The 47,964-nt window shown below is 54.6% G+C and carries 38 protein-coding genes and 4 pseudogenes; 20 read left to right on the forward strand and 22 right to left on the reverse strand.

What is annotated here, in order from left to right; genetic code table 11:
• A partial coding sequence (locus GT355_RS15970; RefSeq protein ID WP_205250461.1) for a hypothetical protein occupies positions 1 to 389 on the forward strand: 389 nt, incomplete at its 5' end.
• Between the two features lie 267 nt (positions 390 to 656).
• Complete coding sequence (locus tag GT355_RS15975) at positions 657 to 1,079, forward strand: DUF1648 domain-containing protein (RefSeq protein WP_160135547.1); 423 nt, start codon at positions 657 to 659, stop codon at positions 1,077 to 1,079.
• A 129-nt stretch (positions 1,080 to 1,208) separates the two neighbouring features.
• On the opposite strand, the gene GT355_RS15980 is transcribed toward GT355_RS15975, so the two are convergent.
• The 10 genes from GT355_RS15980 to GT355_RS16025 all read right to left on the reverse strand — a co-directional run bounded on the left by GT355_RS15980 (position 1,209) and on the right by GT355_RS16025 (position 15,310).
• A complete protein-coding gene (locus tag GT355_RS15980; RefSeq protein ID WP_160135548.1) occupies positions 1,209 to 1,979 on the reverse strand; it encodes a PHP domain-containing protein in 771 nt (256 codons plus the stop codon).
• Positions 1,976 to 2,725, reverse strand: coding sequence for a 2-phosphosulfolactate phosphatase (locus GT355_RS15985; protein WP_160135549.1), 750 nt, complete (start codon positions 2,723 to 2,725; stop codon positions 1,976 to 1,978). Before GT355_RS15985 ends, GT355_RS15980 begins: the two co-directional genes overlap by 4 nt.
• 160 nt (positions 2,726 to 2,885) lie before the next feature.
• Positions 2,886 to 3,695 (reverse strand): energy-coupling factor transporter transmembrane component T family protein, encoded by an 810-nt coding sequence (locus GT355_RS15990; RefSeq protein ID WP_160135579.1) that lies wholly within the window; start codon positions 3,693 to 3,695, stop codon positions 2,886 to 2,888.
• Positions 3,692 to 5,434, reverse strand: coding sequence for an ABC transporter ATP-binding protein (locus tag GT355_RS15995; RefSeq protein ID WP_160135550.1), 1,743 nt, complete (start codon positions 5,432 to 5,434; stop codon positions 3,692 to 3,694). Before GT355_RS15995 ends, GT355_RS15990 begins: the two co-directional genes overlap by 4 nt.
• A gap of 2 nt (positions 5,435 to 5,436) precedes the next feature.
• A complete protein-coding gene (locus GT355_RS16000; protein ID WP_160135551.1) occupies positions 5,437 to 6,288 on the reverse strand; it encodes a DUF8171 family membrane protein in 852 nt (283 codons plus the stop codon).
• A 290-nt stretch (positions 6,289 to 6,578) separates the two neighbouring features.
• Complete coding sequence (locus GT355_RS16005) at positions 6,579 to 6,734, reverse strand: DUF8150 family protein (RefSeq protein WP_160135552.1); 156 nt, start codon at positions 6,732 to 6,734, stop codon at positions 6,579 to 6,581.
• A 612-nt stretch (positions 6,735 to 7,346) separates the two neighbouring features.
• Positions 7,347 to 8,057 carry a hypothetical protein gene (locus tag GT355_RS16010; protein ID WP_160135553.1) on the reverse strand — a complete coding sequence of 237 codons (711 nt, stop codon included), beginning with the start codon at positions 8,055 to 8,057 and terminating at the stop codon, positions 7,347 to 7,349.
• 10 nt (positions 8,058 to 8,067) lie between these two features.
• Positions 8,068 to 10,992, reverse strand: a complete 2,925-nt coding sequence (locus GT355_RS16015; RefSeq protein ID WP_160135554.1) for a DEAD/DEAH box helicase — start codon at positions 10,990 to 10,992, stop codon at positions 8,068 to 8,070.
• Positions 10,985 to 15,109, reverse strand: a complete 4,125-nt coding sequence (locus GT355_RS16020; RefSeq protein WP_160135555.1) for an Eco57I restriction-modification methylase domain-containing protein — start codon at positions 15,107 to 15,109, stop codon at positions 10,985 to 10,987. Before GT355_RS16020 ends, GT355_RS16015 begins: the two co-directional genes overlap by 8 nt.
• Positions 15,110 to 15,115: 6 nt before the next feature.
• Positions 15,116 to 15,310 (reverse strand): hypothetical protein, encoded by a 195-nt coding sequence (locus tag GT355_RS16025; RefSeq protein WP_160135556.1) that lies wholly within the window; start codon positions 15,308 to 15,310, stop codon positions 15,116 to 15,118.
• 127 nt (positions 15,311 to 15,437) lie between these two features.
• On the opposite strand from GT355_RS16025, the gene GT355_RS16030 reads away from it, so the two are divergent.
• Positions 15,438 to 17,270, forward strand: a complete 1,833-nt coding sequence (locus tag GT355_RS16030) for a DUF262 domain-containing protein (protein ID WP_160135557.1) — start codon at positions 15,438 to 15,440, stop codon at positions 17,268 to 17,270.
• A gap of 129 nt (positions 17,271 to 17,399) precedes the next feature.
• Here GT355_RS16030 and GT355_RS16035 read toward each other — a convergent pair whose 3' ends face one another.
• Positions 17,400 to 18,650, reverse strand: a complete 1,251-nt coding sequence (locus GT355_RS16035; RefSeq protein WP_160135558.1) for an AlbA family DNA-binding domain-containing protein — start codon at positions 18,648 to 18,650, stop codon at positions 17,400 to 17,402.
• A gap of 104 nt (positions 18,651 to 18,754) precedes the next feature.
• Here GT355_RS16035 and GT355_RS16040 point away from each other — a divergent pair, with 104 nt between their 5' ends.
• A complete protein-coding gene (locus GT355_RS16040) occupies positions 18,755 to 19,537 on the forward strand; it encodes a S1 family peptidase (protein WP_160135559.1) in 783 nt (260 codons plus the stop codon).
• Positions 19,538 to 19,551: 14 nt separating this feature from the next.
• On the opposite strand, the gene GT355_RS16045 is transcribed toward GT355_RS16040, so the two are convergent.
• A complete protein-coding gene (locus tag GT355_RS16045) occupies positions 19,552 to 19,977 on the reverse strand; it encodes a hypothetical protein (RefSeq protein ID WP_160135560.1) in 426 nt (141 codons plus the stop codon).
• A gap of 7 nt (positions 19,978 to 19,984) precedes the next feature.
• Positions 19,985 to 20,527 (reverse strand): hypothetical protein, encoded by a 543-nt coding sequence (locus GT355_RS16050; protein ID WP_160135561.1) that lies wholly within the window; start codon positions 20,525 to 20,527, stop codon positions 19,985 to 19,987.
• Positions 20,528 to 20,722: 195 nt separating this feature from the next.
• Between GT355_RS16050 and GT355_RS16055 the strand changes: the two genes are divergently transcribed.
• The gene (locus GT355_RS16055) at positions 20,723 to 22,831 is read left to right on the forward strand and encodes a HEPN domain-containing protein (protein WP_160135562.1); all 2,109 of its coding nucleotides are present in this window, start codon (positions 20,723 to 20,725) and stop codon (positions 22,829 to 22,831) included.
• A 695-nt stretch (positions 22,832 to 23,526) separates the two neighbouring features.
• Here GT355_RS16055 and GT355_RS16060 read toward each other — a convergent pair.
• Positions 23,527 to 23,883 (reverse strand): nuclear transport factor 2 family protein, encoded by a 357-nt coding sequence (locus tag GT355_RS16060; RefSeq protein ID WP_160135563.1) that lies wholly within the window; start codon positions 23,881 to 23,883, stop codon positions 23,527 to 23,529.
• Positions 23,884 to 24,117: 234 nt separating this feature from the next.
• On the opposite strand from GT355_RS16060, the gene GT355_RS16065 reads away from it, so the two are divergent.
• Entirely contained in the window at positions 24,118 to 24,306 is a 189-nt protein-coding gene (locus GT355_RS16065) for a hypothetical protein (RefSeq protein ID WP_160135564.1), read from the forward strand.
• Here the strand turns inward: GT355_RS16065 and GT355_RS16070 are convergent.
• Positions 24,303 to 24,947: a thermonuclease family protein gene (locus GT355_RS16070; RefSeq protein ID WP_160135565.1), complete on the reverse strand. Its 645-nt coding sequence runs from the start codon at positions 24,945 to 24,947 to the stop codon at positions 24,303 to 24,305. The genes GT355_RS16065 and GT355_RS16070 overlap by 4 nt on opposite strands.
• Before the next feature lie 937 nt (positions 24,948 to 25,884).
• Here GT355_RS16070 and GT355_RS16075 point away from each other — a divergent pair.
• Complete coding sequence (locus tag GT355_RS16075) at positions 25,885 to 26,811, forward strand: MarR family transcriptional regulator (RefSeq protein ID WP_160135566.1); 927 nt, start codon at positions 25,885 to 25,887, stop codon at positions 26,809 to 26,811.
• Positions 26,808 to 27,611, forward strand: coding sequence for a DUF6036 family nucleotidyltransferase (locus GT355_RS16080; RefSeq protein ID WP_160135567.1), 804 nt, complete (start codon positions 26,808 to 26,810; stop codon positions 27,609 to 27,611). The genes GT355_RS16075 and GT355_RS16080 overlap by 4 nt, the downstream gene beginning before the upstream one ends.
• A 1,146-nt stretch (positions 27,612 to 28,757) precedes the next feature.
• On the opposite strand, the gene lrp is transcribed toward GT355_RS16080, so the two are convergent.
• Positions 28,758 to 29,228, reverse strand: a complete 471-nt coding sequence (lrp, locus tag GT355_RS16085; protein WP_160135568.1) for an HTH-type transcriptional regulator Lrp — start codon at positions 29,226 to 29,228, stop codon at positions 28,758 to 28,760.
• 265 nt (positions 29,229 to 29,493) lie between these two features.
• Positions 29,494 to 29,655: pseudogene (locus tag GT355_RS16090) on the reverse strand (integrase core domain-containing protein); the annotation flags it as partial.
• A 121-nt stretch (positions 29,656 to 29,776) separates the two neighbouring features.
• Between GT355_RS16090 and GT355_RS16095 the strand changes: the two are divergent.
• The 5 genes from GT355_RS16095 to GT355_RS16115 all read left to right on the forward strand — a co-directional run bounded on the left by GT355_RS16095 (position 29,777) and on the right by GT355_RS16115 (position 34,358).
• Positions 29,777 to 30,598: an IS5 family transposase gene (locus GT355_RS16095; protein WP_160135580.1), complete on the forward strand. Its 822-nt coding sequence runs from the start codon at positions 29,777 to 29,779 to the stop codon at positions 30,596 to 30,598.
• Entirely contained in the window at positions 30,585 to 30,875 is a 291-nt protein-coding gene (locus tag GT355_RS16100; RefSeq protein ID WP_338036197.1) for a hypothetical protein, read from the forward strand. The genes GT355_RS16095 and GT355_RS16100 overlap by 14 nt, the downstream gene beginning before the upstream one ends.
• Before the next feature lie 483 nt (positions 30,876 to 31,358).
• A complete protein-coding gene (locus tag GT355_RS16105) occupies positions 31,359 to 32,375 on the forward strand; it encodes a DUF7983 family protein (protein ID WP_160135569.1) in 1,017 nt (338 codons plus the stop codon).
• 212 nt (positions 32,376 to 32,587) lie between these two features.
• On the forward strand, positions 32,588 to 33,421 hold the full coding sequence (gene tbsP / locus GT355_RS16110; protein WP_160135570.1) for a transcriptional regulator TbsP: 834 nt from the start codon (positions 32,588 to 32,590) through the stop codon (positions 33,419 to 33,421).
• Between the two features lie 106 nt (positions 33,422 to 33,527).
• Complete coding sequence (locus GT355_RS16115) at positions 33,528 to 34,358, forward strand: glycerophosphodiester phosphodiesterase (RefSeq protein WP_160135571.1); 831 nt, start codon at positions 33,528 to 33,530, stop codon at positions 34,356 to 34,358.
• 157 nt (positions 34,359 to 34,515) lie between these two features.
• Here the strand turns inward: GT355_RS16115 and GT355_RS16120 are convergent, their stop codons facing one another.
• Positions 34,516 to 35,112 (reverse strand): hypothetical protein, encoded by a 597-nt coding sequence (locus tag GT355_RS16120; RefSeq protein ID WP_160135572.1) that lies wholly within the window; start codon positions 35,110 to 35,112, stop codon positions 34,516 to 34,518.
• A 160-nt stretch (positions 35,113 to 35,272) separates the two neighbouring features.
• Here GT355_RS16120 and GT355_RS16125 point away from each other — a divergent pair, with 160 nt between their 5' ends.
• The 3 genes from GT355_RS16125 to GT355_RS16135 all read left to right on the forward strand — a co-directional run bounded on the left by GT355_RS16125 (position 35,273) and on the right by GT355_RS16135 (position 38,597).
• Positions 35,273 to 35,629 (forward strand): calcium-binding protein, encoded by a 357-nt coding sequence (locus tag GT355_RS16125; protein ID WP_160135573.1) that lies wholly within the window; start codon positions 35,273 to 35,275, stop codon positions 35,627 to 35,629.
• 120 nt (positions 35,630 to 35,749) lie between these two features.
• Entirely contained in the window at positions 35,750 to 37,210 is a 1,461-nt protein-coding gene (locus GT355_RS16130; RefSeq protein ID WP_160135574.1) for a DEAD/DEAH box helicase family protein, read from the forward strand.
• 34 nt (positions 37,211 to 37,244) lie between these two features.
• Entirely contained in the window at positions 37,245 to 38,597 is a 1,353-nt protein-coding gene (locus tag GT355_RS16135; protein WP_160135575.1) for a DUF790 family protein, read from the forward strand.
• Positions 38,598 to 38,755: 158 nt separating this feature from the next.
• Here the strand turns inward: GT355_RS16135 and GT355_RS16140 are convergent.
• Positions 38,756 to 39,039, reverse strand: a pseudogene (locus GT355_RS16140) (IS5/IS1182 family transposase); the annotation flags it as partial.
• A 219-nt stretch (positions 39,040 to 39,258) separates the two neighbouring features.
• Complete coding sequence (locus GT355_RS16145; protein WP_160135576.1) at positions 39,259 to 40,041, reverse strand: HFX_2341 family transcriptional regulator domain-containing protein; 783 nt, start codon at positions 40,039 to 40,041, stop codon at positions 39,259 to 39,261.
• 361 nt (positions 40,042 to 40,402) lie between these two features.
• Here GT355_RS16145 and GT355_RS16150 point away from each other — a divergent pair, with 361 nt between their 5' ends.
• Complete coding sequence (locus GT355_RS16150) at positions 40,403 to 40,960, forward strand: hypothetical protein (RefSeq protein WP_192928036.1); 558 nt, start codon at positions 40,403 to 40,405, stop codon at positions 40,958 to 40,960.
• Between the two features lie 304 nt (positions 40,961 to 41,264).
• Here GT355_RS16150 and GT355_RS16155 read toward each other — a convergent pair whose 3' ends face one another.
• Complete coding sequence (locus GT355_RS16155; protein ID WP_160135577.1) at positions 41,265 to 41,945, reverse strand: IS6 family transposase; 681 nt, start codon at positions 41,943 to 41,945, stop codon at positions 41,265 to 41,267.
• 850 nt (positions 41,946 to 42,795) lie between these two features.
• Here GT355_RS16155 and GT355_RS16160 point away from each other — a divergent pair.
• Positions 42,796 to 43,890: an MFS transporter gene (locus GT355_RS16160; RefSeq protein ID WP_160135583.1), complete on the forward strand. Its 1,095-nt coding sequence runs from the start codon at positions 42,796 to 42,798 to the stop codon at positions 43,888 to 43,890.
• A 345-nt stretch (positions 43,891 to 44,235) separates the two neighbouring features.
• On the opposite strand, the pseudogene GT355_RS16165 reads toward GT355_RS16160, so the two are convergent.
• Positions 44,236 to 45,065, reverse strand: a pseudogene (locus GT355_RS16165) (IS5 family transposase).
• A gap of 65 nt (positions 45,066 to 45,130) precedes the next feature.
• Between GT355_RS16165 and GT355_RS18635 the strand changes: the two are divergent.
• Positions 45,131 to 45,217, forward strand: a pseudogene (locus GT355_RS18635) (PadR family transcriptional regulator); the annotation flags it as partial.
• A gap of 1,166 nt (positions 45,218 to 46,383) precedes the next feature.
• The gene (tbsP, locus tag GT355_RS16170; RefSeq protein WP_160135578.1) at positions 46,384 to 47,211 is read left to right on the forward strand and encodes a transcriptional regulator TbsP; all 828 of its coding nucleotides are present in this window, start codon (positions 46,384 to 46,386) and stop codon (positions 47,209 to 47,211) included.
• Positions 47,212 to 47,964: the final 753 nt, after the last annotated feature.

Consider the following 47,964-nt stretch of genomic DNA (forward strand, 5'->3'; position numbering starts at 1 on the left):
TGACAGTTCTTAGCAATATACGAGCGTCACTGACCACCAATCGGCAGCTCAAACTGGGAGAAGTCATGGGATGGGCAAGTATCTTAATGAGCCTCTGGATAGGGCTCACGGCGATCACTGACGAGGCTTGGATAGCTGGCGCACTTTTTCCAGTGGGAGCACTAGCATTCGCAATCGGGATGGCTGCCAAGCAGCGGGCCTATGGTTTTCTACTGCTGAACCTCACCGGCCTGTTGCTCGTTTCAGGAGTAGTGGTACTTGGATATCCAGCGGAGGCCAGCCTCCCTCTGCTTATCGTTGCTGGTGGCTTTTTCAATGGGTTAGTCTTGCTTCTGGGGTACATATATCCGGACCTACACGGCGAGCCTGCCAGACCAAACTCGGTATAGATCTTTCCAGAGCGATCGTGCGTCCAACCCAGTCATAAGGCCCTGCAAAGGCCACTCTCTATGTGTGATCTGATAACAAGAGATCAGACGAAGTTGACGCCTGTTCGTGGTATTCGTTGAATAGAGCGATCGTCCACGCTACGAGCTCGGGATTCGTTGGGTCGAAGGAGTCGTATCGACCGTAGCGAGGCCACCATTAGTGGATGTGTTCGTGCCCGATTTAGCCAAAGGTTCAATTCGTCACCACGAGAATGTCGCCAGGAAGGCATGAACCTCCGCCCGAACCGCGTTGATGTAGCAGGTCTTGTTATCGCCATGCTCACCCTGCTGGGCAGCCTTGCGTTCTGGAGTCAACTGCCCTCGCGGGTAGCGATCCACTTCTCGGCGGGTGGTGATCCGAACACGGTGGTTCCGAAAGCGCTCGCGGTGGTACTTCTCCCAGTCATCATGCTGGGGTCGCTCATCGTAATGCGAGCCGCCGCCTACTACGACCCACCGGACGACGGTCGAGTGTTCGTCGTGACCGCTCTCGGGACGATGCTGTTGCTCGCCGCCATCCAGTTTCTCGTCCTCGGATGGAATCTCGGCTATGCAATATCGATGGACGCCGTTCTCGTCGGCGCGGTTGTATGGGCAATCGCGCTCGTCGCTTATTCGTACCATCGCACAGGGACGATTGTCAGGACGTAACCATACCACGCTCTCTGAGATTCAACTCACTCGATCTTGACCATCCTCGGTCAAATGGCTCACCAAGACAGTATGAGTTCAACCAAAACGTGATGACTGCATTCCGACCTGACAACACTTCTGTTCGATTTACGTAAGAAGCGATTGAGTAGAAACGAGAGTCAAATCATGTGTAGAAGCCGCATTTCGGAGTACAGCAACCCGTTGTGAGATCTCATCAGGAGTGTGGCTATCCGACCCGAGAACAAACTGAATTCCCTGCTCGGTGAACACATCAAGCATTCCCGGATCTGGATGCACACGCCCGAGCGAGCGTAGGGCACGCCCAGCGTTAACTTCCGGGACGACTTTCGAGCCATCGAGCGCACTCGCAACGCGCTCGTAATCAATTCGAGTCGTGTGTCGGCGCAACGCAGGAATCCGCTCTGGGAGGTCGAGATGACCGAGAACGTCGAACAAACCGGACTCGACTAGTGAAACGACAGCATCATAGTATCGCTTGACGGCAGCACGACACTCTGGTTCGTCAGCAGCATCATACTGGCTCCCACTCGTATAGTCGTATTCTCCTGCAAAGTGGACACTACCGATAGTGTACGCGAAATCAGCTGTTTCAAGGAATGTCTCGATTCGAGGTTCAGTCCCCTCGGCATAACTCACTTCGGCAGCATCGTATAGCCGCAGATCGGTTGTCTTTCGCTGTCTGTTGATGTCCGCACGGCGCTGTTCGTACGTCTCGACGAGATCGTAGCGTGCCCGCCGACCAAAGTCGTCGTCAGTAACGATGCAGTGGTCCGTGAGTCCGAGCGCGGTCAAGTCTGCTTGTTCGGCTGCCACGACCATCGCACCAAGATCAGACCCATCCGAGTAGGTTGTGTGGGTATGAATATCGGTATTCATCGGTTCTCCGTCGTCCCGCTCACGTCATAGAGCCGTTGCCCATTCATTTTCGGAACGGCGTCCCGAGTATCAAACGCTAATGCGTACTCATAGAGGTCTGTGCGCTTGATCTGTGGTTTCGTCTCGTACTTTGGCCCCTTGCTGAACTTGACTATCTCTCGATATATTTCACGCTGCTCGTCAGTAAGAGGATTGTCGTGAAGGTGGCGGGCGACATACAACGCGCCGACGACATCTTCAGGGGAGGGCTTACCTTTTGAGCCTGCTGCAACGAAGTACGTCTCTTTGCTACTTCCTCTGAGATGCTCGGCGACTGCCTTCCCGTTAGTTAGTCCAGCAACATATATATCGACGTCATCACTAGCGGCTGATCGGATATCAGTGATTACGTTACCCCCATTAGTGGAGGTCATGGCTGTCGGCCGTCCAGCAACATCGATGCTCTGGACGAAACTTGGTGAATTGAAGAAGTCGTACCCTTCTTCTCCCCGGTAATTCGGGCCGGAACTGCCCCCGATCTTCGCATCTGGGTAGGTCGCTTTGAACGATGGCTCGTTGCCCCGTTCTTCTGTGATATAAATGTACTCTGCGCCATTAGCGAACAATTCAGGGACTGTCGTCGAAAATTGGGCGACATCGACGACGACGTAATTCCCTGGGAGTGGGTCGTCGGGGATCATTCCGCGCCCAGGAATCATTTGCTCCAAGACTTCCGACTCGAATGCACTGTCCGTAGCCAAGCTCATAATAGCACCTCAGGCGTTCGAGGTAAAAAGAACGCTAAGAGCCGTATTTATTAGTTTTGTGAGGTACAGCTTACTCCGTATCTTATTGAGCGCTACCTACATCATCTGAGAACGGAACGCAGAGTCGAAACGGTTCCCGGATCCTCTAGTTGCGGTATCGCTAGAGGAAGGTAGCAATTCCAACAACGACAACTAAAGAACCAATAAGAAATCCTACGTCGATGAACCGGACCCGCACACCTTCTAATTGAAGTTCTGCGCTTTTGTCGTCGTGGAGAGAGTGTGAGAAGCCACGAGCTTCCATGGCTTCCACAGTAACGCGGCTTCGCTTAGCGACGTTGAAGATCATCGGATAGAAAGCACGCATCGACAGTTTGAGCAGATAGAGATAATACCGCCATCGAAACCGACCTGGCGAGTCGGGAGCTGAACTTCGTAGTCTGAATGAGTTGACGAGGTCATGATATTCTTCGAACAATACTGGCAACATTCGGTACCCATAGGTAATGAGGAAAGTGAATTGGCGCGGAACCCCGAGACTTTGAAGTCCTTGTGAGAGTGTCTTCGGTCCCATGCTTGAGAACACCGCTAAACTTGACACCGAGATGATTGTCAGCTTTAACGTGAATGGGATCAACGCCTGAACGGCCGCGATCGGGTCTCCTGTAAAAGCCGTTACGAGAGCGTACGATACCAGTGTCGAGGCTATCGTGAAAGCCATCAGCCCGACGAGGAAGACGCTCACTCGTGATAGGACTGCAAGCACCGACACGAACACCAGTAGCCCGAGGAGAACTGTGGTATCGTAGAACAGCCAAGGGATGAAGAGAAAAGCTGCGTACCAGAGGAGCAGAACTCGTGGATCAAGCCGATGGAGAAACGAGCCCTCGTTTTCGTACGCCGTGCGTAGGAGATCAGTTTTGATCGCCTCGACCGACGTAGCATCACGCAAACTGTCCAGCGGCGTCACCATTTTTCCTCCCCGATGATCCTTGTCTCTGTCGACGCTGAAGCCCCCTCAAGACGGTTAGCGAAGGCATCGACAGTCAGCGGTGGCAAGTCAGATCCGAGTTCTGCCCCTAATCGGACTACCTGTGGTGGTTGGAGATTCGCTTGCTCAAGTGGACCGAGGTTGGCGAACACGTCGGCTGGCGGTCCATCGCTGATAATGTCGCCATCGTTGAGGACGACGACCCGAGTTGCCCACGATGCCGCAAGCTCAAGGTCGTGAGTTGCGACTACGACAGTCTCAACCCTTTTACCAGCCCGATCAAGGGTACGATTGAGTTCCTCTCTACTGGCAAGATCAAGACTCCCGGTGGGTTCGTCAAGTAAGACTATCGAGGGATCCGTCGCCAGACCGATCGCTAACGACGCACGCCGCTGCTGTCCAACACTGAGCAGTCGGCCATCTCTTGCTTGCAGGGACTCCAAGTCGAGAAATTCAATGACGTCATCCACCCGTTCGTCAGCGTCGGGGTAACCCCTATCGGACAGGTAATGGGCTACATCGGCACGAACGCTGTCCGCAATGAACATCTCCTCTGGATTCTGTTTGACGTAGGCGATTTCTTCCGCTAACTGTTCGGGCAGTACGGTGTCAGTATTTGTTCCGTTGACAACAATACTTCCCGAATCGGGTGTTTCTAGCCCGGTTATCAGCTGCAGAAGTGTCGATTTTCCGGCTCCGTTACTGCCAACAAGTGCAACTCGGTCATTAGGGTACAATCCCAACGATATCCGGTCGAGAACCGTTTTAGTCCCATTTTGCAGTGTCTCGTATGAATGTGAGACATTGTTAATAGAGATCGTGGGGTCGTCTCGTCGTCGTGTCTGTTCTCCTTTATCAGTCCGATCTCTACTATTGATCTCCGAGTTGCCAAACCAATCAATACCATCTGCAAATGTTACTGGAAGTGTATTATCATCAGTGGAAACACGCTCTGCAATGCGAGTGACCTGCGGTGGATGTACGTCCTGTGCTCGGAGGTCTCCCAACTGATTGAGTGCTGCCTCAACCGGCAGCTTCCAACTAACGGCTCCGTCTTCCACCAGTACGACGCTGTCACAGTACTCGGCGACAAACTCCGTCTGATGCTCGATCGTGACAACAGTCTTCCCGTATACTTCATTGAGACGAGCGAGGTGTTCGTAAGTTTTACGAGCGTTAATTGGATCGAGCTGCGCGGCTGGTTCGTCAACGACGAGAATCTCAGGGTCCAAGGATAATGCTGCTGCCAGCGCTACTATGTGTTTCTGCCCTCCGGATAACTCCCAGATGAATCTATCTTCGAGTCCATCGAGACCGAGAAGGTCTATTGTTTTGTGGGTTTTTTCGCGGTAATCGTCGTGTCCGTAGTTCATCGGCGCGAAAGCCACTTCTTCGAACACCGTTGGACTGACGAGTTGGTTATCGAACTCCTGAAAAACATACCCCACATGTTGTGATAGTGCCGAGACGGAACTCGTGGGAACATCGTGTCCAGCAACGGTAACTCGTCCTCGAATATCCCCCTCGTAAAAATGGGGTATGAGTCCGTTGAATGATTTACAGAGTGTTGTCTTTCCTGATCCGTTGCCACCGATGATAGCAACGAACTCACCAGGGTCAATAGAGAGGTCAGCCCCGGATAGCACCTCGTCGTCGGTTCCTGGATACCGAAAATGCAGGTCCTCAACGACGATACGGGAGTTGTGTGTGGACTCCATTTTTAGGCGGATTGCGTTGTCCGGTACCAGATAGCAACAATAACGACCACGGCGACGACGATAGGGATAATAATGTAGCTCTGTCCGTACGTTGCGAGGAATTCCGGTTCCCAGACGATGTTGATAGCACCGCCAACTTCGCTGGCGGCCTCAGCCACGAAAGCCACTGGAGCCCCGACAACGATTGCTAATAGTGCCGTGAGCGAGAACCCTCTCCACATCGAAGCCCCTCGCTCGCCTTCGAATGGTTCCATACCAAGCAAGGGTTCGATCTTCCCGTGTAGCCGAGGGTAGAGGTAGAGGGCCGGGATAACTCCAAAAATGATACCTGTTATAAGCATCTGAACGAGGAAATCGACACCCTCGAGGACAACGATGCTCTCAGGGAGTCCGGGCACCGCCTCTAACTCTTCAACGCCAACATACACTTTGCCGATGTCGATCAACGTCGCAAAGAATTCCTCAAGTCCCTCGGCGAGGAACACCACGATCACCAGCTGCGTGGTGTTTTCTGGATCCTGTAGTAGTTGAGCTGCAAAGTAATAACAGACCGAAATCAGCAACAGACCTTCTACGGCTCCCAGACCGTCGAACTCGCCGAGCAATATCTCACCGAACACGATTTCGCCAACTGGAACAGCCAAAGCAGCCCAGTACGTTCGGAATAGTAGGACCAATACGATCGGTATAAAGATAAATCCACCTACACCGAGTTCGAGTGGCCCAACTGCGAACTCTGGCATTATTTCCGTGATTGCGTTCTGTAATCCTGTGAGAGACATGACAAGAATGAACACTATCATGTCCTGTTTTCCCAGCGAGAATCTACTTCCCGTACCCGTTGATGTACTCATGCTACAGAACGTCAACTAACAAGCACCTACTTGAATGGTTATAATAGCTGTACCGGCCAGTATGGGGGTCTCAACTAATCACAATAGGAATACGAACCTTCTGTAGTAGCTGTAATATGGAGCAGGAGTTACCTCACGGTGTGGATTGCTACAGACTCATTCTTTTTAGGGGAACGAGAGGCAAAACCCGTAACCATCCATATGAGAGCAATAGACCCATATCTAGCAAAAGGAGGCGCTTGAACACCTGGTAGCCGCTATAGCGGATTCATCTGTTAGGAAACTATCCGCTACCGTCTGATCCGAGAGTCGATGACCTTGTTTTGCTGGGCCGACCACTCCTCGTCTGGGTGAGTTCTGACGTACTCAGCCCACTGCTTGACGAATTCGTGTCGCTCGGCAACGTTCTTGCGCTGTTGTTCTCTAAGCTCGTCTAAGTTCGTCATAGGCGTCAGTCACCTCCAGTTCGGTAACGTATGTTTGTAGGCGGTCTTCATCAAGCTGTTCCTCAAACACCTGATAGAGATGCAGTGTGCCCTCAAAGTCGCGCTGGCGAGCGAGGTTCTGGTCGGTGGTACTCACCCGGCAGTAGAGAGCAGTCTTCTCCGACATTGGCGTACTTTCTGCCACCCCTGTATTCGACTTATAGCTGCCCCACTTCCCGCCAGTCTAGTGGGAAACTATAGCTTCCTGCCAGTCCTTTCGAGCAGGCGTTTCCCCAATCTGTAGTGAGGCGTCTGTCCCTCTACATTGTTCGGCGACTCCTTTTTACTCCACCAACACGTATTGTATCTATAATTCAGTGGACTGAATTGGAAACGACCTGGTCCCTCGGCAAAGGTGAGGTTCGACTCCTCACTAAGGCCATCAATTCCGCGAGAGCGAGGGGCAGGTCGTGGAGGTGCTCAATGGAGTAATGCGAGAGATCGGTATCGGTTTGATCACGAGCATTGCTCTTTCCGGACTACCTTGTGTGGTTGCGGTCGCAGTCGGTGCAGCGGCAGTCGGCCTTTCTCTCGCGGTTGACGCAAAGAAACATCTATCCTAATCCGACTATGTCACTGGGTATCTGCAGATGCTGAATCTCCAATGTACTGGACACGGGGTTGCTTGGGTGGTTCCCAGCCAAGCTTACGGCGTAATTTCCACCAGCAGGTTGGATACTCTCGTTGAATAGTTAGAGTACCATCGTTGATACAGAAGTATACTTTCCCAGAGCGAGGTCCATGACCGTCACATGCGACCGTATACTCAACCTCATAACAACCATCCTCTGTAAATCGACGACGGTCATAATACAACGTAGCTATATCCTGCTCGTACACGGTGTTTTCAACGTAGATATCGTGACGTTCACCCTCTGATCCAATGAATCCAGACGTCCGTTCCTCTTTGATCATAAGTGGTGTCTCTGCCACCTTCGATATTTCACTTGCATCTGGATCGTATCGCCAATTGGTGAGTGTGAAAGAGAGGTAAACATCCTTAGCAGGCGCATGACCGGCATTATGCAAGGTGAGTTTGCCTGAGATACTGACACCGTCACCGTCAGAGTCTACAATGGGATCGTGTGTGTCAGGTTGCGCATCTAAAATTAAAGCCGGACTTTTATAGTATCTCTGATGAATGACTATTCCTGTCCCGACAATGGTTGCCAGTCCGCCGGCCTCGGGACTGAAGATAAGTGAACCTAGCCAACCAAAGAATAGACTCAACTGATGAATCACAGTTTCAATGAATGACAAGACAAGACTGAAGATATCGATCATATCGGATGGCTCAGGTAGATAGTACAAACGACGCGTTCACTAGGGTTGGTTCTTCGGGCGTCACATGCCTGTCTTCTTCGAGTTGAGCTAGTTCTCGGTCTTGCTCACGTCGGAGGTTCTCAAGATTTCGGCGTGCGTTCCCAATGGGGGCACTCATATCCGCTCCTTCCTCGGCACGCCGCTGGTAGGTTTCGAGCCGTTCCTCCCACGTGCCGATTCGCTCGCTGAAGTGCTGCTCTGCGTGTTGGCGCTTGATCGTGACCTCACGCTCGCGTTCGTCGCGTGCTTCTTGGGCGAAGCCTTGGACCTGCCTCCACGCTTCGTCGTCAGCAATCTGGTGAAGTGACGATGCTGCTCTCGCTAGTTGCTGAATCGTCGATGGTTCTACTACCTCCGGCGAAAGTGTCGACTCGATAGTGGGGGTGTCAGTTGTGACAGTACCATCTTCGGTCACATACAACTGGATGAATTTCTCGGTGACGGCTTCGCCCGAACCCGCGACATATCCGACACGGAAGTTGAACAGAATACCGGGCGACACATCGTCGGTCGTCGTCTTTGCCCCGACGTTACCCGCTATTTGCTTACCGCCGAGGCAGTAGTCGATGACTGCCTGAACGAGTGGATGGTCAAGCGCTATGAACGATACCTCGTCGTGCTCCATCGCCACATCCCTCGTGAACGTTGCGTGTTCGTACTGCTGGTCGACCCGTTCGCCGGTCAGAACCCTCGGCACGTCGAGCTGGAAAATGTCGCCACCGGCCCTCGCTGGCCCCGGACGAACACCTCTGATGTCCCCTCCAAACACGTCGAAGAACTCGCGGACGAGCATCTCGATATCTGTCTCGCTCACCTCTCCCTCCCGACTCCGCTCGATCACGTCGAGGATCTCGCGATCTTCCTCCGAGAGATCAAATCGGTCCCGGATCAGGAAATCCCCCTCGACGGTCTCGAGAGCCTCCTTACGCTCGTTGATCGCACGGTCGATATCGGCGATGACCTCTTCGGTCGGTGTATCGGCCCCGATCGCCGCCATGATCTGCCCATCGAGGTCGATATTCTCCAGAACCCGACCGAGCACGTCCGAACGCATTCCGAGGTCCTCTTCGATCTGGTCGAGTTTCTCGATCAGGAGATTCAAGATCTCGCTCTCGCGCGTGTCTTTGAAGAACAAGTTGCGGATCTCGACCGTTCGGTCCTGCCCATAGCGATGGAGCCGCCCCATTCGCTGGTCGATACGGATAGGATTCCACGGCAGGTCGTAGTTGACCATGATATGGGCGAACTGGAGATTGAGCCCCTCGCGGGCGGCATCCGTGGCGAGCAGGATGTTCGCCTCGTTCTCGAACTTCTCCTGTTCACGTCGACGGCGGTCCTGGCTGAGGTCACCGTAGATCTGGGCGACGTCACGATCCTCGAAGATGGTATCTCGGAGGTATTCGAGCGTGTCCGTGTACTCGGTAAAGACAAGGACTTTCTCGTCTGGATCGCCAGCGAGAACCCCCTCAACGTACTCCTGAAGGAGACGAGCTTTCGAGTCAGTCGTAATGTCCTTTGCCTGTTGCCAAAGGCGTCTCACACGTTCGAGCTCCTCTTTGATCTGTTCTCGATTCAGGGTGATCGTCACCGTCTCCAACTCGGTTTCGACACGGGAGCGCTCGGCGTCGGTGAGCGTCTCGGGTTCGGTACTGTAGCGTGGAATGAGACCCTGAACGTCGTCTGAAAGGTCCTCGGCGACTGCATCGTTTTGGATGGCGCGCATCCGGTTTTCGAGTGACTTCCGGATGGCGTAGATACTCGATACCAGCCGTTTCTGGTAGATGACCATCGTGAACCCTGCCGTGTGATTTTCCTCCTGCTGAGCGAGGTTGTAGTACTCCCGAATATACTCGGTGACGTCGTCGTAGAGACGACGTTCTTCGGGTGTCATCTTCACAGGGAGCGCCTCAATGTTCTTCTCGGGGAACATTCGCGTACCGTCCATCTCGTACATTCCATCCTTCAGACGACGGATCATCAGGTCGTCGAGAGCGTCGGGCGTGATCTGGCTCTCGTGGGAGAATCGGTAGGGATCGAGGAGTCCAATGAGAAAGAAGAACTGGTCGGATTTGCCCTTGTGTGGCGTGCCGGTGAGGAGGATCAGTGCATCAGAGTTATGGGCCACTGCCTCGCCGACCATGAACCGCTGCGTTCGCTCGACTGACTCGTCACTGCCGCGTCGAGCGGTCAAGTGGTGGGCCTCGTCGAAAACCGCTGCGTCCCAGCCTTCTTCGAGGTTCTGGAGGGCTTCGAGCACGTCGTCTTGCTTGGCGAAATCGATCGACGTGATAATGAGGTCCTCTTGGAGCCATACGTTCTGGTTCGGATGGGAGCGACGGTAGGTCCGGACGGTGTCGCGGTCGTAGATAACGAAGTTTCGGTCGAACTTCTCGCGCATCTCTTCTTGCCACTGCACCGTGAGCGGCGCTGGCGCAACGATGAGAACGCGGTCAGCCCGACCACGGGCGATGAGCTCCTCAATGACGATACCGGCCTCGATGGTCTTACCGAGACCGACCTCGTCGCCAATGAGATACCGGTGGTCGTAGGAGTTCAGGATCTCGTAGGCGGCTTGGACCTGGTAGGGTTCGATCTCGATGCGGTTGTTCGTTAGCGAGAGAAAACGGTCGTAGCGGTAGGCCAAGTCGAGACGGGTTGCTCGTTCACGGAGATCGACGTGAACTGGGTCGTCGATCTGCTTTGCTACAAGACGGTCGACCACCGAATCGACTTTCTCGATATGGGGAAGTCCACTCGGGAGTTTGCGGAGCTGCCCATCGGTTGTGTAGACGTGGAGCAGGTCACCCCCACCGTCGCGCTCTTCGATACGGGTAATCTCACCCTCGCCACCCGCGAACGTGACGTGGTCTTCGACCTCGAACCCGGAGTCAGTCATCGCCGACTGCCTCTTCAACGATCTCGATCTCCTCGTCAGTCAGGCCGTAGAGTTCGTAGACAATCTGGTCGATGAGATCGTCGGTCTTCTCGATCTTCGCGTTGAGTTCGGCGGCGCGTTCCTTGACGTCAAGATAGCGCTCTAACCCACCCTCGACGTCGGCGAGTTTCGGGAGGGTCAACGCTTCGAGCCTATCTAGCGGCGAGATGGACTTGGTGGCCGTCTCGCGAAAGCCCGCGAAGCCACCCGCCTCGTCCGCCGCGTGGGGCACGAACGCCTCGACCAGCCCGCGCTCAGCCTCGGAGAGCCCAACAAATTCCATCGCGGCCTGGGGCTCGGTCTCCGTGTACCCCCAGCGGTCCGTCTCGTGTGCGTCGGGATCGTCGGGTTTGTACCGCGCCGTCGCCCGCACCACGAGTTTCGAGCTCTCGCTCGTGACGCTCACCGACCCGATCCGGAGGCTCTCGTGGTCGGCGGCGGTCGCAGTGAGTATCGAGTCCACGAGGCCCGCCGGCGGTTGGTAGCGCTCGCCGAGGGGCTCGCCGTCCGCGTAGTTGCCGAGGTGGTCGGGGAGGGAGAGATTGAGTGCATCCAATTCTTCTCTTAGTTGAATTGCGTTTTTACCAAGCTCTTCCAATTTTTCGTCTTCAGCGGCCGCTTTGTCGATAGGTATTTTCTCTACATGCACAGCTCTAAATTCCTGATAGCCACCTCGTAAACCAGATAATTCGAACTGGATCCAAAAATAAGCGAGAGTAGAATTAAGAACCCCGAGTAAAGCATGGTTCTCTAATGGTATGGCATATAACTTATCATTTATGTAATTGCTATTGGTATCGAGTGTGAAATTTGGTCCTTTCGATATTACTGGGTAGATTATCTTAGAACGCTCCAGTTCCTCGTAGTAATCGCAAGGTCGCAGTTCCCACCAGAATTCGCCTCTGTCATATCGACTCCTCGCGTCCGCTTGAAATTCTGAAAGGTGGTCTGATATCTGTGGATATTCGGATTGGAACCATTCCCAAGCTTCTTCTTCATTCTGTTTACCGGATTGTTGTTTTGTCCATCCGGATGGAACACGGATCAAGTATCGATCGTTATACTCGGTCCGGAATTTGTGTACGTCTTCACCTTTGAGAAGGGGGTATACATGTTCAGAACTCTCATCAAGTTGGTGTGTATTTTGGCCGTTGAGAATGAATGCGTCATTTAATCCAGTGAGTATTCCACGATAAAGCGGCACATCAACATATTCAGATAAGGAAATAGCTTCGCGTTCTATGTCACCAACAACCTTTGATATTTGTGGATTCTGTAGCCTCCACTTCTCACTAGATATCGAGTTCTGAAGAACCTCATATCTGGATTGCTTCACTACATTCGAGAGATCACTGAACTTTAAAGATTCGATATTAGCGACGGATATCGCGTGATTCGAGGGTGGCTGGTTTTTGCTCAACAGGAGAATAAGTGGATATGCACTTACAGATCTGGTGAAAACAGGGAGTGAGTGAAAGTCCACAACCTGTGAAATTGTAGTATCTTCCGCCAACATTCCTCTGAGATGTCTGCCGTATTCAGCATGGACAAATTTATTGGAAACTATGAATCCGAGACTTCGTCCGGACCTCAATGCGTCTCTTCCAGCTTCGATAAAATACGTGTAGAGATCAGCCGCACTGTGGTATGCCTCGTACCGTTCTGATAAATAATCCTTTGTGGTAGCTAATTGCTCTTGTCGTACGTACGGCGGATTCCCGACCACCGCATCAAACCCAGGATTCGCCCTATCGGAGCCATCGACTTCGTAGAACGCCTCGGGGAATTCGAGCTTCCAGTGGAGGAAGTCGTGCTCTGTGGCCAGTGCCTGGGCGCTTTGGAACCAGTCAGTTTCCTCAACGGCGGCCCACTCGTCCGCGGAATCGAGCGCCCGCGCCATGCGTTCGTAGGCCCCACTGGGGAGGTCGAGGCTGAAATCCTCGGCAGTCTCGACGTTCGCCATCGCTACGAGTCGTGTTCTGAGGTCGTCGCGTTCGATCTCGCGGTAGCGCCGTTCCATTTCCTTCACGTCCGCGAGGTCGGTGTTCTCGATCGCGATGAACTCCTCATACACGTCCATCAGGTGGTCGATGGTGCCCCTGCGAACGGCACCGAAGTCGGCCAGCGAGGTGTTCGGGCCGTCGCTCGCGTCAGTGTCGAGTTCGTCGATCTCCTCGATGTCCGACCCCACGAGCGAGTTCCCGGTCTTCAGGTGGTGATCGAGAAACGCGAGCGGCTGTTCGGCTGCCAGCGTCCGAAGCCAGAGCGAGACCTTCGCCAACTCGACGGCGAGCGGGTTCACGTCCACCCCGTAGATACATTGCTGGGCGACCTGACGACGGGCCCAGTTGATGTCTCGACTCTCGCCAACGGTCTCGACACCCTGCTGTTCGGCTTGACGCTCCTGTGCGTCGATAATCTCGCGAGCGAGATAGTCGATGGTGTTCGTCAGGAAGTGCCCGCTCCCCATCGCCGGATCGAGGATCTTGAGGTCGAACACCCGCTCGGCGAACTCCGCTGCGAATCCCGATTCATCCTCCGTATCGAACCCAATCAGGTCTTCTCGAATGTCCTCAACCAGCGGGCCGAGGGTGTTCTCGACGATGTATTCCACTACGTATTCCGGCGTGTAGTACGAGCCAGTTGCCTTGCGCTCGCCCGCGTCCGTTGTCAGGTACACTTCGCCCGACTCAACGACCACCTCGTCACCCTCCTCGGCAGGCGCGTACTCGCCATTGTCCAACGTGAGCGGGCCATCGGCCACGTTGAGTTGGTATTCGAGCAATCCCTCGTAGATACTCCCAAGGTGGCGGACGTCAAGCGAGGAATAATCCACGAACGTCTTCCGATCGCTTCGCGTTCGGCTCCGAGTCAGGAGCTCGATGACCTGCGCGAGGTACTCGTCACCGACGACGTGCGAGGCCAGAAACCGGGTCTCCGGACTGTCGTTCTCACCCGGATTCGTCCGGAACAACCCGCCGTTGTACGCCGGGACGTAGAAGTCTTCTCGGGGAATGCCCCGCGATTCGCTTCCCCGGTCAATGAGCTGGAACAGCCCGTCGATCTGATTCCAGAGTTCGTTCTGCCAGCTCTGGTACTCCGGCCGGTCACTGTCAAGTTCCTCGGCGACCTCCTGCTTGATCGTATTCAGGCTGTACGAGTCCCGATAGATCTCGTTGTCAGTATCGAGGAGGTCTCGACCTTCGCTCTCGGCGTACAACACGAAAATGAGCCGATAGAGGTAGATAAGCGAGCTATCGTGGATCAGGTCTAAGTCCTCGGCACCGAGGTTGTTTTCGGGATACTGCAGAAATCCCTCGGCGAGCGACTGGATCGCATCGTAGATGTTGTCCTGGAGGTCGGCCCCGAGTTCCTCGGCGAAGACGTTGCTTCCCTCGTACACATCGTTGAGGAAACAGTCACCGCTCGCGTCCGGCAGAAACGCCTCGTGGCGGAAGAACAGATAGAAGTATTTGAACGCCTCCAAGTCTCCGGTTTCGAGGATCGTCGGGAGGTCAACCTCGTAGTACGAATCGAGACGGTGGCTGGTCGGGCCGTAGTACAGTCGCCAGTACTCGCCGTTCGTGAGAACCGCCCACGTCGTCGGTGTCTCTTGGAGATAAACGTGAATCTGGTAGCTCGGGTTCTCGAAGTCCCGCTGTCGGCTCCCTCGTGTATCGAGTTTTCGCCCCCAGCGCTTCGCATCGGCGACAGCGACAGCGTTCCCGTAGAAATCGCCACCCTCCTTCCGTCGCCGGAACGCATTGCCGGCTGCTTCCTCCGAAGTGAAAAAGCCGTAGTCCGGTCGTCGGTCGCCTTTCTCGACGCTCTCTTCGACTTCGAAGGGAATACCCAACTGTCTGAACATCGGACGGATGAACTTCTCTTCGAGTTGGGACTCGTTTCGGTCGGGAGCCAAGTCACGCTCGCGCTCCCAGAGTGCAGCGATGTCGTCGTACGCCTCTTGAATCTCGGATTCCGAAACCGACGCCCAGTCATCGGTTTCGGGGAGATGCTCGTCGAGGTAGTGGTTCGAGAACAGATCGCGATTCGTCCGGAATTCAGTTGTGTCCTGCATTGGGAGTTATTCGGCGGGAGTGACGATGAGAAACCGTTCTGTGTCTTTGCTGTCGATGACGGCGTGGGCGATATCTTTTGACTCTGCAATATCGAGATTTACCAAGCTATCAGTGGTGAGCCCGAGTTGGTTCAGTTCGCGCCCGGAGACATTGATTCGACCGGATTCCCCAGAGTTGTGCCCAACCTTTTTCTGAACCATATTGTTACTGTCATTATTGAGCGTCTGTTTATAGTCTTTTCCTAGATGAAGCAGAATACCATCGTACTGTCGGGCCTCATTTGGGGGAGTGTTTATGCGTGAGTCACTACAGCATGGATGATAACGTATGAAAGCAGACACTCTCACTTTGAGGGATATATTCCAGAAAGAAACCAGATACGTGGTCCCGACTTTTCAGCGTCCGTACGTTTGGAACGAAGAGGAGCACTGGCAACTCCTCTGGGACGATCTGCACCAAGTGGTCGAAGAGTTCCTAGCTGAGATGGGTGAAGCAACTATCGATAATCTCGGGTTCGACGGACCTGAACAATCCCCACACTTCTTGGGTGCAATAGTACTCGAGCAGCGCTCGACTTCCACAAGCACTCTCGACACCCGAGAGGTTATCGATGGGCAGCAACGGCTCACGACGCTACAGATCCTTCTCTCCGCCGCGAGAGATGTAGCACTCGATGAGGGGCTTTCCCAGGAGGCATCCATGCTGCGCAGCCTCATATACAACAACAGGAACCTGATCCGCGAAGAAGAACACCAGTTCAAAGTCTGGCCGATAGAGCCGGATCGGGATGCCTTTCGAGCAGTGATGCGGGAAACAGACGAGGGAGATGACTCTCGCAAAACAGAGCAAGAGCACAAGATAGCAGAGTGTTATCGGTACTTTGTCGATGAGGTGCGTGATTGGTCACAGGAGAGTCAGTATTCTCCAAAGAAGTGCATTAGTGCGCTCACAACCGCACTGTGGGGATTGGTCCGGGTTGTGGTGATTGATTTAGAAACGTTGGATGATTCGCAAGTCATATTTGAAACACTCAATGCCAGAGGGACACCTCTATTGGCAGGAGACCTAGTCAAGAATTTCCTCCTCCGGCAGGCCGACCATGACGGCCTATCGGCTGACGAACTTCACCAAAAGTATTGGGAGCAGTTCGACGAAGACGAGTGGAGAGAAGAGGTCGTTCAGGGACGTCTGGAACGCCCACGGATCGACGTTTTTCTCACCTACTGGCTCACTATGCGGACTGCGAGCCGAGTTCGTGCTAAGAAGCTTTTTCCAACCTTCCAGAACTATCTGAAGACGACTGATAATTCGGTGGAGGATGTGCTCATAGATATCGACCACTACGCTCGTGTCTATGAGACATTCTCCGCTCCTTACTCAGATGACCGTGAGGGCGTGTTTTTCAAACGACTTGACGTCTTGGACACTACGACGCCGATCCCGGTCCTCCTCTGGTTGTATGGAGACGAGTCGATTCCACCCAGGCAACGTCGGACCGCCGTCGAAGCGATAGAGAGCTGGCTCGTACGGCGGATGCTCTGTCGTGTTACAACCAAGAACTACAATAGAATCTTCTTAGAGCTACTTTCTGACCTCCAGGACAGCGAGCCAGACAATGTAGCTTCCACCGTCATAGAGTTCTTCAAGGACAAAGAAGGGGCAAGCGAATACTGGCCCACAGACGAGGAAGTTCGGCAAACGATGGTCGAGAAGCCATACTGGAGTCGCATTAATCAACGACGGCTAAGAATGGTCTTCAGAGCATTTGAGAGGGAGCTGCGAGACACAGGATATAGCGAAGGACTAGAGATCTCGCAGAAGCTCCATATCGAACATATCCTCCCTCGTGAATGGGCCCATCACTGGGACTTGCCAGGAGTGGATCCTGAAGAAGTTGAGCGGATCGAGCGCGATGAAATGAAGCATACAGTCGGGAACCTAACAATCCTTACTGAGAAGCTGAACCCCACCATCTCGAACGCTGCGTGGGATACAAAGCGGGAAGCTATCGACGACCACTCAGTTTTATTACTCAACCGGCGACTCGTCGACCGATGGCACGACAATTGGGACGAGAACACTATTGCGGAGCGAGGGAGATGGCTTTCGGAACTCGCCGTAGGTATCTGGCCAGGACCAACGTCTGATCACTGGCGATAAGCTTCTGCGTTATTCGAGAGAGTTAGTCTGCCGGATACGCTTACTCTGCTGGTAGAATTGTTGACGAACGCCGCGCTCCCGTCACGAACCCTCTGACAGTCAAGCGTCCGAACGAACGCGAAAAAAGAGCTACTCTACGGTCCGGGGTCGGCCCCAGCTCCCACCTGCGTTGTGAAGCGAGTCGACCAATGAGTGAATGATAGGTTCCAGATCCGATGTTGGAGAGTCAACTTGTACGGCAGGTAGCCGTGCAATATCACTGCTAACGCCGCCCATTGAACCTGCACCCATTGCATCTCTCATACCTCCGACAGAGGCGCCCCGTGCCCCGACTAGACTAATGAAACAGTAGAACGGGTATGCGCATTCTTGCTGAGTGAGAAATTCGATGAAGGTTGGAAATGCGGTTTCAAGACAGTTTTCAACATGACCAGATGAGATCAGTGGATTTCCGCCATCTGGGTTGTTATATGAGGTTGCAGTCAAGGCTTCAATCACACCAGATCTAAATGTTTGGGTAATGGTTGCAAATGTGTTGGGAGGGTTCGTGGCCATTCTACCATGGAGGTATCCATTCTCGGTATAGCGACCTTCCCCGATGTGTCTTCGATCAGCGGCAAGTAGCACTGGCCGCGTATTATTGTCTGGCTGAAGGCCTTGGGAGGCAGCAGCCGGATCAAGTGTTCCTTCTACGGAGAAGGCATTGCTCGGAACAACGTGAAGCACTACTTTGGGTTGGGGGGCCAAAGGGAGTGCGAGATCGTCAGCTTGAATCGCAGCGAGCCTATCATCTCGGAACTCTTGGGCGCGTTCAACCACTAAGTCTCCCTGAAGTATTGCCCGGCGTATAGCTCCAGTATCAAGTTCTGATTTCCCCCCGGAACTCCGTTCGTAGAACCTATTCTTGACTGTCTCTCGGTGAGGAGATCGCCAACTTCTCTGAACTCGCATCACCAGAATTGAGCCCGTTTTCGAGGGGGAATGTTCAGCTACGTACTCCTCATAGTCCTCAGTCACCTGGACTTCCTCAATCTCAATTAGATGCTGTGGGATTTCGGGGTCGGTGTTTCGCTTGATGATGTCGACCCATCTCAGAATGGTTTCATCTACGTCCTCGTAATGAGTGGGCCAAAACCCTGAGGCGGTACGTTCCTCGTCAGCCATCCCGATGACCATATCACCGCCAGAGGCGTTAGCAAACGATACCACTTCCCCCACAGTCGTCTGCTTATGACCGCTATTGTCTGGATTTTGTTCTCGTTTAAACTCTAACTCTTTCCCCTCTGGGTACCCGTCCTCGATTGCGGTAACTAAGGTATCCATGGAAAGATTCTGCCAATTATCCAATAGCATGAGAGATGGGTCGTCTTGGAGGTTCATCATATTACCGCCAAACAATCTGTTCGGTATATTGGGGCTATGTGTCGTTGCGTTCAGCTTAATCGGCGAAAGCAATTTGTGTGCCTGCACAATTATTATATATTATGTCGGGAAATTCTCAACCGACAGGGGTCAGTCCGCTGTACGCGACTACAACTACTATCAAATTTCCAAATAGCGACGGCCACGGAACTGGCTTTTACTATAATCATGGCGACAGAACATATCTAATCACTAACCAGCATGTTTTGAGAGATATCGATGAAAATGGGGATGTAGTCCATAATCCCGAATCGGTACGAATTTTCGTCAGAAATTTCCCAGATATAACTCAGCTATCGTACATAGATATTGACCTTTCTGATGGTATGGGCAGCGATTGGTATCGGCATCCCAGCGACACGGATGTGGATGTAGCAGTAGTTCCGACAGACTGGAACCTGACTGCGCTTTACGGTGGAGATCCACAAACAGGCAGTCTCGCATTTTCCAGAGAGCACTTCATATCTGATCCTGGTAGGATTAGCGGTGGAGATACAGCGCGAATAGCATGTTACCCAGGAATATTTGTCGGCACAAATATGGGCCTTCCAGTTCTTCGAAATGCCCTCATCGCGAGCCCATATGGCGTGAACTTTGACGGATCACGTCTTTTCGTCACTGATGCCCGGATGCACCCGGGCACAAGTGGGAGCCCTGTTCTTGCATCGCCAGAATCTATGATGCAATCTCAAAACAGAATTACAGTGGGTGGTCCGCGAACCGCGCTGCTTGGAGTGCACTCCGCGACATTCAAACAAGAAGCGGTTGACCCTGGAGAAGAGTGGTTAGACCTCAATGTAGCATGGTATGCAGAAGTCATACCTGAGATTATCGACAGCATCTAACTCGCCTATTTGTCCTACTGGTCGAATGTATAACGGGCGTAGGTGATGAAAACCGTATCCGCGTTCCCACCGGGGTCGATGTGTAGAACACTGTCCCCGCGCTGCGAGACGCCATTGAGCGTGACTTCATCGTTCACAGCCCCCTCCTGATAGAATCGGGTTTCGTTCGCGTCGGCGTCTATCTCTATTCGGAGCTTCGTCGCCTTTCGAGCATTGGGGAGAGTGGCGGGTACGCTGTCGATTTGGCCGTTCACGTACTGACCGTTCTGGAGGTCGAGATAGGGGCCGCGCTCGGGCTGTTGAAGTCCGTTCCAGCCGACGAGGGCTGCGTCGTTGAGCGGTCCCTGATTGTCCGTTCCGTAGATAACTTCGACGATGGTGGTCCCCAGTAGGCCGTAGTCGAGCGGGTTCCCCTTCTGAGAGATGACGCCGAGATCCATTTCTCCCTCAATATTCGGCCCGGCGTGAGACGCAAGCCCGTACTGGTGGTAGATTCTCCGTTGCGCGTCGAGCAAGCCGAGAGACGGCCGACCCGACCATACTCTCGTTATTCCGGACACCGCCGGCAAGCGTTGAGGAAAGCGCGCCACCACGCGCGTGGAGGTTCGACAATGCGCCGCGGTCGGCATCCGAACTCGGGAGGAACGAAGCAGCGGCACCGGCGAGGCCACCGGCGGCCTTCCCAACGATTCCTTGCTTCCCCTGCGCCCCCTGTGCGAATCCTTGACCAAGCGCCTGTCCGGCGTTGATCCCCTTCTGGAGCATTCCTCCGATTATGGGGATATCAGAGACGTTGATATTTTTCAACGCCCGAAGAGTGCTGAGGAACGCGTCTGCGGGGTGAAGTATCGCGTTGAATGCTGCGGCCGCAGGCCCAGAGGAAAGCGCACCGCCGATAATCGGGATATCACTCACCGAGAAATTCGATAGTCCCGAGAGGGCTGCCCGGAACGTATCGACGGGGTTGAGAACCGCGTTGAGGCCGCTCATCACGGCGTCCGTCCCGCCAGCCAAGTCGAACAGCCATGCCGCTATTCCGAGGCCGGGTCGGTGGAGACGAAAGACACGCAACGAGCGGAGACAGCCTGCAGTGAGGCGCGATATAGCGGAACCCGTTTTTGAACTTTGATTCACAGACCAACATAAGAGGGCAACGATTACGGATAGGTGTCTCTTAAGTCGGACATGCCTCGGATTTGGGACAAAGCAATTGAAGACGAGCTGCATTTGAAAGTTGACGAGACATGGTGGGAACTAACTGAAAGAAGTACTACGCCAGAGAGCGATCGAACAGAGTTGATTGCGCGCATCAAATCTTCGGAGGAGTCCATCAACGGAAATGGCTCACTTGATAGTATACTTGACAATTTGGATCAGGTTATTGAAACCGCAAACAGGATTTACAAAAACTACCATTTAAATGAGATTGTCGATGTTTACCGGTGTTTGAGACATGATGCAGATGAAGCTCGTGATCTGAAATCGGACGCACATACGGAACTTTCGTCCCACTATGATTTCGACTTAAAAGATTTAAAGAAGATGATTCAGTCAGAGAATTTAGACATCAAAGCAAACGATGTCCACAGCCGAGTCTGTGAAGTGATATCTAATGAATCCGAACGTCCAGCGAAAGAAGAATTGGACCTTGACCAGATCAGTTCGGACTTGGCTATGGTTCGCTCTAAGATTGCATCTGAAGCGGCAATCGAAAAATACGTTCGAAGTCTTGTACACGATCTTCGGGGGTATATGCATGGAGTGGATTCTCTGAATGATGATTTGCTTCAAAATACAATAAAAAACATACAAGCAGAGTTGCTAATGTCTGGTTGGGATAGAAAAGCCCTGCAAAAATTGCTGCAGCGATTCTCCACAGAGGATGCATCCACAGCTGAAGACCGAGTTGATAGGTTTTGTGACGGGATTCTGGAGAAAGGGGACAAAGAAACCCTCTACATCCCGATGCCGAACTTACCCTCAACCTGGATGGGAGAACAAGTAGGTGCCGTCAAATTCCACTCAGTTGATTCCGAATCACTCGATATAGAGAACCGAATGGGAGATAGGGAGAGCTTCAACAAAGCTGATTTTGAAGCAATCGCGGAAACAACCGTGGAAGGGCCAGTAACTACTATTAAAACGCAGAAGGCTAAGGAGAACATTTCTCGTTCGTTGGATGTTATCAATTTTGGAAGTGACGAGTCTATCGTACAGTCTCCTTTCTATGAGCCGTCAGTCACATACTACCGACTCAACGGTGATGATGAATTCGAGTTCATGAGCATGGGCTGGACGCGGCGGTACAAATTGGGACGACATGGCCATCCAGAAGCAAGCGTCAAGTCAAAGAAAGAAGTGTTTAGATCGTATCTGAATCACGACACAGATACTGTATTAGGGAGCAACTTTGAGGACGCGATACGGTGGCGGAGGTTTGGGATGCAGAGCCCAGAGCCGGAGCAACAGTTTCTGAACACCATCATTAGTCTTGAGTGCTTGTTAGCCCCTCACAAAAACGATGGGAAATACCAAGTGTCCGAGCGGGCATCAAAGCTTCTTCCTATTGCGGGAGAAAGCGAGAAGTCGTACAAGGACAAGTTCGTTTCGGCATATGACATCAGGAATCGAATCGTACACGATGGTGCACGCAATATTCCTGAACTGGAACGACATCTGAAACAATTGAAAGAAGACACTGGAATCATTTTGCAAAAGACCGCAGAGCACCTTGACGTATCCAGCAACTTGGAGAACCTGATTGATAGCGTAGAGAGTGAGTACCGGAGAAAGAAGAAGGAAATTGAGAAAAGCTCGCCCTTTATGCTAGGGAGAGAAATAGTAACCTCCGGCGCACTGATCGAGTCCGGCGACCACCGGCATGGTAGAGTTGATATGACCACCCAACTAGTAGAGGATGGACGCTTTGCGTATTACGAAGCCAAGATCAAAGGGTTCGAAGCAGAATCTCCGCTCAACTTCACAATCAATGAAATATTCTCGATCAGGTTTACCTACGACGGCCAGACTTACTATGCAGACCCAGTTTGGTTTCCCAACAGAGAGATACCCCAGGTGAGGAATGCTAGTGATAAAGAGAATGTTCTGGTTAGGTGGGAAAACATGGAATCGCTTAGTAAGGCAGAATCGATTAAGCGCCGTCTGAGGGAACGTTGCAATTTGATACGTCGTCAAGCCGAGAGTGTAGCCCCGCAATGGGCTGTAGGAAGCATGAAGTCAGCGCTCAGTTGGGGGTCTAAGACTAAGCGATGGATTGGTACAAGTAATAACTGACAGAGATGTTTATGTCGATTATTCTACTGTCGAAAAGGTACTCCTTTCCAACTATCCCAGCCACTTCAACTCAGCTTAGCCACTCTACAACACTTACGTCTTATACTTTGTTTGCTACCTACACTGGGTAGAGTGTGCACACGGTTCAAAATTGATTGGTCCGCGACTTCGGGAGCGGCTCCGGTAGACTCGGGGACTAGTCGTTGATTTGGATCATGTTATTGCAGTGCGTACAAGGGATTTGATCCGTCGAATCCGAATCGTCGTATTCTGTTTCCTCTCCACAGTTATCGCAGGTGATCGTTGCCATGCCATCTATCTTCGTTCTGCCGTTTCATGAGGATTCCGCGCGCCTGTGCGACCATGTGCCCGCACGTTCGGGACGGCTGTAAGCACTACAACAGTAGAGATAGAAGCAACAACACGGGGGTCACGTATCAGTTGCCACACGCTGCCGATCATTCTCGCGAGTTCTACCCACACCATCAACAGTACTCTCATAGGTAGGTCGGCACCTGTATCTTACCAAACAGCAGAACACAAGCATTCGTTAGGCGTTAGGTAAGATACGAAAAGACGTGCGGCTCACTCACCAGTAAGACGAACCTCGTGAATCTTCGCGTGATCGAGTGCTTCGAATAGTGTTTCACCCATCCACTCGCACTCGGTACATTCGTAACGCGGCATACCAGAGTCTATACTTCATCGCGGTCGGTGTACGTATAGCGTCGTGTGATTACCTCGTTCTCGAACTCATGGAAGTCAGCAAATCCAAACCGGACCTGCTCGCCATGTTGCTTCCCAGTGAACGAACCCCGGACCGCCGCGGTGAGGTCCTCAACGATCACACTGTGAATCTCATGGCTGCCATCTTCAAGCGGGCGACCCGATTCGTAGAATTCCCTGAGCGCATCCCGTCCTTCGATAGGAGGCTGTCCTGGCCGCTCGTAGCGAATATCTTCAGCAAAGAGTCTCACAAGGTCATCATAGCGAGCTGCGTCCACGAGCTCATAATACGTCCGTACTACCGACTCCGGAGTAGTGGTCGCCATGGATGGAAATACTGGCTGGAGTTGCTTAAACTGCCGTGAAGAGTATCATTGAACAACGTTTACATCCAAAAGTAGAACAGAGACATTAGTACCTCTCAAAATCCCGTGTACTGGGAACCCTTTATTCTCAAACGGATTGTTCGATCCGCGGCTAACATGATAGAGATCTGGTTGTGAATGTGTTCGATGGCACTCTCCCCAGACTTCTTATTCGATGACGCAACCATCGGTCCCATGCATCCCCAGGACCAGTTACTCCTTGCTGAGGCACTCATCGTATTCGCTGGTGATGCCCGCGATATCTCCCCGCGCCAGCGCCGTGCGTGGGAGCTCGCTGACCAGTTGCTCGCCGAGGCGAACATCTCGCACGAAGCGCTCGTCACCCAAGTCGATGACGAGTGGTCGGGACCCGACCGCGATTAGAGCGACTCGCAGGCTACACCGTTGTCGTCACCATCGAGACCCGATGGGTCGCTCGGGTCGTCCTCAAGGACCTGCTGGGCGGCTTCCTGGGAGTCGAAGTCCGAGCAGTCGTAGGGGTCGCTCGCATCGCCGCTTGGGGTAGGCGTCTCGACACCACCATCACCGCCGGACCCGGATTCCGGTTCCGGGGTCGGGGTAGGCGTTGCGGTCTCCTCGGCGTCAAAGTCCCAGAGGCCGACATCGTTCGAGCGTGCCTCCTCTTCGGTGCTGTCGAAGTCCTCGCGCAGCGAGAACGAGGAGTCGTAGACACGGGCGTAGCCCTGGTCGAGGAGTTGCTGGTTGAAGTTGGTCTCACCCACGTAGATGTACGCGAGCAGACGGCCGAAGCTTCCGCGACGGTCACCCTCGTCATCAGTCACCACACGCACGGTCTCGCCCTCAAGTTCCTCGGTAGCATACTCACTGGCCTGCTGACCCCAGTTGTAGAGGTGGTCCCGCGCGGCGTCCGTCTCCGGGATCCCCTCGTACTCCTCGGGTGAGACATCGCCGAGAGACGTCTCGGGCGTGTCAACACCGATGAAGCGGATAGTGTCAGTCTCGCCGTCCTCGAACTCGACTTCGAGGGTGTCGCCATCGATCACGCGGGTGACCGTCGCCTGGCGGGCGTCACCCGAGACTCCCTCGGGAACCGAGACACTGGGTTCTGGTGTCTCGGTCGCAGTGGGTGTGGGCGTCGGAGTAGGCGTTGCAGTCGACGTAGGGGTCGGCGTAGGAGTAGGTGTTGGAGTAGCCGTAGGCGTTGGTGTCGGCGTAGGGGTAGGTGTTGCAGTCGGTGTCGACGTGGCTGTTGGAGTGGCCGTTGGGGTAGCAGTAGTGGTCGCCGTCGCGGTCTGTGTTCGGGTCTGAGTCTGAGTCGCTGTTGAGGTAGTCGTCGCCGTTGCCGTCGGGGTAGCGGTTTGGGTTGCGGTTACCGTCGCAGTCATCGTCTCTGTCGATGCAGTCGTTGACGGTGCGCTCGCCGCGGTTTCGGAATCCGGAGCGTTCGTCTGCTCACCACCGGCTTCGCCGGTAACGACGGCGGTACTGCCCGAATCCGAGCCAGTACCGCCACATCCCGCGAAAACGAGAGCAGCGACGAGAACGAGCGAAAGTAGCGTTCGGTTCACTGTCGCTATCAATCGAAAAGAACTATAAAAAGTGTTTGGGTGGTGATTACTCGTTCGATCCCTCAGGAACATCCGGAAGGTCCACCGTCAGGGTGTGGATGTCGGGCTCGAAAGTTTGAGCAGCGCGAGAATGTGCTGTGAGCGCCGTGGCCATCGCCCATATGCATCCACCATCGTTTCCGGAGGTAAAGGCAGCCCTCTGTTGGGATCTTACCCAGGAATCATCACCCGAGAAGAGAGAGAGCGAGGCCTGAGAGGCGCTTAACCAGACCCTCTGTCACCTCTTCGGCATCCACAACATGGAACGCTAGTTCATCGTTTTGTTAGCGAAGTCAGTTGATGGGTCCCGTACTTGCCGGCTGTAACACTACTCGAAACTTGTTTATAAATGAGTTTCCTACGATGTTACACCGTGCTCCGGCGCATCGAACTTGAGGTCCTCTCTACCATTGAGTCCGGCGACACGGTCTCCGAACTCGCAACGAAGCTCGATCACAGTGAGAGCTACCTCTCCCGTGCAATCGCTGATCTTGTCGAGAAGAGGCTCGTCTACACGGAACGTGACGGCCGCCAAAAGCGGGTCGTTCCCTCTGATAGTCGAGCCGTCGAGGTCTATCAGAACCTCGTCCGCCAGCACTCCCACATCGACTTCCCGGAGCTGTTGACCGGCAAGACACTCGAAATGCTGTATTATTTCGATCAGCCGCGAACCGTTTCCGAGATCGCCGACCGGAGCGACAACTACCGCAACACGGTTAACCGAGTCCTCAAACAACTTCGCGACCGTGGTCTCGTCGGTACGGACGACGGCCGCTACAACTTCAATGGCGACTTCGACCACCTACACGAGTTCGCACGCGAGCTGGCCCACCATCTCCACCGACAACGCCTCAAAACGGTCGCCTCGAACGGGACGATTCTCTGGGAAGATTTCGATGAATTTCTCGCCCAGACAGACACAAAGGTTGAAACAGAGCACTTCTATGAAACCGGCCTCGCTCGGTTCGCGGCATTCGACCTCCAGTTTCTGCTGACCCGCCATCGCTACTACCTCTACTCCGAGGATATAGAGGCAGTCTCACCGGCGGAGCTCTGTTGTCACACGTTGCTGATCGACGACGACACCCGCTACCGCTCGTACTGTCTACTCTTGCTCAGTTCCGTCGATGTCAACGAGAGCGAGTTTCGAGAACGAGCAACGAAGTACGGCCTCGAAGACGAAATCGACAGCCTGATCCGATATCTCGAGACACAAGGAGCACTCAGCGACGAGCGCCTCCCCGAGTGGGACGAGTTCCAAGAGTTGGCGGCTGACTACGAGGTGTCACTACCACGATGAGGCCCACATTCGGGCGAGAATATATCGAAAACGAGTTCCAGCGAATCGCGGATGAGCTGTCTGAGCCGCTCACGGTCTACCTGATCGGTGGTGGCGCAATGGCGTTGCGTGATCTCAAGGAAGCGACGAAGGATATCGACTTAGTCGTCACAGATGGCGACGCGTACGGCCAGCTGTGGGCTGTCCTGATGGATCGTGGGTATGCGGAGGTACAATCGCTGGATGCCGATTATCGGGCGCTGGGTGCGACGAGCTGCGTCGAGAACGAGGATGGCTGCCGTCTCGACATCTTCAATCAGCAGGTCGCGAACAAACTCGTGTTGACCAAGGGAATGCGCAACCGAAGTGAGCCGTTCCTCGCGACCGACCGATTGACCGTTCGGCTGGTCAGTAATATGGATATCTTCCTATTCAAACTGATTGCGGGCCGTGACGACGACATCGAGGACATGAACATGCTCGTGCAGGCTGGCCTCGACTATGACGTCGTCCAAGATGAACTCGAAGTCCAGATCAACCGGCTCGGCGACGACCAGTTCGCAACCTTCGCGAACGAAGCCCTGGTCGATCTCGATGAGCGGTACGGGGTGACCACGCCGATCGAGGACCCCATCCGGGAGCTAACAGACCAATATTACCGCGGACTCGAAGTTCTCCAAGCACTCGACGAACCGATGACTATCCACGAACTGGCCACTGATCTTGGATTAGACATCGATGTGGTCCAAGACAGGGTCGCGTATCTTGCCGAATTCGACCGGATATACCAAGATGGTGAAACAGTCAGTCCGATGGATTAGTCTGATCTCTAATCCTACTTAGAGGGAAGGCGGTTATCGGTCTGGGAACTCGTCCCCAGTTGGTTTCGTTATCCACCCGGCACATATGCTCGCTGCTACAATCGTTACTCGTGCTTAGCTCTCCAATCTTGAGTACACTTTCCCAAATCTCGACTCTCGCTCTCATCGGATTTCTCGACTGGTCTAAAGAATATGGCGTCGAGACGGTTCAACAGCTCTCGAAGCGAGCCCTATGAGAGTCGTGGCTCATCTTTCGGTTTTCCTCCTCAAGACGGAGCTTGTTCTGCTGGTCGCTGATTCTTTTAAGTACTTCTGGCGATAAGGTGAAGATACGGGAGAGGATCGGCGAGTTCTGCGCGGGATAGAATTCTGCAGAGACGCATCCTTCAACTCTCAGTATCCAATACGGTCTAAGCCATTACCAGCAGCGGGATCCGGGACCGAAATCACTAACGAGCGCGTCGCCCTCCTCCCGAAGTCTTCCTCTAGGGAGTGTTTGAGGAAAATGGGCCGGCCGGTTTGACCCCCGGCCCATGGTTCGCGTATACTCCTACGCACGGTGTCCCTGTGTTGGCCGCACGTAGTACAGGCAACACGCCTGCATATCTCAATACAGGTTAGGACTCCTTAGTTCTTGTTACCAAATAACACATCACATCCAGCGCTTGGTCCCGTGGAGAGAGGCGTGTTTTACACTGGCATTTCCCCTGTTATCCTGCTCCCTCCTTCCGTATGATCTGATTCTCTACGTGTGCATAGTGACGATCTACAATTCGTCAGGCCGAGGTGTAAACCATAATTCTTGGATACATTGAATGTGGAAAAGTTCTGGAGAAGCCCATGTCAGCGATCTCAATGCACCCCTGCCATGAGTAAATTCAGGGAACTATTAGCTACTGTCAGAGAGTGCCGGAATAGTCATGCACATAAGTGGGTGCTCTCTTCGCAGTGAAAGGCCGTGATGAGGGTGGCCCAACCCCATTGTCTCATGACAGGTCACCGGATGGGAAATGCCTACCACAATTCCATGACTGGCCTACCATCCGGCCGATTGTTCAGTGTATCTCGTATGTAATAATTGTTTTGTCTATTAAGAACAGAGCATGAATGGGAATACTGACGAACAGTGCGGCAACCGAATCCCGTCTACTCGCTTGATGAGGTGTCTGTGTCGATCTCGAACTGGTCGTGTTCGCTCACCTTGTTCAACACGACACTGGTGTTGGACTCGTTGATTCCGGAGTCGTTCAGGAGGCTCTTGATCTGGCCGTTCATATCGTCGGTGTCTCTGAACTTCCCGATCGCGATGATATCGAACCCGCCGGTCACCTCGTAAACCGAGAGTATCTGGTGATGTTCGCGGAGGCTGTCAGTCACATCCGAAAGCGCGGTTCCTTCTACCGTGAGTTGCATGATGGCTGTGACGTCGTATCCGAGTGCATCGTAGTCTACAGTGGGCGAATACCCACGAATCACACCCGTTTCTTCGAGCTCTTGAAGATGATTTGAGACGGTTGTCACCGAGACATCAAGCGTCTCGGCGAGGCTTCGCAAGCTTGTACGTCCGTTGCCCAGCAATTCGTTGATGAGGTCAGTGTCGAGGTTCTCGTACACCATTCCCAAGAGTCTGTCTATAAATAAAGAATATCTTTCGAAAACAATGGAGAGAGGCATGAGGGCGGACAGCCGATCTGTCCTTAGCCGGTTGGTATGCTTGACCGGGGAACTCACGAAATTCGCTGTCTCCGTCTTTCCCAGAGGACCACGCACTGGGCGAACTCAACCGGCTACATCCAATGTATATGCCATAGTACAGACCTTTTTCATTCCCAGTTACAGCGTTCGACAATAACTACCGAACACGAGTCTCCTCAAACAGTGTCTAGTCGAAAATCTCCTCGAACGACGTTCGTCCATTGAGCGCTTGATTCGGTCGGTCGTGGTTGTAGTGATGCTTGAACCACCGCAGCCAGCACCACGCGCTGGGTGAACTCCCCCGCCAGAACGAGCCAAAGCGGTCGATTCGCATTGTTACGGTTTGAAATCACTTTTCGAAATTCTAGATGTGGCGCATCAGATTAGAAAAAACTGCTCTGTTGAATCGAGGGACGGCAGCAGGATAGACCGTCACATCGGTAAGGATGAAGCCGAGGAAGACCGATATGGTGGAAGTGGATCTCCTCGACTTCATGAGAACGTGTAAACGTCTGATCAAACAAGCGTTGGGGACGAGCGCGAGCGAGTCCACCAACGGACTCGCCCGCTGGAAACACGTTCTCATTCACTGTTATCGGCTCGAAGACGACCATAGCTACCGCGAAACAGAAAATCGTCTCCAATGTTTCAGCGAACTGCGCGAAATCCTCGAACTCGATCTCAACGATGTTCCGGACTACTCCACGATCTACAAGTCGTTTGACCGCCTCGAAATGCGGGTTTGGCGGGCGTTGCTCCGCGTTTCTGCGGAGCAACTCCCGCAGTCCGGTCACGTCGCCCTCGACAGCACCTTCTTCGAGTGCGGGCACGCTTCGTCGTACTACCTCAAGCGGTCGGATCGAGACGTAAAGACGCTGAAAGTCACCACAATCACCGATACGGAGTCGCTTGCTGTGCTGGATCTGCAGTGCTCGGTCGAGTGGAAGCACGATACGAAACTCGGGCCGCAGGTCGTTCGGCGAAACGCCGACGACCTGCTGTCAGTCGCCGCTGACAAGGGATTTCACGACTGGATGAGCAAGTTCGAGTTCTATACGCTTGACGTCGATCCACTCGTCCTCGAACGCGGATCATCGACAGAGACGGTTGGCCACAACACGCTAATCCGGGACGCTGGGTACTCTCAGCGGTGGATGTCCGAGACGTCGTATTCGACGACGAAGCGCTCGCTCGGCTCCGCCGTGCGAGCGCAGTTCTGGTATCGTGAATTCCGTGAAATCGTCCTGATGTTCTCTATCTCGAACATCGAACAGCTTTGTGAACCACTGTGATCACCGCGCCGTCCCCGGGTTCAACACGGCAGTTGAAACAACGCGTATGGATGAAGGGCGACGGATACCGCCGTTCGCCGAAGACACGCTCGCGGTGGTGACCGACGCGGCCGGCGGGACCGGCGAAGCCCTCCCGCGAGACGAGGCTCTCGACGTGATCACCGATGTCGAGCGGTTCAACAAAGCCGACGCCGAAGACGCACTCGCCCAGCTCGAAAGCCGCGGGTACATCTACTTGGTTGACGGAGAGGTCCGTATTACGCCGACTGACGAGTGAGCGGCACTTCGCTGGGATACAGCCAGCAAGATCGTCTCAGAAGGGAGAGGCGGGAATTTTCACTTTCAGTCCGCTTGGACAGCATCTATCATCGTCCGATGGATAGCCGAATAGAGGGACGGAACGGGTCCGGACCTCGAAAAGCGTGTCACACGCTCCTTTCCCTTTCATGATACAGACAGTCAGACGAATACTCTCGCGCAGGACAGAGGAGTCGATCGTTGAGTGCCGTGATTGCGGTGCGACCGTCGAGCCAGAGGCTGGTTTCTGTCCACGATGCGGGTCAACCGAGATCGCCTCCTACGAGATCACTTCATGAACTGGAAGGGGGGGTGGGAAGTGGAGCTGCTAATCTCGTCTCGTCCCGTGCCCGTCCACAGCGACGTGGAGTATGGACTGAATCGCGCTCCGGAGCCGTGATTTTCTCCGGAAATACGGTGTGTCGCCAACGGCTATTTAGACATCGACTCTCTGAATTCGAGCATGGCAATCCCGTTCGGCGCGACGTGGGGCACGCTGATCGAGCGGTGTGAGGAACTGCCCGACGAAGCGACGCTCATCACGCCGCTGGCTTCGAAACGGTTCCGGATCACCGACGTACAGGACCAGCGAATCATCATCGAAGACGTCGACTCGGGTGACTCACAGCCCCTGCAACGCGAGCAGTTCGAAGCGCTCGCCGAGCACACTCGTGAGGCAAGCGAGGGCTACGAGCTCGAACGCTTGCCGCCGAAAGCCGAGCCGTACGCGGCAGTGCTTGCACTCCACCCGCGCTACGTACTCGATGAACGCGAGAACACACTGACCGAACTTAACGAGGCCGACGAGAGCGCAGTGCTAGACGATGCCCCGCACTTGTCGATGAGCGCGGGCGCGAACGACGAGCAGGACAGCGAGCGCGAAGAGCCGGACATCGACGTCTATTCGGATATGCTGCTGTTGATCGACGCACTGGAACGCGAGGAGATGAGTGCCCTCAGCGACGTCGAAACGCCCGTGCTGGTCAACCTTTACACCTTGTTATCGGACGTCCAGCGCAACGCCAACGACCTCCGTAAGGACGTGACTGAGGTCCTCTTAGAGCGTGTCGGACACGACCGGCCAGTACACGGTCAGTACGGGTCGGTTCAGCGAACGACCCGGCGGAACCGCTCGCTGAAAGACGACGAGGAAGTGCTCGACGCGTTCGCAGAGACTGGCATTGACCGCGAGCAACTCGTCGGCGTTGACCGCTCGAACGTCGAAGAGGCACTGGATGTGGTTTCAGTCCCCGAATCGGCCGTTTACGACGTGAGCGAAAGCGAGTACGTGCGCAAGGCCGAGGTGGACGACGAGCGTAAAGAGACGCGCTTGCAGGGGTTGAAAGACCGGCTGGCGGTGAGTGACGACCCCGAGGCAGATGTCCTGCGCCAGGAAGTCGAACGGCTGGAACAAGAGATTGAGGAGCTGACTGAATTCTCGCCAGCGAGTTCGTTCGAGACACAGCTAGAGCAAGGCTGAGACGAGAGCACGGAGGTTTGCTGCCCGACAGTTGGTACAGCTTTCGTGAGTGCTGATTTGCCTCGGCAATCGGGTCATGCCATTTTGTAGACTGACAATTAGAAAAAAACTGCGTATGCATGTGCATGGGTTTCTCTATCATATTCATTCATGTTGTATGATAATAATATAATGCAAAAGGTGGATATGGCTTCAATAACTACTGTTACTCTATGACAATTCGTTCGGCCCAAGTGGGAACATCGGTGGGTGAGAATCTTCGGACGATCCTTGCCGAGGAGAGTGGAGTGGTGAGTGCAGTTGGTTTCGACGAGGACACAACACGCGCACTTATCGAGATACTCGCCAACAGCGAGCAACCACCGAACGTACGCTTGCTCGTCAGAGAAGACATGTTGAAATGGCTGCGGGATGATTTCGTGCTGGCGAGCACAGCGGCGGAATTGCTCGCAGCGGAGATGCTGGAACTGCGCGCCGCTGCTGGGCGGCTGGATGGCGAGTTGGTGGTGACAGAGGAGACGGTCGTCTCACTGCTCACACCGGATGACGAACAGAGTGCAGCACTCGTGACCGACGACGAGGAGTTCGTCGCGGCGGCTCGCGAGCACTGGAGTGATCGCTGGGAAGATGGCGAGCAGTTCGACCTGCGAACGCCGGCGTACTCGCGAGTGGTGGACTCACTCGGCGAGGAGTTCAACTCGGAGATGGAGTCGGACTTTCGGACGGCTCTGGAGTCGGTTGAGACTATGGACGGTGAGGACGAATTGGACGAAGTGGGGCTGAGTCTGCTGGTGGCAGCGAAACACGAACAGCTACTGTACGATATTTCGCACTGGGGTGAGGATGTCGGTGTCGCGAGCAAAGCAACGTTCTCACGGACGAAGACTCAGTTCGAAGAACAGGGACTGCTGGAGACGGAGAAGGTGCCGATCGACGTGGGACGGCCGCGTTTGCGTCTGGTGTTGGGCGAGGAGCGGCTCCGCGAGGCGGACGTTGAGGAGTTGGCAAGCGTCGCTCGCGAGCTGCTCGCGGCGGCTCCGGCTTAATCAGAGGACGGACCGAGAAGGTATTCGGAGGGGTGAGGATGGTATATTGTGGTATGTATTTTACGGCCGTGAAGAACTTATTGCTCCCTCGAAATTGTCACATTGTATGTCAACGAGTCTTGCTCAGCGGCTCCGAAGTGCGGTTAGCAGACGAACGATGCTCAGAGTGACCGGTGGAGTAATTGGAACGTCACTGCTGAGCGGAACCGGTCTCGCAGAGCGGGGACGTGATCACCGCGGGCCACGTATTACTGCCCATCGTGGGTTCGCTGGAACGTTTCCACAGAACACCATCGCAGCCTTCGAAGGTGCCTCACAGCTCAAACCCGACCGCATCGAGATCGACATCATGCCCTGTGCCGATGGCGAGATAGTCGTCTTCCACGATGATCGTCTCGACAACCTCACCAACAAAGAAGGAGCGGTCTCACAGACATCTTCTGAAACTGTGCTCCAAGCAGAAATTCTCGAAAGCGGAGAGACGATTCCGACACTCACAGAAACACTCGATGCTGTCCGGCCGAGCATTACGATGAATATCGAGTTCAAGGGTTCGGGTAAACTCTCATGGGAAGAGGTCGCCCGTCGCACCTTCGAAACCACTGACCAGTTCCCGCACGATATCTTTGTCTCATCGTTCGAAACTGACGCCTTGGAAGCAGTCCGAACAGTGTCTCCCGAAGTACCCATCGGGAAGCTTTTTGGAGCTAACAATGAGCAGAACCTCAAGGTCGCTCGCCGACTCGATGCTGAAGCAGTCAATCCATCTCAGGGTACGCTCGACGAAGAATTGGTCGAGACAGCTCACGACGAAGGCCGGGATGTGAACGTCTATACGATTCAAAACTGGGAGCAAGCCGATCGGGTGGTCGACCTAAACGTCGATGGGCTCATTGCGGATTACCCCAGTGTGCTTGAGTTCCCCATTGCACGGTAGTCTTGAGGAACGCTCACGGCGATATAGTCGGCGCGCGACCCGGGTCTTGGATCGTGATTGAAGCGTGGGGATAATCGTGTCCTGGCTACACGCTATTCTTATAGCGATTACGCGAATCGATGTCGCGGGGTCCGTCAGTGAAGGGCAGAAATCGGATTCACAACCCACCCGGGGGACGGCTCCCATCAAAGATCTCGTCCATTGCGTTCGAGAGTACGGAAAACGGCTTGTTGGTGTGGAAGGTCACGTTTTCATACGCCTGCTGGATGTGTTTTTGTTCAGGGTCCGTGTGACTGGCTTTGAGCGACTCCAGTTCTTCGACGAGTCGCTGAAGCTCGTCTTCGTTTTCGATGATTTCGGCGGTGAGCGCGAGGTCTTTGATGGATTTGGCCGCGGCGCGCCGCACACGGCCATCACCGTCGGTGAGTGCATCGAGATACAGCTCGCACAGTCGTTGACGATGGGAGGCTGTTTCGTTGGTGGTGTGGTCGCCCGGTAGTGCGTCGTCGATGAACTCCGAGCCGACCGTTCGGAGTGCCAGTCGAGGATACAGCTCGGCTGCAAAGCGGATCGCGGACTGGCGCTGGTAGCCATCGCCCTCGGCATACAGCTCACGGCAGATTTTGAACCCCTTGTCGAACAGTTTCGCCCGTTCTTCGAGATCCATCTCGTGGACTTCATCGATTGCGCGATTCACCTGGTCGGTGTCGCCGGACCAGAGAGCCTCGGAAAACGCGGTAGGTGTGCGCTCCATACGCGGCCGTTCACGATACAGCCGCGTAACTCCTCGGGATGGACTGAAATGACCGTGGTGCCCGTACTTCTACGGCTGTGATTGAGCACCCTTTGTGCGGGTCGATAGGTAGGTTCGCTCATCCCGACCATCTTCCGTCCAGGGTGAGTACTGGTGGGCCATGACACGTTCCGAGAAAGACGAAGACCGAGAAGAACGCATTGAGATGGAGATCATCGTCGATACCTACAGTCCGGAAGAGCAGGCGATGGGCTGGCACGCCTATCTGGACGACACGCTGGACTTCCCGTTCGAAGCGCGCTGTCTCACCGAGCGCGAAGAATCCCCTCTCAAGGAAGGCGAAACCGTACGCGTGATCGGAATGCCAACGACAGAGCCGACGCCTCGCAAGCAATTCGTGACTATAGAGTGGAAGAATCGGGAGCTTGGCGTGCCACTCAAGCAACTGGAGCCGGTCGACGCCAACAGTACCACCGAACAAGCGATCGCAGACTGGCACTACTGGCTCGACCGCTGACAGTCCTCCGGGTATCCGATGGAATCACTCCGTACCCGCAGAAGTGCAGGCAGATGGCCCGAAACCATCTCTCCTCCAATCAGTATAGCTTATTCGGGTCGCGGTTCTGGCATCTACCAGATGCGGATCGAGTTCGACGGGGGCACGCTCCTGCTTCGAGAGGCTGGTGAGGACGTTCCGTACGCGGAGTGGGACGACCGGGTTGACGACTACCGCGCGCCCGCGTATCGCTACCAGCCTCTGCTCGAATGGGCTGACGCATGGGACGATGAGAACCCTACCTCCGCTACACGGGAGTCAGCCCACCAAGAGACCATCCAGTCGGCGACTGTTGCGGTCGAGGATACGGCTCGGGCCTATCCTGCCCTCGCGCTCGATCCGGCGCTCCAGATCGAACCACGCGAGTACCAACAGGCGGCGCTCGATGCGTGGCGCACTCATGACCGACGCGGCAGCGTCGTCCTTCCAACTGGAAGCGGGAAGACGTTCCTGGGTATCCAAGCCATCGCAGATGCCGGTGTCGCTGCGCTCGTGGTCGCGCCGACGATCGATCTGATGAACCAGTGGCACGCCACCCTCACCAACGCCTTCGGCGATCAACTGCCCCGTCAGAGCGGAGACGAATCCGGACAGGCGGTCGGCGTGCTCGGTGGCGGTACTCACGAGACCAGGTCGATCACGGTGACGACCTATGACAGCGCGTATCGCTACATCGACGAGTATGGCGACCAGTTCGGGCTCCTGATCGCGGACGAAATCCACCATTTGCCAGCCCCGACCTATAGACAGATCCCGGAGATGGCCATCGCGCCATATCGTCTCGGGCTCACCGCCACCTACGAGCGCGCCGACGATGCCCACGAACTCCTCGAAGACACCGGTCTCATCGGCCCAGTCGTCTACGAAGAGGAAGTCGACGAGCTCGCCGGCGAGTATCTCAGCGAGTACGAAACCATCCACATGCAGGTCGAGTTGACCGACGACGAACGCTCCCAGTACGACGAGGAGTACGGCATCTATCGTGAGTATGTCGACACGCACGACTTCGACCTCTGGAAAGCCGAGGGCTATCAGGAGTTCCTCGCGCACACCTCCTACGATTCTGACGGCCGCCGAGCGCTGATCGCCAAGCAGCGCGCCGAGGAACTCGCACGCACCGCGGCGAAGAAACTCGATACGCTGGACACACTCCTTAAACGCCACCACAACGATCGGACGATCATCTTCACCGCGAACAACGATTTCGCCTACGAGATCTCCCAGGAGTTCATCGTCCCCTGTATCACTCATCAGACCAAGACCGACGAGCGTACGGAAATCCTCGAACGGTTTCGGACTGGTGAGTACTCGATCTTAGCGACCTCGCAGGTACTGGACGAGGGGATCGACGTGCCCGCCGCGAACGTCGGGATCATCCTCTCTGGGAGCGCGTCGAAACGCCAGTACGCCCAACGTCTCGGTCGGATCCTGCGTCCGACCGACGAGCGCCAGCCCGCGCGCCTCTACGAGATCATCGCCACGAATACGATGGAGAACTACGTCTCCCAGCGCCGCCGCGAAGGCGTCGAGGCAGAAGCGTGACCGCGACGGTGACCAGCGGAGTGAGACAAGAACCATGCTGACGGCTGATCTCGCGCGCTCACGGACATCGGACGGCGAGGTGACGCCACTGTTCATCGATCCCGATGATGCACGGTATCGGGAGACGGCGAGCGAGTTGATCGAGCTCTTCGAGACGCACGTAGGCGAACCGAAGGCCGACCTCGATACGGCGATCGACCAGCTGACGGTGGCTGATACCGACTACAAGATCATCCAGGGGTTGGCGAAACTCCTGCGCGACGAGTGCGATTTCGAGACGGTAGCGGCTGCCGAGCCGCGCGAGATCCGCCAATGCTTGTTCGAACACGCGAATGATTCGTATCCGATCGTCCGGCAGCCGACGCTCGGCGAAGATACCCAGAAGCTCGACGTCTACATGGCGGTCGCCGACGACCTCGGCATCTCACTTGCAGAGTGTCATCAGGGAATGTACGCGGATCTAGATGCGAACAACCGCCTCGTGCGCTTCGGCGATCAGGTCGCCGAGTCGGTCGAACTGGACACTGACGGGACGACCAGCACGACTCAGTTGACCGGTCAGAGTGAGGAGACGTACAAGGGTGAGGAACTCACCGTCGAGTGGCTTCTAAATCGATACAACCTCGCGCTTGCGCAGGCGGTACTCTACGATGCGACCGAATTGCGGATTCGGGTCTGGGACCATTTTGCGACAATATTCAGCTATGTGAAGCTGTTCGGGCTGATGCACCGAATCTATCCGATCGATGAGCGCGGCGAGCGCGTCTCGAGCACCGATCTCGCGGAGGGGTACGAGGCGATCTTGGACGGCCCGGCCTCGCTGTTCCGGCAGTCGCGCAAGTACGGCATCCGAATGGCGAATTTCCTGCCTGCGTTACCTCACTGCGAGCGGTGGGACCTCACGGCGGAGATTCTCACTGACGAGTCAGCCAACGAGACGCGGAAGTTGACGCTGGATCAGACGACGGGACTCCAAACACACTACAGCGCAGGCAGTCAGTACGACAGCGATCTCGAACGAACGCTCGCCACCAAGTGGGAGCGGGCGAACACGGAATGGGAGTTGGTCCGTGAGGATGACGTGATCGATCTGGGAGCGGAGGTGCTGTTACCGGACTTCGCGCTCGAACATCCAGACGGCCGACGGGCGATTCTGGAGATAGTGGGCTTCTGGACGCCCGAATACCTCGACGAGAAGCTCTCCAAGATTCGTCAGGTCGATGTGGAGAATCTGGTCTTAGCGGTCTCGGAAAATCTCGACTGCACGAGCGAGGACATCGACCTCGGGGCTGACCGAGTGCTCTGGTTCAAGACTGGCATCCACGTTTACGATGTGGTTGATCTTGTCGAGGAGTATGCAGCACAGGCACACTCTGTTGGACCCTGAGTAGAGACGGTCCCAGTACACACTCCCATCAAACCCTGTTTGCGGGCCCTAAGAGGATGTCATAGAACGGTTGGCTGATATTCAGCCAGCACCAGAGAACCCGCTACTGCCGAGACCGAATAGGAGGCTTCTATTGAATCCGCAGAGGGCGAAAGGATTCACGGTTTGACGGCCTGTTCGACGTTGTAGACGGCGGCGGTGAGCGAGATTTCACGGAATTGGCGATACCACGCTCGCGCCCGGATGGCGGAGCCGTACGAGCGCTTGATCACCGATCGAACGCTGGTGGTAGCGTTCGGTCTCGATGCGCGTGTTGTGCGCGTGAACGATGCGAAGACACGGTGTTTGATGAGCGGACAAACGCCTTTGGCTCGGAGAGCCTCGCGGAAGCACATATCGTCGTAGCCTTGTCGGCGGCCAAACTGAGCAGGTCTCCGAGGTTCATGGACGTCTTCGCTACGACCTGCTCGCTTCTCAAGCCACCTCATCTAGACAGTGTGCTGTCAGCGGTACTATAACCTACCCGACAAAACCTATGGTACAGCACTCACCGCACCACAGGACGTAATTGACTGGGCAACACTACCCAGCGTCTGCTTGTCGGGTGACTCATGGTGGCGGAGAGTAATCTTCATCCGAATCAGATGTCGCCTACGGTACCTCAGCCTGAATTATCTAATCCTTCCTCTTGATACTTCTCCCAATCGATATCTTCGTCAATCATCCACCGAAATGCCTGTAATGCCGCAATACCATCGTCTGTGAGACTGAGAACCTTGTTCCTCCCCTGTTTCGCTTCCTGAACCCATCCTCGTTCCTTTAAGGGCTCCACGATGTTTGTATCTAACAAGCGATACTTACCTTTGCTTTCCACATTTTGCCGGATATACGCTAAACTCTCCTTCTCACTGAAATGGATGACTTCACCCTTCGTCGGTGGTCCTTCATACTTGGTCCAGGTATCAATAAATTCGAGCACACTCACCTGCTCCTTATCCGGTGCATCGATCGGGTACTTCGGAAGATTATCCACATCTATGATCGAACTTGGATCATCAGTATAATCCTCCGCCTTCACGTAGTACGTATTTGCTCCCAGCACCATTGACGCGATCATTCCGGCAACCGCTGTTACCTTGCTGCCAGTAGAAATGTTCACATAAACATCATCGTCAGCGTGCGTCGAAATGACTTCAGCGATAGTGCCAAGCGACGAATATAGATCAAAAATATCGCAGTATACCTCCTCATGGCTGATACCGCGCTCATCAAGCGCCTCTATTACACGGTTCCATTTATGCCGCCCCTTACTATCCTCCGCGTCTTCCTCATGACCGATCAAAACAACGCGATCAGCCCGAAAGTGCTCTGCGGGGGTGACAATCCGCTCGTACTCGTATCCAACCGGCATAACATGCACGCGTTCACGAACGTCCCAGTCCATGCTCCCACCTACTAATCGCTGGTACAAAAGTCACGTGGTTGTCGTACTATCGTACTATTATAGTACGGTAGCACCGTGATTGTGCGACAAGTTTAAGTACGGACAAAGCCCTATCGTCGTAAAACGTCGGACTCCCCGCTCCGACCTATGACCGGACACCCGGAAAAGACAAACTCGGCCCGTACCCGCCTGCCAGCGAACCACGGGCCGAAGGCGCAGCCCTCCAACCGTCCCAACTTCGAGCCGCCAAAGGGATCTTGGGAACCCCGCGCGAGCTGGAACGAATTTCGGGCCTATACAGGCCTTAGGAAGGACTAGTGAAATACCTTCCCCTCGCTGACGGTGGTCGAAGACCCGCCATATGAGTTCAACAACAGACTCACCAAACGACACCGATCACACGCCGTGGAACGAGCTAACCACGGCACGACGACGCGTAGCACTGACGACCGCCTACGTCCACGGACCGGCCACGTTCGAGCGTCCGAACCTCTTGGAGCAGACCCAAGAGACAGACGACTTGGACACGGTTATCGACGACGTGGACCGCGTCCTCACCAGCCTCCAGTACACGACACTCCTCAACGAACTCGTGACGGACGGCTACCTCCACCAGGAGAAACAGGGCGGCAAGAACCCAATTCTCCTCGACCTCGACTATGAGGAGGACCGCGACGACTACGAGACGGCCCCTTACGGGTACCTCAGCCGGTTACACTCGGTGGTAGACCAGATTCTCGACCGAGAGGATCTACGTCGAGCGGACCTAGAGGTGGACGACGAGGACGACTTCAACGAGATGCGCGATGCCGTGAACCGCACAGTAGGGCACACGGTGCTCGTGACGGTTGCTGACGCGAGTCAGTACCGGTTCACGGAGACGACCTACGGTCTCGTCCAGTCGAAAACCGAGGCGTAAGCGACAACGAGGACGGTCCTCCGGCCTTCCCTCATTCCTCGTCGGGGACAACGTAGCTACGCGGTCAGCGTAATCTCCAAGATCGCACCTTTCGTCGTCTCTATGCTATCTGCCTCAGGATCAGGACTGTGGTGGTATACCTCCGGAACAGGGCGATGACCCTTTCTATCTGGCTTTTCCGGCATCAGCACATAATACCCGCTTTCATGGTCACGCGCTTGCTGGGAAGTCCGGGCCCGAACCCGGTAATACTCTTCATCATATCCCGGTGGATTCTCTCACATTACCGATTCAACGGTAGTGTCTAGTTGAGAGCCTCCTCAGCTGGCGTTTGTCCATCCAGCGCTTGATTCGGTCGATCGTGGTTGTAGTGGTGCCTGAACCGTCGCAGCCAGCGCCGCGCGCTGGCTGGACTCCCCCGCCAGAACGAGTGAAAGCGGTCGATTCGCATCGCCACGGTCTGGAACCACTTCTCGATGAAATTCCGTTCGCTGTAGTTGAGTCCGGCGCGGAGATCAAGGCGAGCCAAAGCCGTGAGATACCCACCTGCGTCGGTGAGAAACTCGGTATCTGAGACTTCATGCTTCTCGGTGAGACGAGAGAGGAACGCCGCCGCGGGGTCTGTCCCGCGGCGGCTGAACACGTCGACCTCCAAGAGCAGCTTGGAATCCGTGTCGATGGCGGCGTAGAGCCACTTCTTCTCGCCATCTACCTCGATTTGTTTCTCGTCGACGGCGACCCGCGACGGCTTCGCCGTCGGCGGGTCTGCCTGGGCCTCTGAGAGTGCGTGCGTCCAGTTCCAGACCGCTCCGTGTGAGCGATCAACGCCGAGCCAGTCGAATACCGCGACGATCTCCCGCAGCGACAGCCCCATCGAATGGAGACGCACCCCGAACACCCTGACGGGTGTCGGGGTGCGCTCATTCTCCCAAACCTCATCACAATCCACGTTCAACGTCTCTCTGAGCAGGTCGCCGAGTTTCATGGTCAGTGCTCGCTACGACCTGCTCACTTCTCAAGCTACCTCAACTAGACACTGCCGATTCAACCGTCATCTTCCGTCCATCAATCAAATTTTGGTTACTTGTCACTGTGAGCTCGTCACCCGGTCGTAAGCGGTAGAGAAGGCTTTCGATCTGCTCTGCATCACGGTCGATTTCTTCGATAGGCTTCATGATCAACGGTAACAAACTACATTATACTCATCTGTTGGTGCGCTGGCTGACTGCCACTGTATCCCGCAGTTGCGGAGATGCGCCCGGAACGTAGCTGGACTCTGTAGCATCGGCTCTATGATTATCTGGGTGAAATATGTCAGTCTCAAGAGAGAACTCCGACACCGTCACCCTGTCAATAGACACATGGTTGCTGACACCCTGTCAGCGACCCCGTGTAGTTCATTAGAAAGAGAGGATGTCAGTAAGAACCAAGAGAAGCTATTACCGAGCGAGCATGTAAGTTTGCAAGCTCGATATCAGCGTACTCTGGATTGGAGAGCAAAGGACGAGTAAAATTCGAGGGGCTCAGTGAGTTTCCTCGGTGGTTTTGTAGTGATCTAAGAGAATCAGGTCCCAGGGAATCCCCGCACGCTTGGCCATATCCGCGAGCAACCACGGTGCTACCACTCTTCGAAATGCTATCATTCTGTCTCAATAACCGGATTTTCGTGCTGGCACTGCAAGCGTTATTGACCCGACCAGGGTAGAAGCGAGCAACTGGGGTTGTTGGATACGCTGATCTCTCTACGACAGGAAATAGGCACACTGTGGGCTGGCGGAAAAGGGAAGAAACTGGTCGCGATAGCGCTCGGATGGGGCCTCCTGAACGGGACGCGGATGATCTATCCGGTGTTGTTGCCATCGCTGAGTGAGAGCTTCGACCTTACGCTCACCACTGCTGGCTTGTTGGTCACCTTCATCTGGATCACCTACGCGATCGGGCAAGTCCCGGGTGGTGCGCTGGCCGATCGATACGGTGAGCGGACGATACTGACAACGGGGTTGATGATCGTCGCCGGTGCAGTGTCGTTGGTCGTTCTCGCCCCGACGACGTGGAGCTTGTTCGCTGCAACCGGACTGATCGGTGTTGGACTCTCCCTGTATCCCGTTGCCCGGATCACCGTTCTTTCGGACCTCTATCCCGACCGCATCGGCCGTGTGTTGGGGATAACGATGGCAGCAGGCGATACTGGTCAGACAGTCCTTCCGTTGGTCGCTGGCGTTCTCATCGGCCTCACGTGGCAGGCCGGCCTCGTCTTCGTCGTGCCCCTTCTCGTGGTGGTTGCGATCGCCGTCTGGCGAGCGCTCCCATCGACCGTCCCGTCCGACACGGCAGACACGGAGCTGACCTTCCAACGAGCGACGAACGTTCTCCGTGAACTCTACCACCCGACGTTAGTGATCATGGTAGTTATCCTAACGTTATATATCGGCGTTTTGCAGACGTTCTCGGCATTCTATCCCACGTATCTGATCAACGACAAAGGGTTTTCCTCGACGACAGCGAGCGCGCTCTTCAGTCTGTTCTTCGCTTTCGGTATCGTCGCGAAACCGCTTGCCGGGGTTGCGTACGATGTGATCGGGATTCGGCGTTCGCTTCCGGTCATACTCAGCGGAGCGATCGTCGGATTCGCCCTTCTCCCCTTTCTCGATCAGTTCTGGTTACTCGCAGCAGATACAGTTCTCATCAGTTCGATGCTGGGGTCGGGTGCAATCACCCAATCATATCTCTCGGAAACGATTCCACCGGAGATAGAGGGGACGGGGCTAGGAGCTGTCCGATCAAGCGCTTCGTTGCTGGCCTCCATGGGACCGGTGCTCTTCGGCGCTGTAGCCGAGCGCGGATTTTTTAACGAGGGGTATCTCTCGTTAGCACTGCTGATGGCTGTTGTCACGTTGCTCACGTTTCGACTTCCTGCCGAAGCCAATTAGAGGTCTGACTTTTGGAGCTAGTTGTGACTGTTTTCCCCATCTTGAATATCGATCACTTCAAGGATAACGAAAGTACATCCAGCCAATTCGGCGTATCTAGCGAATCAGAGAGCTCCGACGACGACTAAAAGAGTGCCTTCTGGATGCATGCCCGACATCATATTGCCGGACAGAAATGGATACGGTACGAGTGTATCCACAGTGTCCCGATATGGTACGCTAGGGTGGCAAAGTATGCGAGGCAAATCCCCGCAACGGTAGCACCGACCGGCCTTGCCCTGTTCTCGATGTGAACTACATCCCGTGTTCGGAGGGCTCTATTGAATCGCTGTAAGGCAGTAGATTTCACTGTTTGACGGAGCGTTTGATGTTGTAGACGAGGCACATCAGGGCGATCTCCCGAAACTCTCGATACCACTCACGCGCTCGCACGGCGAAGCCGAGCGAGCGCTTCACGGCTGAGTTCACCGTTTCGGTCATTGACCGCTGTGCGTAGAGATCCTCGTCGATTCGAGCGTTGTGAGCGTGGTCGTACGGTGCGAAGATCCGGTGTTTGATTAACAGCCGTATTCTGATTTCACGCAACCGCTTGGGGAGTGCGTTCTTGTCGTAGCCTTTGTCTGCAGCAAGAGTCCGCAGATCGCCCGCGTTCCGGCGGGCGATCTGCTCGCACAGGTCGGCGTCACTTCCCCCAAGCGTGGTCGAGCAGTGCACGTCGAGGACGGCTTGGGATTCTGTATCGACGAGTTTGGTAACTTTGAGTGTCTGAATGCGGTAGTTGGTACGGTGGCAGTAGTGGCGGCTGGCGCGGTCTCGGTCGTAGAACGTGGCGTCGAGGGCGGCGTGTTCGGACGGGTCGTGCAGCTGCGCCGACTGGCGCAGCAGCACTCGACAGAGACTCATCTCGATCCGATCGAGTGCCTTACACAACGTCGACGATGCAGGGAGATCGGCCGCGTTGAGGCCAATCTCCCGAAGTATTTGTGGCATCTCCTTCAGCAGATCGATGGTCATTCGGTAGGTAGTATCGAGGTAAATCCGGAGACAGTGCAGTGAAACGAGGGCGTAGTCGGCGAATCCGCCGCCACCGTTCGGGGCGGCGGATTCGTCTCTATCGCCAGTAACGTTTTGAGCCACCAAACGCATCGCTCGGTGAAGCGAGAGATCTGGGTCATGATCCACACCGATCTCTCGCTTCAGCGCCTTTGATTTAGCGACTGATCCCGCCGCCTAGTGATTCAACAGATCCCAGATGACTCAGCGTGGCCGCCGCGAAATCGAGGCCCGTCGCGAGTGGGAAGAACAATACGTTGCTGCCGAGGCTTGATAGCCACCGCTCACATATCAAGAACGAAACAATGAGCGATGGGAATGGTGTTGTGACGAGTCTCACATCCCGAACTGCGGTTTGAGAGGGATTGCTGACCGCGAGCGTGAAACGTCTATTCTGGAGGACGAGACCAAACGTCGAATGTGTTGTGCTATTTGGTAACAAGAACTAAGGGGCCCTAACCCATAGCGAGACATGCAGGCGTGTTGCCTGTACTACGTGCGGCCAACACGGGGACACCGCGCGTAGGAGTATACACAAACCACGGGCCGGGGGGCAAACCGGCCGGCCCATTTTCTACCCAGACATCTGTTAGTGAATGGCTTCGGAAGCAGGGCAGAGGTTGGGGAGCAAGGCTGAGAAAACACTTTGGAGGTCAGCTCAAGGTGATTGTTCTTTTGTAGGGCTCCACAGTAGTCAAATCGTTCGAGAGGGTTCTAATCTGTCCCAAATCGGATGAGAGATAGACCACTGAGATACGTCAATCACTTGTCTGAGAAGCGTAGTAGGAAAGGCCGCAAGGACGGTCACAAAGCGGGACAGTCGGCGATGCTGATGTGCCCTGTGCTCCCGGTGGCGACGGAAGCAACAACCCACACCATATCAACGAAACCATTGTTCCGGGCTGTCTCGCGTGAAAACCGTACTTCGTCATCATCTTAGCGATAGACCAATGCTCATAGCCACACGTTTATTGTTGACGACATACTCAGCCCAGATACGAAGGCGGTCACAAAGTGAGGTGGTGGGCGTTGCCGATGTGCGCTGGACCCCCAGTAGCGTTGGAGGTAGCAAACGCCGATCACGTGTGTACCCCAACACATCATCGAAAGCATAGTTCCTACCACCTCGCGTGAAATCCGCTCTTCGTCGTAACTTAGAGAGTCGGAGCATCAACCTGCGGAACAATCACTGTTGGGTCGTTCTGGCTGGAGAGAAAAGCCTAGAAAGAGCTCCTTCTGAATAAGAAGTTCAAGTTATTTACCTGGAGACCTCGGACGGGCCTACACATTTTAGATAGAGCAGATATCAAGCCAATACCGCTGATAGTCTACCAAACTATCACACTACTACGCTTGAACTTCGTCGATCTCTTCAATACTAATATGACACACTTATCACTTAGACAAAAGACCGATACAGCTCCGAAGTAAGGTTAGTATATGGTACCTAATCAACCGATTACAGAGATATCCAAGTCGAATCTCCTCAACGAAATTCTCGAGAATGAGTCACACGACCTCCTTTGCACTGGGTTCAATGAAGCTCTCGTTGAGGCACTCATCACCGTACTCGAGGAAAGAGATGACCCACCGACTGTCCATCTCCTTGCGACCACATCCGTATTGAGATGGGTTCGAGACGATTTCGACCTGGCGAGCGGGGCTGCAGACCTTGTTGAGAGTGGAAGGCTCTCATTACGGGCAGGCGAAGGCACATTTGAGAATCAATTGGTCATCATTGAGGAGTCAGTTGTTTCGCTTGTCACCACCGGTGAGAACCCTGTAGCTCTCCCAACTGACCACGAGGAATTCGTTGGTGCAGCAAACGAAAAGTGGAACGACCGTTGGAACCGGGCCGAAGAGTTCTCACTCCGAACCCCAGGACGCTCACGGATTGAAGAGTCCCTAAGGGAAGAATTCGGCTCGGCGGTCGAGACGGATTTCCGAGCGATGCTTGACGCTGTTGGGGGTACTCGTAGCGATGAGAATCTTGACGTGGTAGACATCTGCCTTCTCGTGGCTGCCAAGCACGAACTCCTCCTCTACGATATCTCGAACTGGGGCGAGGAGGTCGGCGTTGCGAGCAAGGCAACCTTCTCGCGAGGGAAGAACACTCTCGAAGAGGGCGGGCTGATCGAGACCGAGAAGGTCCCGATCGACGTTGGTCGGCCGCGTCTCCGACTTCTCTTCGGTAAGGATGAACTGCAGGACGCTGATATGGACGCTCTCCCAAGTGTCGCTCAGCGATTGCTCTCAGAAGCGGCATAGTTCTTCCAGTTGGTTTGACAGAGCCTACTGGCCCTTTCCTAAGTTGCAATGAAAATTCGGGCTGGTTCGAAATGGACTCTTACCTAACGTTCGGACCGAGATCAGGTTCGATTGTTTGGTAAGACGTTAAGCACCAACCGAATCCCGGCAGAGTTGTTGATGGTGAGTAGAACTCGCGAGAAGAATCGGCAACGTGTGGTGAGCGGCAGGCAAGTGCTTGCGTTGTTGCTTCCGATTCTGTTCCTGTAGTACTTACAGCTCCCTCATATGTGTAGGCACATGGTTGCACAGGCGCGCGGAATCTTCATGAAATGGCAGAACGAAGGTTGATGGCATGGCAACAATCACCTGCGATAACTGTGGAGAGGAGACAGAATACGACGATTCGGATTCGACGGACCAAGTCCCTTGTACGCACTGCAATAACATGATCCAAATCAACGACTAGTCTCCGGGTCTATCGGAGCCGCTCTGGGAGTCGTGGATCAACCAATTTTGAACCGTGTGCACACTCTACTCAGTGTAGGTAGTAAACAGAGTAGAAGACGTAGGAGTCGTAGAGTGGCTAAGCCGAGTTGAAGTAACTGGGATGGTTGGAAAGGAGTACCTTTTCGACAGTAGAATAATCGACATAAGTAGGTCAATACTCATTGAGATACTGAACTCTATTTCGACCACGCCATCCGGCTCGCTCAGGCGCTTCGCAGCGACTTCGTGCTGAGTGAGGAACTCGACAAAGCGATTGAGCTCTCT

The organism is Halococcus salsus (assembly GCF_009900715.1).
Lineage (GTDB): Archaea > Halobacteriota > Halobacteria > Halobacteriales > Halococcaceae > Halococcus > Halococcus salsus.

Coding starts and splice junctions, on each gene's coding strand:
- tbsP (WP_160135570.1), top strand. CDS start 32,588: ATGACAATTCGTTCGGCCCAAGTGGGAACATCGGTGGGTGAGAATCTT.
- GT355_RS16025 (WP_160135556.1), bottom strand. CDS start 15,310: ATGGTTCAGAAAAAGGTTGGGCACAACTCTGGGGAATCCGGTCGAATC.
- GT355_RS16040 (WP_160135559.1), top strand. CDS start 18,755: ATGTCGGGAAATTCTCAACCGACAGGGGTCAGTCCGCTGTACGCGACT.
- GT355_RS16005 (WP_160135552.1), bottom strand. CDS start 6,734: ATGACGAACTTAGACGAGCTTAGAGAACAACAGCGCAAGAACGTTGCC.
- GT355_RS16065 (WP_160135564.1), top strand. CDS start 24,118: ATGCATCCCCAGGACCAGTTACTCCTTGCTGAGGCACTCATCGTATTC.
- GT355_RS16150 (WP_192928036.1), top strand. CDS start 40,403: ATGAGTTCAACAACAGACTCACCAAACGACACCGATCACACGCCGTGG.
- GT355_RS16000 (WP_160135551.1), bottom strand. CDS start 6,288: ATGAGTACATCAACGGGTACGGGAAGTAGATTCTCGCTGGGAAAACAG.
- GT355_RS16160 (WP_160135583.1), top strand. CDS start 42,796: ATGATCTATCCGGTGTTGTTGCCATCGCTGAGTGAGAGCTTCGACCTT.
- GT355_RS16015 (WP_160135554.1), bottom strand. CDS start 10,992: ATGACTGACTCCGGGTTCGAGGTCGAAGACCACGTCACGTTCGCGGGT.
- GT355_RS16050 (WP_160135561.1), bottom strand. CDS start 20,527: ATGAGCGGCCTCAACGCGGTTCTCAACCCCGTCGATACGTTCCGGGCA.
- GT355_RS16080 (WP_160135567.1), top strand. CDS start 26,808: ATGAGGCCCACATTCGGGCGAGAATATATCGAAAACGAGTTCCAGCGA.
- GT355_RS15975 (WP_160135547.1), top strand. CDS start 657: ATGAACCTCCGCCCGAACCGCGTTGATGTAGCAGGTCTTGTTATCGCC.
- GT355_RS16155 (WP_160135577.1), bottom strand. CDS start 41,945: ATGAAACTCGGCGACCTGCTCAGAGAGACGTTGAACGTGGATTGTGAT.
- GT355_RS16135 (WP_160135575.1), top strand. CDS start 37,245: ATGCTGACGGCTGATCTCGCGCGCTCACGGACATCGGACGGCGAGGTG.
- GT355_RS16045 (WP_160135560.1), bottom strand. CDS start 19,977: ATGGATCTCGGCGTCATCTCTCAGAAGGGGAACCCGCTCGACTACGGC.
- lrp (WP_160135568.1), bottom strand. CDS start 29,228: ATGGTGTACGAGAACCTCGACACTGACCTCATCAACGAATTGCTGGGC.
- GT355_RS16130 (WP_160135574.1), top strand. CDS start 35,750: ATGCGGATCGAGTTCGACGGGGGCACGCTCCTGCTTCGAGAGGCTGGT.
- GT355_RS16010 (WP_160135553.1), bottom strand. CDS start 8,057: ATGATCGATATCTTCAGTCTTGTCTTGTCATTCATTGAAACTGTGATT.
- tbsP (WP_160135578.1), top strand. CDS start 46,384: ATGGTACCTAATCAACCGATTACAGAGATATCCAAGTCGAATCTCCTC.
- GT355_RS15985 (WP_160135549.1), bottom strand. CDS start 2,725: ATGAGCTTGGCTACGGACAGTGCATTCGAGTCGGAAGTCTTGGAGCAA.
- GT355_RS16035 (WP_160135558.1), bottom strand. CDS start 18,650: ATGAACCTCCAAGACGACCCATCTCTCATGCTATTGGATAATTGGCAG.
- GT355_RS16120 (WP_160135572.1), bottom strand. CDS start 35,112: ATGGAGCGCACACCTACCGCGTTTTCCGAGGCTCTCTGGTCCGGCGAC.
- GT355_RS16030 (WP_160135557.1), top strand. CDS start 15,438: ATGAAAGCAGACACTCTCACTTTGAGGGATATATTCCAGAAAGAAACC.
- GT355_RS16145 (WP_160135576.1), bottom strand. CDS start 40,041: ATGGACTGGGACGTTCGTGAACGCGTGCATGTTATGCCGGTTGGATAC.
- GT355_RS15995 (WP_160135550.1), bottom strand. CDS start 5,434: ATGGAGTCCACACACAACTCCCGTATCGTCGTTGAGGACCTGCATTTT.
- GT355_RS16060 (WP_160135563.1), bottom strand. CDS start 23,883: ATGGCGACCACTACTCCGGAGTCGGTAGTACGGACGTATTATGAGCTC.
- GT355_RS16020 (WP_160135555.1), bottom strand. CDS start 15,109: ATGCAGGACACAACTGAATTCCGGACGAATCGCGATCTGTTCTCGAAC.
- GT355_RS15980 (WP_160135548.1), bottom strand. CDS start 1,979: ATGAATACCGATATTCATACCCACACAACCTACTCGGATGGGTCTGAT.
- GT355_RS16105 (WP_160135569.1), top strand. CDS start 31,359: ATGGCAATCCCGTTCGGCGCGACGTGGGGCACGCTGATCGAGCGGTGT.
- GT355_RS16055 (WP_160135562.1), top strand. CDS start 20,723: ATGCCTCGGATTTGGGACAAAGCAATTGAAGACGAGCTGCATTTGAAA.
- GT355_RS16125 (WP_160135573.1), top strand. CDS start 35,273: ATGACACGTTCCGAGAAAGACGAAGACCGAGAAGAACGCATTGAGATG.
- GT355_RS16115 (WP_160135571.1), top strand. CDS start 33,528: ATGTCAACGAGTCTTGCTCAGCGGCTCCGAAGTGCGGTTAGCAGACGA.